The sequence below is a fragment of the Campylobacter sp. RM9334 genome, from assembly GCF_020138145.1.
Classification (GTDB): Bacteria; Campylobacterota; Campylobacteria; order Campylobacterales; family Campylobacteraceae; genus Campylobacter_E.
On sequence record NZ_JACGAX010000010.1, the window covers coordinates 1 to 57,671 of the forward strand.

Sequence of the window (57,671 nt, forward strand, 5' to 3'; positions counted from 1 at the left end):
CCAAATCTTTTAAATCATCTAATTTCTTTTTATTTTTAATAAGATTAATATCTACTCCTACATTTGATCTAAGTCCTAGAAAAATGCTTTCTAGTCTAATGTCATTTGGGCTTAAACTTTCTTTAATTCTAAAATATGGATTTGCTATATATTCATTTAGGTTTGAACTTGCTGTATAGCGAATATTATCGCTAGTGCCAACGCTTGAAAGTCCAATGCCTAAGTAATTTTCTTTACTCCAATAAGCTTTATTATGAGAGCATTCATATTCGCTAGAACTTGCAAAATTACTTATTTCATAAGCTTTTAACCCGATTTTTTGCAAATTTTCATAAAAATAGCAATTTAACTCATCATCTTTTTGAATATACTCGGTTTTATTTTGAAAAGGGGTATTATCTTCTAAAATTAAAGTATAAGCACTAAGATGATTTAATTCTAGGCTTTTTATGACTTTTAATTCATCATTTAGCATATTTAAATCATCTAAATAAGTGCCATAAATTATATCTATACTAAAAGATATTTTTTCATTTTTTAATAGTTTGATTTTTTCTATAGCTTGTTTGCTAGAATGAGCTCTGTTTAAAAATTTTAATTTCTCATCATTAAAGCTTTGCACCCCAACGCTTATGCGATTTAATCCATAATTACGCATAGTATTAAGCCAATTTAAGCTTAAAGAATTTGGATTTGCTTCAGCACTGATTTCTGTATCATTATTAATATAAGGCTTTAATAATTTAAAAATATTTTCATAGTATTTTGCGTCTATAAAGCTTGGAGTTCCACCCCCAAAATATATGCTTTTTATATCTTTAGAAAATGGTAAAAACCTTGCTAAATCTAATTCTAAGGCTTTAAAATATTCGTTTATTTTTTGCTGATTTGTAAAACTAGCAAAAGAACAATAAGAGCATTTGCTAGCACAAAATGGAATATGAATATAAATTCTCATTTTATGCTTTGAAATTTAATAAATTTTCGCCTAGTTTAGCGATTTGCTCATCTATCATTTTGATAGCATTATCAAGAGTTTTATTAGCTAAACTCATATAATCATCACCGAAATTAAATCTTTTTAATGCTTCATTAAAGCCACTTAATAATCCATCTTTACCTAATCTTAGTTTATTAGCATCATTATTTGCATTTTTTAGGATTTGCTCTGCCATTCTTTTTGCAGTATTTTTTGAACCAAATTCTGCATTATCTAATAATAAATTTTTAGCACTATTGCTATCTAAATTATCATTAACTAAATCTTTAAAATTATTTAAAAATTCTTTAATATTACCCCTATTATTTGCAATTTCGTTTAAATTACCTTGAATGCTAATTTCTGTGATACTAATCTCAAAACTCATTGCAAAAAAACTATCATTTTCGCCTTTTGCTGTGAGTTTGTCTAATTCTTCGTTGCTAAGATTTACGCCGTAGTTTTTTAAGCTATCTTTAATGTTTTTTTGTGCTTCATCTTTACTACTAAAAGAAGCTGCTGCTTGATAAGATAAAGTTATATTTCTAGCACTTATTTGCATTTTTTCTCCTTGAAAATCATAAGCTTCATATCGGCAAAAAATAATTATTTCTTTAGTAAAAATGTTGCTTTTAATTAAATTTTTCTTGATAGTATCGTGTGAAATTAATTTTAGGTTATTTGATGAAAAAAAGATTTAGAAAAAATGTAGCAGCTATTGTTTTGTCTCAAGAATACCCATTAAATTGTAAAATTTTAGTGGCTTTAAGACTTGATATTGATGTTTGGCAATTCCCGCAAGGTGGGATTGATGATGGAGAAAGTCCAAAAGAAGCATTGATAAGAGAGCTTGAAGAAGAATTAGGCACAAAAGAATTTGAAATCATTGCTGAATATCCTGAATGGTTAAGCTATGAATTTCCTAACGAAGCTGTTAAGAAAAAATATAATTTTGATGGGCAAACTCAAAGGTATTTTTTAGTTAAAGTAAGAGATAATAACTTGATTAATTTAAATACCAATGAACCTGAGTTTAAAGAGCATCTTTTTGTGGATTATAAGGATATAAACCCTTATATTAATCATTTTAAAAGACCACTTTATACCAAAGTTTTAAAGTATTTTCAAAAAGAAGGATTTATAGGATGTTAGTTGTTCAAAAATACGGAGGCACAAGCGTTGGCAACCTTGAACGCATAGAAAATGTTGCAAATAGGGTTATTAAGTCTAAAAAGACTTATAAAGATATAGTTGTGGTAGTTTCTGCAATGAGCGGTAGAACAAATCAATTAATTGATAATGCTAATTTTTATTCAGAAAGTCCAAATAAAAAAGAATTAGATATGTTGCTTTCTTGTGGTGAGAGAGAAACTGCTGCTTTACTTGCTATTGCACTTATGTCAAAAGGATATGATGCGATTTCTTTAAGTGGTAAAGAAGCTGGGCTTTTAACTACAGATGATTATACAAACGCAAAAATCATTGATATTGATGCAACTAGAATTAAAAAAGAACTTTCAAGTGGAAAAATAGTTGTAATAGCTGGTTTTCAAGGGTATGCAGCAAATGGAAATACTACTACACTTGGTCGTGGGGGAAGTGATTTGAGTGCTGTTGCTTTTGCAGGGGCTTTAAATGCTGATTTGTGTGAGATTTACACAGATGTTGATGGGGTTTATACTACTGATCCAAGAATTGAGCCAAAGGCTAAAAAACTTGATAAAATTTCTTATGAAGAAATGTTAGAACTTGCTAGTTTAGGTGCTAAAGTTTTACAAAATAGAAGCGTTGAATTAGCAAAAAAATTAAATGTAAAATTAGTTACTAGAAGTAGCTTTAATGAAAATAGTGGAACAATTATAACAAGCGAGGAAAAAATGGAACAAGCATTAGTTAGTGGAATAGCATTAGATAAAAATCAAGCAAGAATAGTTTTAAGAAGAATTGAAGATAAGCCAGGAATTGCTGCTAGTATTTTTACAACTTTAGCAAAAAAAGACATTAATGTTGATATGATTATTCAAAATGTAGGTCATGATGGAACTACTAATTTGGGTTTTACCGTGCCACAAAATGAATTAAAAAATGCAAGTGAAGCTATGAGAGAGCTTTTAGGTAGTGATGTAGTAATAGAAAGCGATAGCGATATAGTTAAGGTTTCAGTAGTTGGAGTTGGTATGAAAACTCATTCAGGTGTTGCTAGTGCTGCATTTGAAGCATTGGCAAATGAAGGCATTAATATACAAATGATTTCAACAAGTGAGATTAAAATTTCTATGATTGTTAGCTCAAAATATGCTGAATTAGCAGTTAGAACACTACATAAAGTTTATAAGCTGGAAGATTAATGCAGGATTTTTTAAGTTTTGTAAAAGACTTTATCCAAAAAAAAGGTATGCTTTATAGTTGGCTAGATAGCGAAAGGTTTAAGATAAGCCCTTTGCTATCTTCTAGGCTTAGCTATTTACTAGATGGGAAAAATTTTATAGTAATTTGCGATGATGAAAGAGCTTGGTTTGAGGAGTATTTTTTAAGTCTTGTAAATGCAAAAAGTGCTAGACCATTGTTGCCATTTTTTAGCTTAAAAGGTTTTAAACTTGATAATTATGATAAGAATGAAGATTTACTTGATGATGTTTTAAGTCTAGCATATCCTAATGGTTATATTTATATTTATTTTGGTAAGGATAGTTCAAAAATGGCAAAACTTGCTAAAAATAAAAAAGATAGCTTAATGTTTATATTAGATGAAGAATATGATAATTCTTTTTGTCTTAAGTCAAGTGATGAACATTTAGATATTAAACTAATAACTATTGCTCAATTAATTAACGCTTGTTTAGACGCTATTATTTTTGCAAAGGTTAAGATTTGAGAAGTGAGATAATAATCACTCAAAGCCCTGATGATTTTATAAATGATTTAAGGCAAAAAACTAAAATCTGCAAGGTTTTTAGTGGTGATGAGTTTTTATTAGATGATGCAAAAGCGATTATGCAAAATGCTTATTTGATTGAAGAATATGATAAATATTTTGTATTATCATATAAAGAATATAGCATACAAGCTCAAAATTATATGCTAAAACTACTAGAAGAGCCACCTGCTAATGTGTATTTTAAGATTTTAGTTAGTTCAAAAAATCTTTTATTAGCAACTATTAAATCAAGATTAATTTCAAGAAAATTAGAAAATTATAAAAATAATTATGAGATTAAATTAAATCTTAAAAATATGTCGTATTTAGATATTGTAAATTACGATGTTGATAAAGCGAGTTTGAGTGAATTTATAAGTGCATTAGCTAAAGAATGCTACAAACAAGGCATAAATATTAGTAGTGATTTATTAGAAGAATTTTATAAATGCTATGAATTATCAAAGCTTAATTCAAATTCTAAAATTATAATTTCAAGGTTATTATTAGGAATAATGCGTGAGAGAAGCTAGTTTTTATTTACTAGATGAAAACTCGGCTAAAGATATTAATTCAAGTGAGTTTGCACTAGATAGATTTTTAAAAAGAAGTAATCATCAAATAATTTATATAAAAAATATAAGCACAACCGCTGCAAATATTTTAAAACAAGACGCAATTAGCGTAGGTGCAATTGTTTTAAATCACAAAAATACAATTTTAGGCGGAGAGTATAAATACGATAGCATTTTGCTAGTTGATAGCATTAATGCAAAGGATTTAGCTAATAAGCTTAAATTGCAGCAGTTTTCTTGTATAAGACTTAGTAAATTTTTAAACGAATTAAAAATAAGCAAAAAATATCCAAAAATTATGGGTATTATGAATATTAATGATGATAGTTTTTATGAAAGTTCTAGGATTAGCGAGAAGGAATTTTTAGCTAAGGCTTATGAGTTTATTGAAAATGGTGCAAGTATTATTGATATCGGTGCTATGAGCTCAAGACCTAATTCTACTTATTTAGGAGCGAAATTAGAGCTTGATAGATTAAAGCCTATTTTTAATTTAATAAAAGAACATAAATTATGCGATAAGATAGATTTTAGCTTGGATAGTTTTGATGAGATTTGTTTAACAAATGCTCTTGATATTGGCTTTAAATATATAAATGATATTAGTGCTAATACTAAGCTATCAAAACTAGCTTTAAAATACGACGCTACTTATATTTTAATGCACTCACAAAATAATTATTTTGATAATTATATAAATAATACTGGCTTAAACAACTCAAATTCTAATTCTAAATTCTTTATTTTAGATAGCGTTTATGAGTTCTTTTTAAATAAATTAAGCGAAATAGAAAGTAAAGTAATAATTGATGTTGGAATAGGTTTTGGCAAAAGTGAGTATGAGAATTTAGTTTTAGTAAAATATCTAAATCATTTTAAGACCTTAAATAAACCTATTTTATTGGCAGCTTCAAATAAAAGATTTTTAGGTGAGCATAAAGAAGCTTTAAGTTTAATCACTCACGCTAATTCAAATGCTGATTATATTAGAGTTCATGATGTAATAGGGCAAAATGCAATGATAAATTATCTTAAAAAAATGGAAAGTATATGAAAGAGTATTTAGAAAATATTAAATTAGCAAATAAATGGGCAAAGGCTTATTATTTAGGAGAAAATCCACTTGCAAGTGATGCTGAATACGACGCACTTATGAAAAAAATAAAAGATTATGAGAGTTTAAATCCAAATGATATAAGCCCTGATTCTCCAACACAAAAAGTATTGCCAATCAATCTAAAAGATGTAAATGATGGCTTTAATAAATTAGCTCACCTTAGCAGAATGTATTCTATGGAAGATGTTTTTAATGAAGATGAATTACGCGCTTGGATAAAAAGAGCAAAGGCAGAAGATGAAGAATTTTTCATTGAGCCAAAATTTGATGGAGCTAGTTTAAACTTAATTTATGAAAATGGTAAATTAATTCACGCAATTACTCGTGGAGATGGTAGTGTAGGCGATGATATTACTCTAAATGCTATGCAAATTACTTCAATTCCTAAGAGTATTGCTTATAAAGAATTGATTGAAATTAGGGGCGAAATTGTTATTTTAAAAGATGATTTTTTGAAGTTAAATGAAATAAAATTAGCAAATAATGAAAGCTTATTTTCAAATCCAAGAAATGCTGCAAGTGGTTCATTAAGACTTAAAGAACCAAGCGAAGTTGCAAAGAGAAATTTACAATTTTATCCGCACGGAATAGGGCAAAACTCACTAAGTTTTACAAAACATAGCGAAGCAATGGAATTTATTAGAAGTTTAGGTTTTTTAAAAGATGATTTTTGCAAGGTTGTTAGGGCTAATAAATTGCAAATTGAGTATGAGAATTTACAAAATGATAGATTAAATAAAAAAATGATGTTAGATGGTTTTGTTTTAAGGATAAATGATTTAAGCAAATGCACTGAATTTACAAGCAAATTTCCAAAATTTATGGCTGCTTATAAATTTGAACCTTTAGAGCAAATTACAAAATTAATTGATGTTAGTTATCAAGTAGGAAGAACGGGAGTAATAACCCCTGTTGGAACACTTGAGCCTACTAATATTGATGGAGCTATAGTTAAATCAGTAACTTTACATAATTACGATGAGATAACTAGGCTTGATTTGATGATTAATGATAGCGTTAGCATAATTAGAAGTGGAGATGTTATACCAAAATTAACTCGTGTTTATAAAGAAAGAAGAGATGGCACACAAATTAAAATTCCAAAGCCAATAAATTGTCCATCTTGTAATGAAACTTTATTAGATGATGGAGCTTTAATTAAATGTATAAATCTTAATTGCAAGGCAAAAATGCTAAATCAATTAATATATTTTGCGAGTAAAAAATGCCTAAATATAGATGGTTTAGGGGATAAAATTATTGAATTGTTATTTAAACTTGAAAAAATCAGCACATTTGAGTGTATTTATGAGCTAAAATACGAAGATTTTCAAGGTCTTGAGGGTTTTGCTGATAAAAAGATAACTAATATTTTAACTTCTATTGAAAAATCAAAAGATTGCGAATTAGCAAGTTTTATAAATGCTTTAGGATGTGAGCATATTGGAGAAGTAGCTGCTAGCAAGGTTGCTAGTGAATTTGGATTTGATTGGTATTTAAAAGATGAGATTGATTATTTAAAATTAGATGGATTTGGAGAGCAAATGGCTAAATCTATTGCTAATTTTTGCGTGATTAATAAAGAGCTAATTATTAGATTTTATGAGATTTTAAGGCTAAAAAATACAAATATAAAATCTAGTGATAAATTTGCAAATACGACTTTTGTAATAACTGGCACACTTAGTAATCCAAGAGAATATTATGAAAATATAATCAAAGAAAACGGCGGAAAAACTAGCTCAAGTGTTAGCAAAAAAACTTCTTATTTATTGTGTGGAGATGATGCAGGAAGTAAGCTTACTAAAGCTAAAGAATTAGGCATTAAGATACTTAATGAAGATGAGTTTAAGGCACTTTTATGAGAGCTGATTTATTCGTAGCAAATAAATTAAATATAAGCCGAAATAAAGCTCAAGAATTATTAGAAAATGAAAAAGTATTAATCAATAATGAAGTAAAAAAGGCAAGTGATAAGATACTGCAAGATTATGAATGTAAATTATTAGATGAAGTTTATGTTAGCAGGGCTGCTTATAAATTAAAAGGATTTTTAGAAGAATTTGAATTAAAAATTAGCGGAATTGATTGCTTAGATGTTGGCTCTAGCACGGGTGGATTTACCCAAATATTACTTGAAAATAATGCTTTAAGTGTTACTTGTGTAGATGTTGGAGATAAACAATTGCATAATAGCTTAAGAGCAAATCCAAAGGTAAAAGCATTTGAAAATACAGATATTAGAGATTTTAAATCAGCTCCGTTTGAAATAGTAGTGTGCGATTTAAGTTTTATATCAGCTAGATTAATTATAAATGATTTAATAAGACTAAGTAGCAAGTATTTAATTATTTTATTTAAACCACAATTTGAAGTGGGAATTAATGTAAAGCGTTCTAAAAATGGTGTGGTAAAAGATGAAAAAGCTGTGCTTAAATCTTGCGAAGAATTTGAAAAAGAAGTAATAAGATTAGGTTTGATTTTACTTAAAAAATCAAAATCAAAACTTAGCGGAAAAGATGGAAATTATGAATATTTTTACGCTTTTTCAAAATGAAATAATAAAAGCAAATAAATGTGATTTAGAAAATATTACAAGTTTAGCAATAGGGTGTTTTGATGCTTTACATTTAGGGCATTTTGAACTGATAAAAAGGCTTGATGATAATGGAGCTTTATTAATAATATATAAAAAAACAAGAGAATTAGTTCCGATAATTTATAAGCAAGAATTGCTAAATTGCAAAATATTTTTTGTAAATCTTGATGAGATAAAAGATGAAAATGCGTATAATTTTACACAAAATATTATGTATAATTTTACACAACTTAAATATTTTGTAGCAGGATATGATTTTCATTTTGGTAAAAATAGACAAGCTCACGCAAAAGAATTGCAAGAATTTTCTGGGTTACGATGTATTATCGTAGATGAATTTAAAATAGATAATATAAGCGTTCATTCAAGTTTGATTAAAGAATGTTTATTGAATGCTGATTTAGAAAGTGTGAATAAATTTTTAGGTAGAAATTATTTCATTCAAGGAAGACAAATCAAAGGTCAAGGTTTAGGAGCTAAATTTTTTGTCCCTACTATTAATGTAGATTATGATAATTATTTTTTACCAAAAGAAGGGGTTTATTTTACTAAGGTTTATTTAGATAATGAGTGTTATTTTGCAGCTACTTTTTTAGGCAAACGCTCAACTGATTTAAATACGGCTTTAGAAGTGCATATTTTAAATAGTTCAAATTCCTATTTTAAATTCTACAAAATTAAAATAGAGTTTTTAGAATTTTTTAGAGAGAATAAAAAATTTGATAATTTTGATAGTTTAAAAGAACAAATCAACTTAGACATAAAAGCTCTAAGTTTAAAGGCTAAAGATGAAAGATGAAGTTTTTAACGAAGAATTAATAAAACAATTTGAATTTGATGAAAAAGTGGTGCGTGTGTTTGATGATATGGTTACTCGTAGTGTGCCGTATTATTTGCAAAATCAAGAATTAATTTTTAAAATTCTAAGTCAGATTTTGCCAAAAAATGCAAAGGTTTTAGATTTAGGTTGCTCAACTGCAAATACACTTTTAGCACTTTCAAAAAGAGATGATTTAGAGCTTTTTGGGCTTGATAATTCAGAGCAAATGCTAAATAGGGCTAGAATTAAGGCTAGTGATTTAGGTGTTAAAATTAATTTGATTAATAAAAATATAGAAGATATTTTAAGTCTTAATGATAGTTTTGATGCGATAATTTGTTCTTATACCTTGCATTTTATTAGACCACTTTTAAGAGAAGATTTATTACAAAAAATATATAAGTTATTAAATAAGAATGGGATTTTTATTTTATGCGAAAAAGTGCTTTATGAAAATAAAATTTTACAAAAAAATATAATTGATATTTACGAAAATTATAAGGAATTGCAAGGATATTCAAGATATGAAATAGCTCAAAAAAGAGCTGCTTTAGAAAATGTTTTAATACCTTTTACTTATGATGAAAATATAAAAATTTTAAGCAATGCTAATTTTAAGCAAATTGATTGCTTTTTTAGGTGGGCAAATTTTTGCTCTTTTATAGCTTTTAAGCTTTAAATGTTACGAAATGTAACAAATAATATAAAATTATTTTAAAAATATCTTGACATCAAAAATATTTTTTGCTTTAATCAACAAATATTTTTAAACAAAGGATTTTAAATGATGATGCAGATGCGCTAGCGTCTGGCTTTTAAAGACTTTCTTTTTTAGCTAGACGCAAATTAATTATATTAAAGCAAGCAAGCTAAAAAAGAAAGATAAAATATTTTTGCAACTTACAAAACTCTCAAAAATTTTTATTTTTCTTTAAATTAAATTTTAAGGAAAGTTATGATTGAAATTAAAAATCTTAAAAAGTATTACGGAAATACTTGCGTAATAAACGATGTAAGTCTTGATATTAAAAAGGGCGAGATTTATGCTATTGTCGGACAAAGTGGAGCTGGTAAAAGCACACTTTTAAGATGTATAAATGCACTTGAAAGCTATCAAGCAGGTTCATTAAAAGTATTTAATCAAGAAATTAAAGACCTTAAAGAAGAAGAGTTAAGAAAATTAAGAACCGAAGTTGGAATGATTTTTCAACATTTTGCTTTAATGGGTAGAAAGAGTGCTTATGAAAATATTGCAATGCCTTTACTTTTACATAAAAAAGATAATGTGGATAAAAGGGTTAAAGAATTGCTTGATTTGGTTGGATTAAGCGATAAGGCTAATTCATATCCTGCTAATCTTAGTGGTGGCCAAAAGCAAAGAATTGCAATAGCAAGAGCACTTGCACTAAATCCTAAGATTTTATTAAGCGATGAAGCAACTAGTGCACTTGATCCTGCTACTACTAATCAAATCTTAGATTTATTAAAACAAATAAACAAAGATTTAGGCATTAGCGTTGTATTAGTAACTCATGAAATGGACGCTGTTAAAAGAGTAGCTGATAAAGCTTGCTTGTTAAGTGGTGGAGAAATCATTGGCAATGGAGAAATTAGCGAAATATTTTTAAAACCAAGTAAGAAGATGAGAGAATTCTTAGATGAGAGTGATTGTGTGCCAGAAAGTGGGCTTAATATAAGATTAATTTTCCCTAAAGAAGTAGCACTTGATGGAGTAATTTCTAAAATGGCAAGAGAGCTTAATATTGATTTTTCAATAGTTTGGGGAAAAATTGAAAAGCTAAATGATATTGCACTTGGTTCACTTATTATAAATATTAATCCAAGTGATAAACAAAGAGTGTGTGAATATATTAATAAAAGTGGCGTTTTATGGGAGGAAGTATGAATTATTTTGATAATTTTCTAAGTCATTTTGACAAGATTTTATATCCTGCATTAAAAGAGACTTTATATATGAGTATTAGTGCTACTATTATTGGTTTTGCACTAGGACTTGTTTTAGGAATATTTCTTTTTGTTAGTAAAAAGGGTGGTTTGTATGAGAATTTAGGCTTTTATAGAGTGCTTGATTTTGTTGTAAATATATTCCGTTCTTTTCCGTTTTTAGTATTAATTATTGCTTTAATTCCTTTTACAAAGTTTTTAATAGGAAAAAGCATAGGAACAACAGCGGCTATTGTGCCACTTACAATTGGAATTGCTCCATTTATTGCAAAATTAGTGCAAAGTGCTTTAAATGAAGTAGATTACGGAATAATTGAAGCGGCTAAGAGTTATGGTGCTAGTAGAATACAAATTATTTTTAAGGTCGTATTGTATGAAGCATTACCTGCGTTAATTAATGCAGCAACGCTTACTTTAATAGTAGTCATTGGATATAGTGCAATGGCAGGAATTGTAGGAGGTGGAGGACTTGGCGATGTTGCTAATCGCTATGGTTATCAAAGATTTAAAACAGATATTATGGTAGAAACGGTTATCGTTTTGATTGTATTGGTTCAAATCGTTCAGATTTGGGGGGATTTAGTTGAAAAAGCTTTAAGAAAAGGTAAGGATAAATATCTTTATATTTCAATTTTAGCTTTAGTTATTTTATTTATTTATTCAGGAAATTTTATTTAAGGAGATATTATGAAAAGATTGTTTAGTTTAGCTGCTTGTTTGGCTTTAAGTGCAAATTTATTTGCTGATGTTATTAGTGTAGGTGCAACGCCTGTTCCACATGCTGAAATTTTAGAAGAAGTTGCAAAAATTGTTAAAGAAAAAGGGCACGAGTTAAAAATCGTTGAGTTTAATGACTATGTATTGCCAAATCTAGCGGTTGATGATGGCGAAATAGATGCAAACTTTTTCCAACATAAACCATATTTAGATGAGTTCAATAAGCAAAAAGGAACAAAATTAACTCCAGTTGCACCAGTTCATCTTGAGCCAATGGGAGCATATTCTAAAAAGATTAAAGATATTAAAGATTTAGGAGATAAGGCTTTAATTTATATTCCAAATGACCCAACAAATGAAAGTAGGGCTTTAGATATACTTGAAGCTGCAGGGCTTATTGAACTTGATAAAAATGTAGAGCTAAAAACTCCACTAGATATCGTAAAAAACCCTAAAAATCTTGATATAAAAGAGTTAGAAGCTGCACAATTACCAAGAGTTTTAGATGAGTGCGATTTAGCTGTGATTAATTCAAATTACGCATTAGCAGCGAAGTTAAATCCTACAAAAGATGCGGTAATTATTGAGGGTAAAGATAGTCCATATACTAATGTTTTAGTAGTTAAGACTGATAATATTAATAGTGATAAGACAAAGGTTTTAGTTGATTCTATAAATGATGCAAGAATTAAAAAATTTATAGAAGAAAAATATAAGGGCGAAATAATCCCAAGTTTTTAAGGAGAAAATATGAAAAAATTAGCTTTAAGTTTAGCATTTTGTTTATACGCTAGTGCGGAGATTTTAAGAGTAGGGATTACTCCATATCCAAATGCTACTATTTTAGAAAATGTAAAAGATGATTTAAAAGAGCTTGGATATGAGTTAAAAGTTGTAGAATTTAATGATTATATTCTACCAAATCTTGCATTAAATGATGGGGAATTAGACGCTAATATGTATCAACATAAGCCTTTTTTAGAAGACTTTAACGAGAGTAAAGGCACTGATTTAGTAGCGGTTGCTAATGTGTTTTTACCTCCAATGGCAGCATATTCAAAAAAGGTAAAAGATATTAAAGAATTAAAAAATAATGCTTTAGTATATATCCCAAATGACCCAACAAATGAAAGCAGGGCTTTAGACATACTTGAAGCAGCTGGACTTATTAAGACAAATAAGGAAGTAAAATTTAGAAGTGTTATTGATATTACGGAAAATCCTTTAAATCTTGATATAAAAGAGTTAGAAGCTGCACAGGTTCCAAGAGTTTTAGATGAGTGTGATTTGGCTGTAATTAATACAAATTACGCATTAGCAGCGAAGTTAAATCCTACAAAGGATTCTATAATATTAGAAGATTTAAATAGCCCTTATGTAAATGTTATTGCTGTTAAAAAAGGCAATGAAAATAATGAAGGGGTAAAAGCTTTAATAAAGGTTATAAAAACAGAAAAAATTAAGAAGATACTTGAAGAGCAATTTAAAGGTGCTATAATCCCAGCATTTTAATGATTAGGAATTTGCTTTTGGCAAATTCCTTTTTTTATTTCTTTAAAATTTAAGGAGAAGTGTTGAGATTTATTCTACTATTTTTATTATCATTTAGCTTGTTTGCTAAGGAAATTACTTTCAAAGATGTAACAGGAAACGAAATTACTTTAAATACCCCAGTTAACAGAATAGCTTTAGGTTTTTACTATACAGATTTTTTAGCAGTTGGTGGAGAAAAATCATTTGATAAGGTTGTTGGTTTTTCAAAAGCAGTTTGGAGTGAATGGAGTCCAATTTCTTGGCAAATGTATTTAGATGTAATGCCTAATTTAGACAAAATTGCAGATTTTGGTGAAGCAGAATCAGGCACATTGTCAATTGAAAAAATATTAGAATTAGAACCTGATGTATTAGTTTTAGCTAAATGGCAATATGATACATTAAAAGATACTTTAAATCCAATTAAACTAGCAAATATCCCAATAATAGTAGTAGATTATCACGAAGGAAAATTACAAAACCACGAGATAAGCACTAAAATTTTTGGAATTTTAACCAACCAAGAAAAAAGAGCTGAAGAAATTATGAATGATTATAAAAGTCGTTTAGAATTAATTCAAACAAGAACTAAAGATATTAAAAATAAAGTAAAAGTTTATATAGAATACGGAATTAATGGCCCTAGTGATAATGGAGTTACATATTCACATTATATGTGGGGAAGTTTGATTGATAAAGCAAATGCTAAGAGTATTGCTGATGGGCTTATTAAGACTTGGGGAGCTATTAATCCTGAAGAAATCATAGTTCAAGACCCTGAAGTAATTATTATAGCAGGTCGTGAAAGTGAGCTTAAGAAAAATAAAACTTCAATGGTAATGGGTAATAATATTAGTTTTGATGAAGCAAATACTAGATTAAGAGGATTTTCTAATAGAACTACTTGGCAAGATTTAAACGCAGTAAAAAATCATAGAATTTATGGTGGTTATCATAGTATGCTAAGGACTTTGGGGGATATTTTTATGTTAGAATTTGTAGCAAAAGCTGCTTATCCTGAGTTATTTAGTGATATTAATCCAAGTGATGATTATATTAATTATCATAAGAAATATTTGCCGATTATTCCTGATGGAACTTTTATGATAAAGCTTGATGATGAGAAATTTTAGTAGAGAAATTCTTTTATACAAATCCACTATTTATAAGAGATTGGGATTTTTACTAATCTCTTTTTTATTAGCATTAGTATTTTTTATACTAGATATTTCTACAGGACCAGCTCAACTTGATTTAATTATTGTATGTAAAGCTTTATTATCTAAAGCACTTGATATAGATATACAAAAGAATTTCGTTAATATTGTTTATAATTTAAGATTACCTATGGCATTAATGGCACTTGTTGTTGGAGCTTCATTAGGACTTGGCGGAGCTTTAATGCAAACTATTTTAAATAATTCTTTAGCTAGTCCATATACTTTAGGTCTTAGTGCTGCAGCTGGCTTTGGAGCTTCATTAGTAATTGCATTTAATATAAGTTTTATAAGTTCTTTTATTAGCATTCCATTAGGAGCATTTTGTGCTAGTTTGTTAAGCTCTGCAATATTATTTATTTTTGCTAAAAATAACAAATATAACACTCAAAGTTTAGTTTTAGTTGGTATTGCTTTATTGTTTTTATTTCAATCTTTTTTATCTTTAGTGCAATTTTTATCAAGTCCTGAAGTATCTCAACAAATATTATTTTGGCTATTTGGAAGTTTGCAAAAAGCTAATTATACGAATATTTTAATAGTATTTTTGGTTACTTTATTTTGTTATTTAATTTTATTAAAAGATAATTGGGCTTTAAGTGTATTTAGGCTTGGGGAGAAAAATGCTAAAGTTTTAGGGGTTAATTTAGTATATTTAAGAATTAAAGTTTTATTATGTGTTTCTTTTGTTAGTTCTGTTGCTATTTCTTTTGTGGGCGTTATAGGTTTTATAGGTCTTGTTGCACCACATATCGCAAGGCTTATTATAGGAGAAGATCAAAGATTTTTCTTACCAGCTTCAATGATAATAGGGGCTTTATTTTTAAGTTTAGCTTCTAGTGTTTCAAAATTGATAATTCCTGGTAGTTTATTTCCAATAGGAATAGTAACTTCTTTTATTGGTGTTCCTTTTTTCTTTTTTATTATATTAAGGAATAAAAATGCTTAAAATTAATAATCTAAGTATTAAAAAAGGAAATAAGACTATTTTAAATAATATCAACCTAGAATTTAAATCAGGTAAAATTTATGCTATTTTAGGTGCTAATGGTGTAGGTAAAAGCACATTGTTAGATGCTATTTTTCAACTTGATAAAAAACATAATATGACTTATCGTAATATTAATTCAGATAATATTAAAAAATGGCAAAGCAATATAGGTTATATGTTACAAAGTTTTCATACTCATACAAACCTTAGTGCTTTAGAAGTAGTTTTACTAGGTGCTTATAGTGAATTAGGTTTAAAAATAAGCGATGAAATTTTAAATAAAGCAGTTAATGTTTTAAAGGAATTTAAAATTTCGCATCTTGCTAATATTAATATTAAAGATTTATCTGGCGGTCAAAGACAAATGATAGCTTTTGCTCAAGTTTTGCTTAAAAACCCAAGTATTTTATTACTTGATGAGCCTGTAAGTGCATTAGATATTAAACACCAATGTATTTTATTAGAAGCTTTAAAAAAGATTACAATTGAAAATGATTTAATAAGCATAGTTGTTTTACATGATTTAAATTTAGCGAGTTTATATTGTGATGAAGCAATTTTTTTACATAACAACAAGGTTTATAAAAATGGAAAGATTAACGATGTTATTACACTTGATTTAATACGAGAAATTTATGAAATCAAGGCAAATTTAAGTATAGTTGAAAACAAGAAATTTATTCAAATATTAGGTTCATTAAACAAGGAAAATTATGACAACTCAAATCAAGCAGTTAATATCTAGACTGATTAATTTTTATGATTATATTTATTTAATCATACTTTTGGCGACAATTTTACATGTGTCCTTTTTGTTTATATTTTATTATATGAAAATATATGAGCTATTTTATGTAAATATAGTTTCAACCTTAATTTATGTATTAATAATTACAAATTTTAGTAGCGATAAAATAAAAATTTATTATGCCGTTGTATATTTTGAAGTTTTAATCCATCAGCTAATCGCAATTTATTACTTAGGTAGTGCTAGTGGATTTGACTTGTTATTATGTTGTTTGATACTTGTGCAATTTTTATTTTTTAAGAAAAGCACCTGTTTTGTATCAACAATTTTAATTATTTTTTTAATTTATCTTAGTTATTTTCAAGCAGATTCTATTGTGCTACATAGTGATAAATTTTTTGAAATTAACGAATATAAAAATGCAAATATTGTTCTTTATCCAATCAATTTAGCTGTTTTATTGGTTTTTTTAGTGGTTTATGGTGTATTGGTAACCGTTATTCCTAGTAAAAAAATTAACGATTTAGCTCAAATTGTATATAAAGATTTTTTAACAGGTTTATATAATAGAAAATATATGGAAGATGTTGTGTTATCAAAATATAACAAACAAAGAATTTTAATTGCGGTATGTGATATTGATAATTTTAAACATATAAATGATACTTATGGTCACCAAACCGGAGATATTGTGCTAAAAATGTTGGCTATAGTTTTAATCAATAAGTATAAAAAATATTCTGATTTTAATATTAATATTTGTAGATGGGGTGGGGAAGAATTTTTAATCATTGCAGATATTGATAATAAAAAAGATGCTGAAATATTTTTAAATGACATTAGAGAAGAAGTGTTTAAATTAAAGATAAGTGATTTGCAAGAAACAATAAGTATTACAATAGGTGGATATATAGCTAATTTTAATCAAAAAGATTATAAGCAACTATTTGAAATTGCTGATAAGAATTTGTATCTTGGCAAGAATACGGGTAAAAATAAATGCGTAGTGAGTGTTGAAGAATAATAAAATTATGTAAGTTTTGCCTAGTTTTATCTAGTGAGCTTTAATTATTAGAATTAAAAAACCAATAAAATATACTTTATTGGTTTTCAATAATTCTTGTTATATCATTAAATGTAGCAAATATCATTAAAGAAAATAATAAAAACACATTATTTACTTCTCTTTTAAAAATTAACTCATATAAAGAAAAACTACAAGCATAGGAAGTCTAGTTTAATTAAAAATATTGTAAGTAAATTAAAGAATTTAAAATAAGCAAAAATATATAGTGGTTTTAATTATTAGAATTAAAAAACCAATAAAATATACTTTATTGGTTTTCAATAATTCTTGTTATATCATTAAATGTAGCAAATATCATTAAAGAAAATAATAAAAACATTCCAATATAACTAAGTGTAATAAATACTTTTTGATTTACTTCTCTTTTAAAAACTAACTCATATAAATTAAAAACTATATGCCCGCCATCAAGCACAGGAATAGGTAAAAGGTTTAAAATCCCAAGATTAATTGATAGTAAAGCCGTGATTATTAGCAGTTTTGAAATTCCAAGTGTAGTAGCCATTGTAGTTGTGTCGGCTATGCTTATAATTCCACCTATATTTTTAGGGCTAACTTCAGCTAATATTAATTTTTTAAGACCTTCAAGGATTAAAAAAGCCCCATCTAAACTCTCTTTAAAAGCCCAAGCAAACACACTAAAATCTCTATGATATTCTATAAAAGTCTCATTTTTAGGCACAATTCCTAATAGTGGTTTTGTGATGATTTCTCCGAAAATATTTTGAGTTTTGCCTTCGTAAGTTTTAATATCAAGTTCTAAAATTTCATTATTTCTTAATACTTTTACATTAATACTACTATCATTTACGAGTGGTTTGATATCGTAAAAATTATTAATTTTAGTGCCATTGATTTCTAATATTTTATCATTTACTTTTAGTTTTGTATCAGCATATTCGCTAAGCGCACCAATAGTCGGACTAAGCCTTTCAACTCCTATAAAACCTAAACTTATATAGATTAAAAATGCTAAAAGTAGGTTAAAAAATGGACCTGCAAAAAGAATTAAAATCTTTTTAAATGGGTGTAATACCGAATAGCTATCATAATCATAATTTTTAAGAGTAGGGTCGCTATCATCTTGACCTTTCATCTTGACATATCCACCTAAAAATACGCTTGATATTTGATAATCAGTGCCTTTATAATGCTTCACATAAATTGGCTTTCCAAACCCTATGCTAAATGTTAAAACTCTAACTTTAAAGTATTTTGCAGCTAAAAAATGCCCTAATTCATGAAAAAATATCAAAAAAGAAAGTATTAAAATAGTGCCTAAAAAACTAGCCCCATAATGCCAAAAGCAAAAAGCTAAAACAATAAAAGTGAGAATTATATTCTTCATTTTTTTGCCTTAGCGTATTCTATTACATAAATAGCCCCAGAATAAATAGTAAAGAAAAAGCATAGATAAAATAAAATATCTTTTCCCCACCAATCCATTAGTAAAAATCCAATTGCTAACATTTGAAATGTTGTTTTAATTTTACCACTCATATTTGCAGCGATTTTAAGCCCATCAGCTACTATCATAACTCTTAAACCAGTTATAAAAAACTCACGAACTAATATAAAATAAACTAGAATTTCATTAACCCTTCCCATCATCATAAGCCCTAAAAACGCTGCTAAAGTAAGCATTTTATCAGCTAAAGGGTCTAAAATCTCTCCTAAAATTGTTTTTTGATTCCAAGACCTTGCAATATATCCATCAAAAAAATCAGTTATAGAAGCAATAGTAAAAATAAGAGCTGCTAAATAATTTATCCAAGAAATATGTATATTGTGAGTATTAACCAACACATTTGAATGCGTTAATAATATAAATAAAATTGGTGCTAGGACTATCCTAGCACTAGCCAAAAGATTAGGTAAATTCATCACTTGAATGTTGTTCCACCATCTACAATAAATGTATGTCCTGTAACCCAACTAGCTTTATCGGTGCATAAGAATAAACAAGCACCTGCTAAATCTTCAGGTTGCCCCATACGATTTAATGGGCTTAAATTCATTGTAGCTTGTTTTACTTCTTCATAATTAGTAAATGCTTTTAGAGCATCAGTATCAATTGGACCACCACTTACAACATTTACACGGATATTTTTCTCGCCTAATTCAGTTGCTGCATATCTAGCCATTGCTTCAACAGCAGCTTTTGCTGTGCCATGACCTGCATAGTTTTCAATATGAACTAAATTCCCTGTGCTAGAAATTGAAATAATACTTCCGCCGCCAACTTTTTCCATTCTCTTAGCTGCTTCTTGAGCACCACAAACAAAAGCATTAACGGTAGCTGTAAAGATATTATTAATTCCACGAGGTTTAAGTTTCATAAACTTAGTATATCCACCTACAACTGCACGACCTGTAATAATTGCATTTGAGATAAAGAAATCAACCCTATCAAAATCTTCATCAATTTTTAAAAATAAATCTTTATAAGTTTCAGGCTCAAGTATATCAAATGGATAGCATTTAGCTTTAACTTTGTAAGTTTTTTCAATATCAGCAACAATTTCTTGTGCGATTTGTTCGTTTGAATTATAAGTAAATGCAACATTACAACCTGCTTTTGCAAATTCGTATACAATAGCCTTACCTATACCACGAGTTCCACCGCTTATTACTAATACTTTATCTTTAAAATTAATCTCTTGCATTAAAATCCTTTTATATCATAATTTTTCATAACTTCTTCTATTCTTTTTAGATTTTCTTTACTAGGAGCACAAAGTGGCAAACGATATTCAAGACTAGGAAGTAATCCTGCTATAAACATTGCTGCTTTTATTGGAATTGGGTTGCTCTCACAAAATAAAATCTTATTTATATTATAAAGTTTATCGTTAATAGATTTTGCATTTTTATAGTTTTCTTTTAAAGCTTCGTGAGTTAAATTAGCAATTTCATTTGGTAAAAGATTTGAAGTAACGCTAATTACACCACTACCACCATTGCTTAAAATAGGATAATTTATACTATCTTCTCCACTTACAAGTCTTAGTTTTGGCTCGTTTGCTAATAAATCTACGCATTTATCTATATTTCCACTTGCTTCTTTTACTCCGTAAATATTAGGACAATTTCTAAAAAGTTCAATTATAGTTTGACTAGCTATTTCACAACCTGTTCTTCCTGGAACATTATAAAGCATAATAGGAATATCAATTGATTTAGCAATAGCTTCATAGTGTTTATATAATCCACTTTGCATAGGTTTATTATAATATGGAGTAATGCTTAAAATCCCATCAGCTCCACACTCTTGAGCAAATTTTGCTAAAGATATTGCTTCGTGAGTTGCATTTGAGCCTGCACCTGCTAAAACCTTAGTATTTGTTCCTTTACAAACACTTACTGCGATTTCTATACATCTTTTATGCTCTTCGTGAGTTAAAGTTGGGCTTTCTCCTGTGGTTCCAACAGGAACTACGGCATCAATTCCATTTGCTATTTGTCTTTTAACTAGCTTTTCATAACTAAGTTCATCAATTTTATCATTTTTAAATGGTGTTATTAAAGCTGTCATTGCACCTATTATTTCTTTTTTCATACTTTCTCCTTTAAAATTATTTGAGTTAAATTGTCATCTTTTAGATATTTTTTAAAAACTTGGTTTAAAATTTTATAATCTAATTCTTTTGAAGTTAGAGAATTTAAAAATACATTTACATCTCCAAAACATTCAAATTTACCAATTCCACTCGCTAAAGCACTTGGGTTGGATTTTACTTGATTTATGCTTAATTCTAATTGATTATAAATTGTTCTTGTATCAAATTTATTAAATTTTGTTTGATTAATTAATTTTTTTAGTTGCTTTATTGCTGATTTTGTATTTACTAAATCATTACAAACTCCAAAAATTATAAATAAATTTTCATTCTTAGAGCTTTGTGCGTAAAAGTCCAAATCAGCACATAGATTATATTCATTTATCATTTTATTTTTTATAATTGAGTTTTTATCAAGATTTAAAAATATTGAAATAGCCTTTAAATACTCAAAATCTTCGTGATTAAATGCAGGTATTTTATAAGCACAAGCAAAAATATTAGAATTTAGATTAGGAAAACTAAGTTCTATTTCTTTTAGACCTGTTCTATCTGGTTCATATACTTTATTTTGCGTGATTTTTTTTGCTGATTTTTTACTAAAAATCTCTTCGCACATACTAAAAATATCAATATTAGCTAAATCTCCGCTAATTACTATACAAGCATTATTTGGTGCATAGAATTTAGTATAAAATTCTTTTACAATTTTAGGTGTAAGATTTGCTATATCATCAGCAAATCCAATTGGCGTCCAATGATAACTAGTCTTTATAAAAGCGTAATTATAAATAGCATTATATAAATACCCAAAAGCATCATTTCCTACTCTTAATCTCTCTTCTTCAAGGACTACATCTCTTTCTTTATAAAATTCATCTTTATTAAACAATAACTCACTCATCATACTAGAATATAATTCTAAAACCCTTTTAATATGAATATTTGCGATATTTACATAATATTGAGTGTAATCAAAACTAGTGCAAGCATTATTTACTCCGCCTAATGCTTTTATTATCTCATCAAATTCTCCAGCCTTATGAGTTTTTGTGCTTTTAAAAGATAGGTGTTCTAGCAAATGTGCTATACCGCTTTTGCCTAATTCTTCATAACTTGAGCCTACTTTATAAAAGATATTTACACTAGCTACACCTGAATTATCATTTAGATTTATGGCATAAATTTTTAAGCCATTTTTTAATACTTTACTTTCTATATTCATTTTATCTCTTTTAACATTCTTCAAATTTTTCTTTTAATTTTTTATAAAATTCATTATTTTCTAAGCTTTTATCGTTTCCAAATCCCACCATTTTAGAATTATCTAAAATCAAAATATTATCAGCAATTGCAATGGAATTTAATCTATGTGCTATTAGAATAATTATCTTATCTTGCTTAATATTTACTAAGCTTTTTGATATTAAATTCTGACTTTCATTATCTAAAGCACTTGTTGCTTCATCAAAAATTATTATTTCAGGATTTTTATAAAACGCTCTTGCAAGTGCTAGGCGTTGTCTTTGACCGCCGCTAAAATTATTACCTTTTTCACTTAGTTTAGTATAAATTCCATCAGGCATAGCACTTATAAAATCATAAGCATTTGCAAGTTTTAAGGCATTAATTACTCTTTCTTCATCAAATTCATTTGCATAAGCAATATTATTTGCAATAGTATCGCTAAATAAATAAATATTTTGTGTAACTATTGCTATTTTTTCTCTTAAGCTATCTAGTGAATAATTTTTATAATTGTTATTATTTATTTTAATTTCTCCAGAATTTAGCTCATAAAATCTTAAAATAGTATTTACTAAAGAGCTTTTTCCACTACCACTTCTTCCTATAATTGCGGTGATTTCGCCTTTTTTAAACTCTATACTAACATTATCTAAAGCTAATTTATTATCGTATTTTAAACTAGCATTTTGTAATTTTAGGCTTTTAATTTCTTGATTTAAATTCTCATCTCCACCTTTAATCTCTGGCTCAAGGTCAAGTAAATAAAAAGTCCTTGTGCTAGCTGCTAGGTTTGTTTGAAGACTTGCATAAAGACTTGTAATTCTTTTAACAGGAGTATATATTAAAAATAAAGCCGTTAAAAATGAGAAAAAATTGCCTATTTGCATAGAGCCATTTATAACTTCCATTCCACCTATTATTATAGTTGCCGATACGCCTAAAGCACCAAAAGTCTCCATAATAGGGCTTGTAAAGGCATTTATTTTAGTTCCACGATAGATTAATTTCGCTACATTTTCATTGCTATTTTTGTATTTTTCTAGTTCTAATTTTTCAGCATTTGATGATTTAACTAGTTCAATATTGCCTAAAATCTCATTTAGTCTTGAAGTAAGCTCGGCATAATTTTGTTGTGTTGCTATTCCTATACTTTTTAATTTTTTTATGAAATATCTAATAGGAAGCATAGCAGCAGGTAAGATAATAAATGCAAAAAAAGCTAATTTTGGGCTTTGAGAAATCACTACATAAAGTAAGCCTAAGGTTGTAATTATTTCTCTTGTAATATCAGGAATGAAATTAGTAAGCACATTTTGAAGACTTCCAATATCATTTAATGAGCGTGATATTAGCTCTCCACTAGGGTGTTTTTGAAAGAATTTCATATCCATTACTATGATTTTTTTTAGGATTTTTTGCCTTAGTCTTTTTGTAATTTCTATACCTATAAAACCCATATTAATTGTTTGCATATAAAGACCTAAATTCTTTATAAAATATAAAGCAAACACACCTAAAGGTAAGATATATAATAATGTTACATCTTTTTCTACAAAGATTTTATTTAAAATCGGTTCAATAATCTTAGCACTACCAGCAGTTCCAGCTGAAGCTAAAATCATACCTATTATTGCTAGAAAAAATCTTATTTTATAATCTTTAAAATAGTGCTTAAACCTTTTTAATACATAAGATAATTTTAATTGGGATACATTTTGATTTTCTATTTCTTTTAAATTCATAAAATCTCCCAATCAACACCATTAGCGCTATCTTGAATGCTTATGCCTAAATTACTTAATTCATTTCTAATACTATCGGCTTTTGCGTAATCTTTATTTTTTTTAGCTTCATTTCTTTCATCAATTAATTTTAGAATTTGAATACGGAATTTCTCATCACAATTTTGTAAATATTCATTAGGATTAATCACTCCAACTCCTAATAATTCAACAATAGCTAAAAACTCATTTTTAAGCTCATCATTAGCTTTTATAGTATTTGCATAATTTACCCATTCATCTACAATTGCAAGTGCTTTTGAAGTATTTAAATCATCGCTTAAAGCTTCAACTAATTTTGATTTTAGCTCACTATTAGGTGCTATTGTTTTTAAATCTAGTTCATTTAAATTAAGCTTTTTTTTCACTCTAAATATTTTATCAAGGCGTTTTTTAGAAGCTTTTAAATCAGTAATTGTGTAATTAAAATCTTGTCTATAATGAGTGCTTAGTAAATAAAATCTAAGTGTTTCTCCGCTAAATTCTTTTAAAGCGTCTTTTACAAAAAAGCTATTATTTAGACTTTTACTCATTTTTTCGTTATTAATATTTACAAAGCCATTATGTAGCCAAAAAGTAGCCAGTTCGTTTTTAGTTGCTAAGCGACATTGACAAGCTTCGTTTTCGTGATGTGGAAACAACAAATCAGCCCCACCACAATGAATGTGTAATTTAGGAAAAATATCTAAAATCATACAAACACATTCAGTATGCCAACCAGGACGACCTGTGCCAAAACTTGCTTTATAATAATTCTCATCAAATTTCCATAATACAAAATCACTTGCATTCTTTTTATCTACTTCATTTTCAAGTCTTGAGATAGTATCATCTTGAGGTTTGTTTGAAATACTTAAATAAAGTTTATCTAAACTTGTATTTAAATATATTCCATCATCTAATCTATAAGCATATTTTAATTCAAGCAATTTTTCAATAAAACTAATCATTTGATTAATATATTCAGTTGCTCTTGGGCTAATATCAGGCTCTAAAACATTTAAAGCTTTCATATCAGCTTCATAACTTTTAATATAAGTTTCGCTAATTTCAGCTAGACTTTTGCCACTTTCATTCATTTTTTTGATTAATTTATCATCAATATCTGTGTAATTTTTTGCTAATTTTACTTCAAAACCACTTGCTTTAATTACTCTTTTTAATAAATCAAAACTTATGCTTGACCTTGCATGGCCTAAATGTGCGTCATCATAAACGGTTGGACCGCAAACATATATATTTATACATTCATTTTTATATGTAAATTCTTCTTTTTTTCTAGTTTGTGAGTTAAAAAATTGCATTTAAAAATCCTTTTAAATATATTAAAACATAAGCAAATATTACACTAATAAAGATAATTCCTAAGCAAACGCTAGGTCTTAAAATACTAAAAAATCTAGCATAAGAAAACACAAAAAGATAAGCAAGTAGTATAAACCAAGCAGAAATATTAGCACTTATACAAAAGGCTAAAATACCAAAATCTTTTATAAAACATAAACTTGCAATTATACTTATAAAACAAGACATTATTGAAATCTTAGCAGCAATTGAGTGTAAATAATTTGCATTTATCCAAGCTAAAAATAATTTTGAAATTCCAAGTGGAACTATACATAATATATAAAGTCTTAAGACTTTAGCGCATTCAAGTGTGTTTTCATTTGTAAATGCTCCACGCTCAAATAAGAGTTTAATTATCTCTTCGCTTAAAATATAGCCTGTTAATGCAGCAAGTATTAATAAAAGTAGCATTAATTCAAATATTTTTTGAATACTTAAAATAGCATTTTTAGTTTTTCCTTGTTTAATATAAGCAATTAAGCTTGGGAAAAATACTTGAGTAAAAGCAATAGCAATTAAGGCTAGTGGGAGTTGATAAAGTCTAGTTGAATAATTAAGATATGAAATACTTGCGTGAGCTAATGAGCTAGCTAGAGCAATTTCAACTAATGAGTTTAATTGTGAACTTGATGAGCCAATTAAAGATGAACTAAAATTTTTAAAAAAGCCTTTAAGAGAAGTTTTTTTATTTTTATGATTTAAATTCTTTACATAAATTATCATAGAATGAAAGATTTTATTATCCTTTAAAGCAATCATTAAAATAATTACTTGAATAAAAGCACTTATTAAAATAAAATAAGTAATCATTTTAAGCAATTGTAATTTTTCTAAATCTTTAAATATTAAAAGAGCAGCTACACAGGCAAAATTAAAAATAGAAGCGCTTATGCTAGTTATAAAAAATCTACCTTTATAATTAAGTAAAGACGCAAAAAACGAAGCACAAAAAATAATCACTAAATACCAAATATTAAGCCCGATTAAAGGTGCTGATATTTTTTTAATCTCATCATCAAAACCATAGGCTATTAGATTAGTAAAGATATTAGAAAACATAAAAACAATTAAGGCTATTAAACTAAGTATAGCTATAAAAATTATAAGTATCTTTACACAAAATTCGCCTTTACGATTAGTCTTGGCTAGATTTGGTAAAAAGCTTTGATTAAATGTGCCTTCGGTAAATAAGGTTCTAAAAACACTCGGAAGCTTTATCATTATAAAAAATATATCAGAATAAATACTAGCCCCTAAAAATCTAGCTAGTAAAAAATCTCTACAAAAGCCACTTATTCTTGATATTAAAATACCAAAAATATTGAAAAAATATTTTTTTATTAGTTCTTGTTTCATTCATTTTACTTTTTTAATTTATTTTTAGGTATATTAACGAAAAAAAATAAAGGCTTTACAATTTGGAAAAATACATAATCAAAACAGATAAACCTTATGATGAATTAACAAATTATGCAAATAGATATAGAAAAGATATAAATAATTTAGATTTTAAGGTTCTTCATTATGAGACAATAATCACTAAAGATGGAATGTCTCAAACTCTTTTAGAACACGAATTAGAAGTATTTAACGATGATAAATTCTTTAATGATGATATAGAAATTAAACAAATATATGAAATAGAAATAATAGATAATATTGTTCCATTAATTGATTTTAAGATAGGAACAAATAAAAATCTTACTAAGGTAGTAGCAAATTTTAGTGCTATAAATTATGATGATAAAATAGAATTTGCTGAATATATAGAAAATATTAGAGATTTAATTAATAAAAAATTTATAAAAGCAGGTTTATTACTAGGCATTAGAGAATTTACTTTTCAAGAGCAGCTTGTAAAAATGCTAAAGGCATTTGAAAGTAAGCAAATTATGGAAGCTAGTATAGTTTTAGCTAAGGGGATTGAGCCAATTAATGCTATTAATTCAGAAACTAAGCTTTATTATAAAGATAAAAAAGTAGATGAAAATGCTAAAATTGATTATTCTCAGCGTGGTTTTATAAATGCTATTAGTAAAGATGAATTAATAATTGAATTTATTAAACCAATAAAGGCTGTTAATGGTAAGGATTTAAAAGGAAATATCATTAACGCTACTAATTCTAATATTATAAGTGAGCCTGATTTTAAGGTTAGTGAAAATATTAGAATGCTTGAAGATGATTTGAGTATAAAGTATTATGCAAATATAAATGGCTATGTAACTTTTGTTTATAGAGATAAATTGTATGATATAAAAGATAGTGTTAGCGTTCAAGCTGTGGAATTTAAAACAACAGGTTCAATTGATGCAGGTATTAATAAAGATATTACTTTAAATGTTGATGAACAAGATTATTTAAAAGACGCAGTAGGGGCAAATCTTAGTATAGAAGTAAGCACACTTAATGTAAAAGGAAATATCGCTCAAAATTCAGTAGTAAAAGCAAAGATTGCAAATATAGGCGGACAAACTCATTCAAAAAGTAAGATTTATGCGAAAAAAATCAATATAGAAGTGCATAGGGGTTATTGCGAAGGCGAAGATATAGAAGTAAATAGGCTTGAAAATGGCGTTATTATAGGAAAAAATGTAAGAGTAAAACACGCATTAGGCGGTAAAATCATAGCAAATAAAGTAATGATAGATACGCTCACAACTAATACAACTATAGAAGTTAGTGATATTGCAGTTGTTAAAGAGTGTTTAGGAGAAAATAACAAATTCTTAGTAAGTGCTAGTAAATCTCCAATAATTGTTAAAAGTCTTGAAAAAACTTTAGGTCAATTAGCCGAAGTAAATAAAAATCTATTATCTTTACCAAAAATTATAGATAGTAAAAAATCAATCATAGACGCTAATAAAGATAGTATTATGCAAATTAAACAAAGATTAGCAGAGATGAAGCAAAGTAATATTATTCCACCTACTGCATTTTTGCAAAAAATTAGAGATTATCAAAATGTTGTGCTTGAATATAATGATTTAATTACTAAATTAAAAGATTTTAAAGATAAGCATAAAGATTTAGAAGATGATTTAAAAAGATTGCAAAATAAAGTCTATGAAGCAAAGGTTATAAATACTAAAAGATGGGCGAATTTAAATGAAATTAAATTCAAATTACTTTATCCTGATATTGAGCTAACTTATAATACTAAAGAATATGAAGATTTATATTGTTTAAAATTAGAAAGAGTTATGATAGGTGATGAAGAAAGTGCAAAAATAGTAAAGCTAAAAAGAACAGAAGTTAAAAATTACGAAGATGAATTTATGGAAGAAAAGGAAGATTATTGATAGTTTATTTAGAAGGTGAAGTTATTAAAAAAACTCCTGCGTTTATAATCTTAAAAACTTATGGAGTAGGGTATGGAATAAATCTTAGCTTATTAAGTGCTGCTAGGATTAATAAAGGAGATAAAGTAGCTTTATTAATTACTCAAATTATTAAAGAAGATTCAAATAAATTATATGGCTTTTTAGATGAAAGTGAGCAAATATTATTTGAAGCCTTAATAAAAGTAAATGGCATAGGTGCTACAAGTGCTATGGCACTTCTATCATCAATGGATGTAGCGAGTTTACAAAGTGCCATTATTAATGAAAACGCAAAAGCTTTATGTAAAGCTCCAGGAATTGGTGCTAAGAGTGCAAGTAGATTAATATTAGAATTAAAAGATAAAATAATCAAATTAGGAATAAGTGCGGAGAATAATTATTATTACGAAGCTAGTGAAGCTTTACTTGCTTTAGGTTTTAAACAAGAAGCTGTGATTAAAGCTTTAAAAGATATTAATGCAAATAGTGTTAGCGAAGTAATAAAACTAGCTCTTAAAAAATTAAGTTAAGGAAAATAAATGAAATACGCAATGGTTTTTGGTGGGAATTCTTACGAGCATGAAATAAGCATAGTAAGTGCTGTAACTGTGGCAAAATTATTAGATGATGTAATTTTTATTTATGTTAGTTTTGATAATGAGTTTTATCTAATAGATAAAAACAATATGAATGCAAATTATTTTGCAAAAGGTGGTTTTAAAAACCTTAAGCCTTTAGTATTAAAACAAGGTGGCTTTTATCTTAAAAAACTTTTAGGCGAAGAAAAAGTAGAATTTGATATAGCTATTAATATAGTTCATGGAAAAGATGGCGAAGATGGGAAATTAGCTTCTATGTTTGATTTTTATAATATCAAATACATAGGCCCTAGAACTGCTGCTTGTGTGCTTAGTTTTGATAAACATTTAACTAAACTTTATGCAAATGAAGTAGGGGTTAAAACAATTGCTTATAAATTATTAGAAAGTAAAAATGATGAGGTTGAATTACCTGTTATTTTAAAACCAGCTAGGCTTGGAAGTAGTATAGGTATAAATATAGTAAAAAATAAAGAAGATTTTGCTTATGCGTATGATAGCTCGTATGAATTTGATGACAAGATTTTAGCAGAGCCTTTTATTGAAAATATTCAAGAAGTAAATCTAGCAGGATTTTTTGATGGCGAAAAAATTGTATTTTCAAAGATTGAAGAGCCTAAGAAAAATGGTCATTTAGATTTTGACCAAAAATATCTAAGCTTTAAACAAGAAAAAATAGAAGAAGTAAAACTTAATGATGAGTTAGTAAATAAATTAAAAGACGCTTTTACTAGACTTTATTTGCCGTTGTTTAAAGGTGCTTTAATTAGATGCGATTTTTTTATTAAAGATAATGAGATTTATCTAAATGAGATTAATCCAAATCCAGGTTCTTATGCTAATTATTTATTTGATGATTTTAAATCTTCTTTAGAAAAATTAGCAAAATCTATTGAAAGTGATTTTAAAATTAAAGAAAATTTCACATTTTTAAATAAAATTGTAAGAGCTAAATAATGAGATTTGTTTTGATATTCTTGCTAAGTATTAATCTATTTGCAGGAGAGTATTTTGTATCAAAAGTAATGGATGGAGATACTATTCAAGTAAGAAAAGGCAAGAAAAAAACAAAAGTTAGATTATATGGCATTGACGCACCTGAAACAAGTCAGAATTTTGGTGCATATTGTACTAGGGTTTTGTCTTCTAAAATAATTGGCAAAAAGGTTGATTTGAAAATCAAAGGCAAAGATAAATATAAAAGAACCATAGCAATTGTATATTTAGATGAGGTAGATATAAATCGCTATGTAGTTCAGCAAGGTTGTGCTTGGGCGTATTCTTATTATACAAATATGTATAAAAGCGATGAGTTAAAAGCAAGACAAGAATTAAAAGGCTTATGGATAGATAAAAACGCTCAAAATCCTTATGAATGGAGAAAAAAGCATAAAAATAGAAGAAGTGAAAGTGAAGAGCTTAAAAAATTATTTCAATGGTTGATAGCATGAAAAAATTGATTGTTTTAATAGCTATTATTTTTAGCTCGTGTGCTAGTAAAGATGGAATTAGGCTTCATTATTATGAAGATTGTAATGAATATTATGACGCAGCTGGGGTTTATCATAAAGAATGTCCAAACAATATTATAGATTTTTAATACTGATTTTTTTTAGTATTAATTTATTTGCGGGTGTGCCTAATTTTGCTTATGAAAAAGAATATATTTTAAAAAAAGATGAATTAGAATGGTTTTTCATAAGTCCTAAGGGTGAAGAAAAATGGCAAAAATATGCCTTTAGATGGACGCATTTTGATAATACGAATTTGATTTTGCTAACTAATTTTAAAGATTATAAAAATTATAGAAAACAATATGTATTATCTCTTAGAAGGGGGCTTGATTTTGTTAAAGAACAAATTTTGCCTAATTACAAAAATCCTAGCATTGATAAAGTTACACTTTTTTTAGAATTTAAGGATTTTAAAGATAATAAAGCTAAAATAAAAGTTTTAGTTATTGATAACGATGGAAGAGTAGATATTGAGTTTAATAAGAATTTAAAAGGGAAGTAGTATGGAAAAGATAGATTTTTATATAAATGACTTTATAAAAGAGTTAAAGCATCCTAGTATTTATGAGTATTTAGCCAAGGTAAATCACGGCAAAAGATTACGCTCAAAACTGATTTTAAAAATAGCTGGAGTTAGTGATGAAGCTTATAAATTATGTGCAGTAATTGAGTGTATTCATCTAGCATCGCTTATGCACGATGATGTAATAGATGAAGCACTAACTAGAAGAAATGCTCCAAGTATTAATGCAATTTATGGCGATAAAACTGCTATTATGCTAGGCGATATTTTATATTCAATTGCGTTTTATAATTTATGCTCTTTTAAAAGTGAAATAGCAGCCTGTGTTGGTCGTGCAGTTGCCTTACTTAGTAGTGGCGAATTGCTTGATGTAGAGCTTGGAGAAAGCTTTAATGAAGATGAGAGCAAATATTATGAAATGATTTATAAAAAAACGGCTTCATTAATAGAAGCGAGTGCATATGCAGCAGCACTTTTAGCTAATTATCCTAACGCTAATGACTATAAAGAATTTGGTAAAAATCTAGGAATTGCCTTTCAAATAGTTGATGATATTTTAGATATTACTCAAGATGAAGCTACTTTAGGAAAGCCAAATTTAAATGATTATAAAGAAGGCAAAGTTACTCTTCCATACATTATGCTAGATAAAAAATTGCAAGGCGATGATAAAGCAAGACTAAGGTCTTATTTTTGTAAGACTTTAAGCAAAGATGAATTATCGTGGATAAAAGAGCAATTTTTAAAATACGATTTAATAAATGCAAGTATAAATGAAGCTAAAAATTACGGAGAACTTGCATTAAAATACGCAAGTAGCGATGAATTAAAAGAAATCGTTAAAAAAATGATTTTTAGGGAGTTTTGATGCATTATTTTAGCGTTAGTTTTACTCATAAAAATACAAGTATTGAAGTAAGAGAAAGACTAGCTTTAAGTGATGAATTTAAGAAAAAAGAAATTTATAAATTAATCTTAGCTAATGATTACATAGAAGAATGCGTGATTTTAAGCACCTGTAATAGAATAGAAATAATGTGTTATATTGAAAACCAAGTGGGTGTTTATGAATACATAATAAAGTGCTTATGTTTAATTTGTAAGATTGATGAGCAACTTATCAAAAATTCTCCTGATATTTACGAAGGCAGTGGGTTTATTCATCATCTTTTTGGTGTTTCAAGCTCACTTGATAGTCTTGTAATAGGGGAGACTCAAATCACAGGTCAATTAAAACAAGCCTTGCAAAGTGCTAATTATTCTCCTAATTTAGAAGTAGCGATTAATTATTCTTTTAAATGTGCTGCAATGGTTAGAAATAAAACTGCTATTTCAAAAAACTCTGTATCAGTAAGCTCTGTTGCAGTAGCAAAAGCAAGAGAGATTTGTGATATTAAAACTAAAAAAATCCTTTTAATAGGAAGTGGTTTGATGATAGAATTAGCTGCAAAACACTTACTAAATCATACAAAAGGAAATATTGCGATAATTTCAAGAACCAAAGCAAATGCTTTAAAACTAGCAAATGAACTAGATTTAATATGTTTAGATTATGAAGATTTAATCTCTATTTTAAATTCTTATGAGCTTATATTTTGTGCTACTAGTTCAAATGAACCTATAATTACTAAAGATATTATAAGTCCGGTTGAGTTTAAAAGGTATTTTTTTGATATTGCTGTGCCAAGAGATATTGAGCTTGAAAATAGCGAATTGATAGAAGTTTTTAGCGTTGATAGTCTAAATGAAATAGTTAAGAAAAATATGCAATTTAAAGATGAAGAAGCAAAAATTGCTTTTAGTGTAGTTGCAAAAATGGTTAATGAGTTTTATAAGGATTTAAATGTAATTCAAGTAACTCCTATAATAAAAGCTATGAGAATTAGAGCAGATGAAATCATAAATCAAGAATTAGAAATAGCAATTAAGAAAGGTTATTTAAAAAATAGTGATAATGAAGAAGCATTGAAATTCGCAAAACAAGTTATGAAGTCTTATTTGCACGAACCTACAATAAGACTTAAAAATATTGATGATGAAGGTTTAGAAACGCAAAGTTTAAATTATTTATTTAATGTGAAGGAAAACGAATGAGATTTTCAAAATTATACGCACCAACGACAAAAGAAGCACCAAGAGATGCTATCTTAAAAAGTCATATTTTACTTAGTAGAGCAGCTTATATAGAGCAACTTGGCTCAGGACTTTATAGTTATTTGCCATTAGGGCTTGAAGTATTAGAAAATATTAAAAATATTGTAATTAAGCATATGAAAAATGCAGGAGCAAACTATTTAAATCTTAGTTTTGTATGCCCGTTAAATTATTGGGATGAGAGTGGAAGAAGTGCTAAATTTGGTAAAGAATTGCTAAGGTTTAAGGATAGAAAAGAAAATGATTTTATCCTAAGTCCGACAGCAGAAGAAGCAATAGTTGCACTTGTGCGTGGAAAAATTACAAGCTATAAACAATTGCCTATTAATTTATTTCAAATTCAAACTAAATTCCGTGATGAAGCAAGACCTAGATTTGGACTTTTTAGAGCTCGTGAGTTTATTATGAAAGATGCTTATAGTTTTCATGATTCGCTTGAGTCTTTAGAAGCTGAGTTTTTAAATATGCAAGAAGCGTATTGTAAAATTTTTGATGAATTAGGGTTAAATTATGCGATTGTAGAAGCAGATAGCGGAGCAATTGGTGGAAGTGGTTCAAGAGAATTTATGGTAATTAGTCCTAGTGGAGAAGATGATTTGGCTATTTGTGAATGTGGATATTGTGCTAATATAGAAACAGCAAAAAGAGCTAAAAGAAAATTTATCAAAGAAATAGAAGCTGATTTTGCAAAATTTCACACTCCAAATGTAAAAACCATAGAAGATTTAGCTAAATTCTTTAAATGCAAAGAGCATAATTTCATAAAAGCAGTAGCAAAAAAAGCAATATATGTAGATAAAGAAGAAATCATAGTATATTTTATAAGAGGTTGCGATGAGCTAAACGAAACTAAGGCTTTAAATGCAGCTAATGCACTTGATTTAGTAGATGTAAGTGAAGAAGAATTAATAAAGGCTAATTTAGTTCCAGGATTTATTGGGCTTAAGGATTGTCCTGTTAGATTTTTCATAGATAGCGAGTTAGAAAATGAAAGCGATTTAATTTGTGGAGCAAACGAAAAAGACTATCATTATGTAGGATTTAAGGTAACTAGCTTTTTACAAGAGCGTTTTTATGATTTAAGCTTGGTTAAAGAAAACGATGAATGCCATAAGTGTAATAAAGCTTTAAAAATTACAAAAGGCATTGAAGTAGGGCATATATTTAAATTAGGCGATAAGTATTCAAGTGCTATGAATGCAACTTATCTTGATAATAATGGCAAGGCAAAACCTTTTATAATGGGTTGTTATGGTATAGGAATTAGTAGGCTTTTAGCAGTAATTGCTGAATGCAATAATGATGATTATGGGCTTATTTTTGATAAAAATATTTCAGCATTTACATTACAAATCATAATATCAGATATTAAAAATGAAGAGCAAGTTAAGTTTGCAAATGATATATATGAGTATTGTTTGGCTAATGGTATTAAGGCTTTATTAGATGATAGAAATGAGCGTTTTGGTGTAAAAATGAGTGATTATGAGTTAATAGGCACACCTTATGCTATTGTAGTGGGTAAAAAACTTGATGATAATTTGGTAGAATTTAGAGCTCGTAAAACACTTGAAAAACTAGAATTAAACTCAAACGAAGTTAAAGATAAATTATCAAATCTTTTAAAATAATTTTATTCATTTAAAACTATAAATAATATTTATAAATTATTTATAGTTTTTATAATCTAAATCTACCTTTAGAACTTATTGCTTTATATCTATTTTCAATATAACCACAACTATCTATGAAAAACTCTTCACTAACTTCGTTAAAATCATTATTTTCATCAAAGTAATAATACTTCACAAACAATCTTTCAGATTCAAAAACAAATGAAGCTTCATCATAAAAATATTTATCATGTTTTATTACTAGCTCATTATTAAATTTATTTATTTTTGAAGTTTTTAATAATTCTTTGCTAAATTCTTTTATTTCTTTTATTTCATCTATATTTTTATAATTTTGAACTTTTTCTAATTTTTCTACATTTGCATGACGATTAAAATAATCTTTTATAGCGAGTTTTTGTCGTTCTAGGTATTCAATTTTACACTTATAGCCGAATTTATTATAATCTATTTTATAAGTTTTATCAGTATTAAAATCATAATAGCTCAAATTATTCTCACTTAGGTCTGCTTCAATTCTATATAATTTTGTTTTAAGCTCATTAAATTCTTCTAATGGGTCGGTGTTATTACTTATAAAATTATAAGTTAATGTAAAATAACATAAAGCAAATATTAAACATAATAAACTTATAAGAAATATTAATTTAACTATTCTAAAAAACATTTAAAATCCTAACAATTATTAATTACTTTCATACTAACTCTTTTACTACATACGCTCAATATAACCACAATCATCTATTAAAAACTCATAATTTTCTTCAAGTAAATTATTATTAAAACTAAAGTAATAATATTTTACAAATAATTTTCCATCTTTAAAAATAAAAGAATTTTTATCATAAAAATGCTCAAAACCATCAATTGTTAGCTCGTAATTAAATTCATAGACTTGTGAAGTTTTTAATAAATCTTTGCTAAATTTTTTTATTTCTTTTATTTCATCTATACTTTTATAATTATTGATTTTTTCTAATTGCGTATGTGGATATCTTTCAAAAAAATTTTGAATAGCGTATTTTTGTTTTTGTAACTCATCAATAATGCAACCATATCCAAGTTCATTGTAATTTACCTTATATGTTCTTTTATCACCAAAATCATAATATGGTTTATATCCTTGCTTTAATAAAATTTCTTCAACTTTTTTTAATTCCTTTGTTACCTTAACAAAATCACTATAATCGTAAGGTTTTGTAACATAATATTCTATTATTGTAAAAGCGCCGATGGATAAAATAGATAATATAAATAGTATGCAAAGCAATGCAAATATACAATACAATAATTTTCTTATAAACTCTATCAGCTTAGAATACATTTATCGCTCCAAATATAAAACAATTTTTATGGTTTAGTATAGCAAATAAGTTTATTTAAATTCTTTTAAACAATAAGGTTAATTGATGGTGTAAAATATTTTGGAATTTAAATTAGGATTTTAATAAATTTAAAAATGTTTTATTGTAAAAATAGTTGGAATTAAAAGTTATTATTTTTTGCTTTTATATTTTATATAACAATAAAATAAAATAGTAGATATAAAAGCCATAGCAAGACTTAATATGCTATTTTTTATAGGAAGTGATGCGATATTGTCTATATTAAATTTCTTTAGTATTTTTAGTTAAAACATATTTATCAATAATTAATATGTGAAATACATGCATAAAATAACCATACAAAAATATTAAGATAAAAAAACATATAAGTTCGTTAGCTATAACACAATAAAACACATATATCAAAATAACACTAAAAATAAGAGCAAAAACATTGCAAATAAAAATCAAAATTCCTAAAATATCTCTTGTTTGGTGTTTGTAAATAGCTTCACAATAATCGCATTTCATTATATATCCTAAATCTTCATCAAAAACATGTGTTTTAGGTAAAGGAATTTTATTTTTACAAACTTCACATTTTTTATAAAAAAACATTTAAATGCCTTAACTTGCTAATTAATTTTTTATAATATAAAGTTTTAGTAAAAAATCCATAAAATTTAAAAATAATTATTAATTTAATTTCAAATTCCTAATCCAAATTCTTAAAGAATTTGGATTTAGTTTATAAATATACTTGAATATTGTTGTTTTTATCATCTGTATATGTAATAAATCCAGATGAATTAGGCGAGTAAGCATTCGTATCTTGTATTAGTCTTTCTGTATTTTTTAAATAAGATGATAAATCAGGTTTAATCACTTTATTTACCAAATCCTCATAGCTTGGTAATTCTTTTGCGGCTGTATTTATAAACTCATCATAGCATAAAGTTTTATCACTAAAAACAAATTTTTCAATCTTATTAAATCCTATCCCAAAATTACCTAATATAGTAACACTATCTTTATTATTGTTATATTTGATGATTAGATTATCTACATCTTTTTTAAGCACAACTTCACTAAAGCTAATATCATTAAATTTAATAGTATCATATCCTAAGGCATCTTTTATATAATCATTCCCATCATTTCTATTAAAGATATATGTATCATTTCCAGCACCGCCGTCTAAATAATCATCTCCTTTACCACCAATTAAAGTATCATTACCAAATAAGCCATATATTTTATCGCTATATTCACTTCCAATTAAAGTATCATTGCCCCAAGTAGGAGTTAATACCATTTGTCTTAAATCATTAGCACTTAAAGTCTTATCTTGTAATACTAAAGCAGATATATCATAATCTTTTTTGAAAAAATCTACAACTTTTATAGATGAACTTTCATCAACCACTTTTCTAAACCAACCAGCACTTTTTAGCTTGTTTATTATTAAATCATCATTATTTCTAGTAATTTTTACAAATGATGAGCTAACATCTAGGATTATTTCATCATAAGCATTATCATTTCTAAGATTAATTATTGTATCTTTTCCCCAAACTCCTTTATAAATATACTTATCATTCCCCATACCGCCTTGCAAGATATCATCTCCTGCTCCGCCTATAATGATATCATCACCATCTCCTGCATAAATATCATCATTACCATTGCCACCATTTATGATGTCTGCTCCTGCTCCACTTCTTATGATGTCATCTCCATCTCCACCATCAATAATATCATCTCCATTATGTGTGATTATGGTATCGTTGCCATCTAGCATAGTTATTACATAATCTTTATTTGTAAAAAACATTGTAAAGTTATCATCACCATTTGTAGGTGTATAAACTCTATTAATTATCTCATCCTTATTTATGCTTGTATTATTAGCGAATTTGATTTCATCAATAGTATTTCTTAAATCTTCATATGCAAAAAAGTCTTTAACTCTAATGCTATTATTATCATCTTTAATCAGCATTAAATCATCATAATTTCTTACATATTTTAAATTATTGGCATTTATGTTTGCATCGTTAAATTTAATACAATCTATATCATTTAGATTTGATTTATAGTTTATGATAGTATCGTGCCCGAAATCTTTATCAAAAACATAAGTATCATTGCCTGCTCCACCTACTAAAGTATCATCACCAATTCCACCGATTAAGGTATCATCACCATCAAGTCCATATAAAGTATCTTTACCATTTAATAAATTTGTCCCTACTAATGTATCATTACCACTTGTTCCTGTTTGAGTTGATAGTGCATTTATAGTATCTTCATCTAAAAGTTTTAAATAATCACTTAAAGTATAATTATTCATTGTTTTTATAAAATCACCTAGCAATATTACACAATCATTTAAAGAATTTATATCTTTAAAGCTTGTTATAAACTCAGCTAAATCAACGAAAGCTTTTTTAGGATTTGTTTCATTAATAGCCTTAAATTTTTCTATACTTTTAGAAAAATCTAATTTAAGCTCATACGAGCCATTGTTTTCGTAGCTAGTAATGCTTATTTCATCATAGTATTCTTTTAATCTTGTTTGAAATAACAATCCCTTATAAACATAAGTTCTTAAACTATCATAAGTATTATTAAAGCTATTTCTAAGCTCGTTAAACTCATTTAAACTAGCTATATAAAAATCTTGATTATTAACGCCTAAAAATGAATTAATAATTGATATTTTTTGCTTAAGCTCATTAAACTCATTTTTTAAACTTTCACTAATAGTAAAATTAGCATATTCTCTAGCTTGTGATGGCGTAAGCCATAAATCCCTTATGCTATCAGTATTGCTAGGATTATTGCTATCAAATTCTTTGGTTTTAGATAGGTTAAAGTCTTTGTTTAAAGCTTTATTAGTATTAGCCCAAGCATAAATTAGACTATCAAGCTTGTTTAATTGCTCTTCTTTGCTGTTTGTAGATGAATAATCTTTAAGCAATGCTTTTAATTTAGTATCTAAACAAGCAGCATCCCTTAAATCTCTTAATACTCCATAGCCTTTAAGATTTGCTAGATTTAATTCTTCTTCTGAATATTTTATCTTGTCTTTAAATACTCTTTCTATACTACTAACGCTAAAATTAATATCAGCCAATAAGCTTTCTTTATCATCCTTGATAAAGGTAGCTGTTTGAGTGATGGTGTTATCATTATCAAGATTTTGATTTGTATCTTTATAGTTTAGATTTATGCTAGTTATGTTTAAATCTTTTAAAGACTTTAGTTCGTTTATTTGCGTTATGCCATCTTCGTTTAAGTCTTGCCAAATTTTAAGATTGTTAAACTCTTTATCATTTATATCAATTACTCCATCTTCATTACTATCTAAAAGCTTTAAGGCTTCAAAGCCGTTTAGAGCAAGTGTGGTTTGAGTAGGATTTAAGGTTTGATTATTGTTAGTATCTAAAGCTTTAAAATCACTACTTGGAATTTCAGTAAAGTTTCCAAATAATTCATTACCATTATCTATTAGATTATTATTGTTTTTATCTAATACTAATAATCCATCATCTTTACTAATCCAAGATGATTTATAAGCTATGTTGTCACTATTGTGGTCAAAAAATGCCTTAGAATTATTAAGAGTGATTGTATCTATTCTGCCGTTGTTGTTTAGGTCTAGGACTAGCGGGTCGTATTTTATAACTTTAGCCATTGGATTATAGAAAATGTTTAAAGTTTTATTTTTATATAAACTATTTTTAAAATCATCACTATAATCCCCTTTAAATGTATCTTTAAAGGTTCTTGATACAAAATCTTTATAATCAAATATTTTTGCCAAATCTCCGTTTGCTTCAACCAATACTTTATCTTCTAAAAATTTAACTCTTCCTTGTTCTATTAAATTTGGATTTAGTTTGATTAAAGATTTAACACTCATTTTGTTTGCTTTTGCAATATCTATGATTGTATCGCCTTGTTTTACTACATATTTTTTATTATCTCCTAATAAAATCTCTTCTCCTACTAATATCTTAATATTAGTTAGCACAAACGATTTACTAGGTATATAATCTATAATATCTTTTAAAGTATCATTATCTAATTGTTTTATATCATATTTAACATTATTGATACTAGCCTTATTTACTCCACTAAATAGTGCTAAATCAAATAAATCTTCATCAGATAAAGTAGAATTATTATTGGTGTTTATTGTGACAAAATTATTGTTTTTTTCAATTTGAACTGAATTATTATAATCACTTAATGCGATATCATAATTATTAAATTTAGAATTATTTGCAAAATCAATCCCATCATTAATATTATCTGCTTTAATAATTATATTATTATCTTTAACTTCTGCTTCTAATACAGGTTTACCTTTTTTCACATCTTCTTTTGGTCTAAGTAAATCTATAACATCACTACAAAATTTATCAAAAGTTACATTAGAATAATAATCCTTTATCAAATCAAAATCTAAAACTGACTTGGCATTTTCAAACATTTCTTTTGCAAACTCTTTATCATTCAATATTCTTCCATAGAATTCAGCAGCTTCAGGAAAAGTTTCTCCAAAATAATCAGAAGCTTTAAAATTGATAATAGCTTCAATCCTTTCATTTTCTACAACCCCTAGTTTGTTTAAGAATACTAATATATTTTTAGATTTATTGAGTATAACTTCATCAATTATACTGCCAAAAATATTGCCTGCCAACCTTAAAGCTGTATTATCTTTATCTTTATTTTGTAAATATTTTATATATATAGAAAATGTTTGAGTTTTAATATCAAAAAATATTGTATTCTTAACCCCAAGATATTTTGCCATTGATTTTTCTACAAATTGAATTTTTGCAAAAACATCATTTATAAAATCTAAAGTTTCTTTATTTTTCTCGGTCATAATGTCTCCTTTTTCTTGTTTAAAATCTTTTCAATTTTCTTTTGTTGTTTTGCTATGTATTTTTCGCCTAGTGGTTGTGCTTCTTCTTCTCTAAATTCCATTTCAAATCCACCTTTGCTAATTGCAGAATACTTTTGTCTAAACTCTGTGTATAAAAAATAAACTGATAAATCATCAACAAAAGGCAATGAAACTAGCTTGGTTTTAGTTTGATATATTGTGTAAGTTTTTAAGTTTTTACCATTTAAGAAAAATAGTGCTAAATAGCTTGATAAAATATCCAATATTACAAAAAACATAATTATAGGAAAGAAAATTATTCTAGCTATAGGGTAGTCTAATCTATAATTTAAACTTTGATTTTCTGTTTCTTTAGTGTTATAAGCGTCTTTATTGAATATATACGAATAAGCTAAAGCAGGTCGCTTGGTTTGTAATCTAAAAACTATATCGCTTTTATTTATCGTTGCAGTTACTTTCTTATAGCTCTTTGCTATACCAAAAACACCTGCTTCATCTATCTCATAAGTATCAAAATATATCTTTTCATTATCTACGCTAATATAAAAATCATTATTTTTAACAAATCTAAGTCTTTTTATTTGTCTAAGTTTTAAAAAGAATGCAACAAAAAAAATACCATCAATAATACCACTCCAACCTTTTTGAATTCTTCGTATGTCAGTCATTGTTTTTTCGGGTTTACTATTTAATTCATTGATAATATCTATTACAAAATAACATGAAATAAGTGTAAGAAAAATTGAAAAAATCTCATTAAACAATCTAATAAGCTCTAAGTTATATAAATAATCGTTTTTTATTTTATAATCTTTTAAATTATCTATATTCAAATTTATCCTTTGTTTTTAATAAGATTAATTATAGCAAATAAACAATAAAAATTCATAAAATTTAAAAATAATTATTAAAATTATGTTACTTTTCGTAATAAATAATACTAAAAAATATTTTTTAATTTAATTTCAAATCCCTAATTCAAATTCTTTTAAAACTATAAATAATATTTATTAAATTATTTATAGTTTTAGGTTTATAGATTTTGCTGTTTGTATAAATGTGCGTAGTATCCATTAAGCTCCATTAGTTTTGTATGATTTCCACACTCAACCAAATTACCCTTATCAAGGACTAATATCTCATCACAATCTTTAACCGTGCTTAATCTATGTGCTATTATTATAAATGTTTTGTTTTGTTTGATTAGTGATAGATTTGATGTGATGATTTTCTCGCTTTCATAATCAAGTGCCGAAGTAGCCTCATCAAATATCAAAACCCTTGGATTATGTAGCAAGGCTCTTGCTATTGCTATTCTTTGTCTTTGACCGCCGCTTAATGCAGAGCCTCTTTCTCCTACTAAAGTATCATAACCTGCACTAAGTTCGCTTATGAAATCGTGTGCTCCTGCTATTTTGCATACATTTATTATTTCTTGCATTGATGCACTTGGCTTTGATAGGCTTATGTTTTCTTTGATACTACCGCTAAATAAATAATTTTCTTGTAAAACTACGCCTAAATTACTCCTTAAAACATAAGGATTTAAATGTCTTAAATCTATTCCATCTATATAAATAGAGCCTTCGTTGGGGATATAAAGTCTTTCTATGAGTTTTGTTATGGTGCTTTTACCACTGCCACTGCGTCCTACTATTCCTATGCTTTTATTTGCTTGTAGGTTAAAGCTTAGATTATTTAAGACATAGTTAGAATTTGGGCTATATTTAAAGCTTACATTATTAAATTTTATATTACCTGATACTTGATTTAGCGATATAGGTTTATTTGTAGTTTGCTCTTGCGGTGTATTTAAAATATCTCCTAATCTATCTACGCTTAAAATAGCTTGTTGTAATTCATTCCACAAGCTTACAAGTCGCATAATAGGGGCGCTAAATTGATTGGCAAACATCTGAAAGGCTATTAATTGTCCTACACTTAAACTCCCGTCAATTACTAATCCTACTCCAAAATACAAAATTGCTAATGTCATAAGCTTTTGTAAAGAATTAGCAAAAGTGCTTGCGATATTGCTTAGATTACTTAAATTAAAAGATGATTTTAAATATTTTGCTAAATAATCTTCCCAGTATTTTTTCATACTACCTTCAATGGCTAGGGATTTTATGGTTTGCATTCCTGTTATGCTTTCTACTAGATATGAATTAGATGCTGCTCCCATTTGGAATTTATCTTCAAGCCTTGCTCTTAAAATAGGCGTTATAAAAAAATAAATCAAAGCAATACAAATCACAAAAGCTAATGAAACAAATGTTAGCTTCACGCTATATAAAAGCATCATCAAAATAAAAACTATACTAAATAACAAATCTAAAATCACGCTTACTGATTTGTTGGCTATAAAATCTCTTATATTATCAAGCTCTCTTATTCTAGCTGCTATGTTGCCTACTTTTCTATTCTCAAAATACACCATAGGTAACAATAATAAATGTGTAAATAACTCACTGCCTAATTTTGCGTCAATTTTTGTGGTAGTATGAGTAAAGATATAATTTCTACTAAGGCTTAATAAACTTTCAAAAACAATAACGCTAAAAAATGCAAAAGCGATTACATTAAGTGTGCTTATACTATGGTGCAACAAGACTTTATCAAGGACTACTTGAGTAAATAAAGGTGTAACTAAGCCAAATAATTGCATAACAAAACTTGCTAATAAAATTTGTAATACAATACCCTTATAACTTAGCATTCTTTTATAAAACCAAGAGAAGCCAAACTTTACACTATCGTTTAATAATTTGTGTGCTAGGATTAAGATTTTATCACTTGATAAATTATGTAATTCTTCATAGCTAATTTGCCTTGCTTCTTTTCCACCATCAAAAATAAGAGCTTGTTGATTATTAAAATCAAGTTTTAAAACTACAAAATATGTTAAATCTTTTTTCAAAAATATAAAAGGTGCTTTATATAAATGAAGGTTTTTTAAATTAAGCTTTTTGATTTTTACTTTAAAATCATTATCTTTAGCGATTTTTGCTAGTTCGTAAATACTTGGCTCGCTATCTTTTAAAGCGTATTTGTTACAAATCGCATTAATATCTATTGATATATTTGCAAATTGCGCACAAAGTGATAAGCAACCTAAGGCTGTATGCATATTAATATCCTTTTTTACAATTATTAAATTGATTATTTATTAAATTAATTTTAATAGCGTTTGCATTTGCATTTATTATATATTCATTTAAATCTTGGAGTTTTTTATAGTTTTCTATACTTGCATTTATGACTTCAAATTTTGATTTTTCACCAGTTTTGTGTAGTTTTTGTATATAAAGCTCATTTGTATTTGCTTCTTTGCTTATTATCTTTAAGGTTTTTATTATTTCATCTTTGTTTTGTATAAAAAATATAAGCTCGTTTATTTGTTTTTCATATTCTAGCTTTGCTTGTATTAGCTCTTGATTTAATTTGTTTATTTCTAATTGTTTTAACTCTTTAGATGAACTTGTTTTAAATCCATCAAATATAATATAGTTAATCCCAATTCCTACTAAGTACCCGTGTTTTTTAGAACTATCGGCAAGGTCTTGATAATTATTTTTGGTTTTATCATAAAAATCATATCTTGAATAAAGGCTTATTGTAGGGCGTTGATTTAGGGATTTTAGTTCATACATTGAGCTTTTTATTTTAGAATTTAATTCTAAAAATTTATTTGTTTTTTCAAATTCTAAAAAGTCTAAAGCAATTTCATCAATTTTACTAAAATCATCTATTTTATCAATATTAAGATTTGATAAATACGATATATATGATAAATAATTTCTTAATTCAAATTCTAGTTTTAAAATCTGTGTTTTTGCATCGCTAAAGTCCAAAAAATAAGAATTTACATTGATTAAATCTAATTCTCCAACTTTATTTAATCTTTTTGATAATTTATATAAACTTTCATAAGCAAGGCTTAAATTTTTATATGTTTTTAATTTATTTTCACTTAATAGTGCGAGTTTGTAGTATTCTAATAAATCTAGTGATAATTGCAATTCCTTATAACACTTATTGTAATTACTTGTAGCGATATTTTCTTTGGCTGATTTGATTTTATAATAATCATTTCCAAATTTGAATAAATCATATTTTAATATAAGTGATATTGTGCTTTGATGATTGTTATAATCGCTAAAAAGCTCTCTTTTATAATCATTACTTTTTGTATTTGAATACTTAAAATCTGCATTAAATGATAATTCTGGATATAAATATGATTTATAAAAATCATAATTATAATTAGCGCTTTTAATATCTATTTTTGCGATATTTATGATAGGAGAATTTTTAAGTGCATAGTCTAGTATGGTGTAAAAATCTTTAGCTATTGATGTGCTAAGCATTATAAGAAAAACAAAAATAATTCTCATCTAATACTAAGCCCTTCATCAAGATATCTAATAATAGGATATATGAAAAACTCTATTACTCTTCTTTTGCCAACCTTTACTTCAGCTATTACTTGCATTCCTGGTTCTATTTCTTTTACTTCCCCATCTACTATCAAATGATTTTTTAAAGGTTTTACCTTAATTTCAAAAATATCTCCTAATTTTTCATCTTTTATAGCATCGTTTCCAATATGTTCTAAAATTCCATCTAGTTTGCCGTATTTTTGAAAATTAAATGTGGTTATTTTGATAGCTACATTTTGCCCTTTTTTAAGATATCCTATATCTTGATTTAATACATTTGCCTTTATTATAAGTGGCTTATCAATTGGGATTATTGATATTAATTGCTCATTGCTTGATACAGAACTTCCTTCAGTATTTACAAATAATTTTCCTACATATCCATCAACTGGTGATGAAATAACTTGCCTTAGGCTTTGAAATTCTATCGCGTTTATATCTGCCTTTAATAATGCTATTTCATTTTTAGTTTTTAAGAGTTCATCATAATTTTTAGCAATAAAATTTGCTTTAAAACTCTCAAGTTCTTTTGTGAGTTCGTTTAATTTATTTTCTAATTCTAAAGATTTGTTTTTATTTACAAGTATTTGTAATTGTAAATCTTGCTTTGTTTTTAATAAATTTTCATAATCTTTATAAGCGATTATATCTTTTACCTTGCTAAGTCTATTTAATTTTGAGCTTGTGTATTTATGCTCTATTTCTAATCTTTTTAATTCTTCTTTATTGGCTTGTAATGAATTAATAGTTTGTTTGATTTTAAATTCATAAGTGTTTATGCTATTTTTAAAGCTATTTAATTGGTTTTGATATAGGCTTAATTCTGCATTACTAACATCTTTTAATTCGCTCTCGTTACTTAGTGCATTTAATCTTTTTAAACTATCTTCTAAAGCTTTTAAATTCTCTTTTTTACTTTCTAAATTGACTTTAGATACACTTGGGTCAACTAGTATTAAAGGCTCATTTGCTTTTATTTTATCACCTTCTTTTACAAGAATTTTGTAAATTACTCCGTTTTCTAAAGGTTTGATTATTTTAATTTCTCCATCAGGCACTACTTTACCACTAGCACTTACCACTATATCAACCTTAGCTAGTATTAGCCAAGCAATACTAAAAACTATTACAAATAAAACTATATATAAAATACTTTTACCTAATGGATTTTGCGGTCTATCTTCTAACTCTACTAAAAGTGGTTTAAATTCGTGTGTATCATCATCAAATTTTTTAAAAATTTTAAACATATTTTACCTAATTAATATATTTTTTAAATACTTAAATAATAATTACCCTAAATTAATTTAGGGTAATTTGCTTAATTCCAAGCACTCATATAGATTTGATTTAATCTATCATCGTTTATATGATTAATATTATGAATATCTATGCCGTTATTTTTAGCAAATGCACTAGTTTGCTCTATTAGTTTATCTATTGTTTTTGTATTGATGAATTTATTATCATCAAGTTCTATTGTGTTTATTTGATTGTGATAGCCAAATTTCCAAGCAAAGTGATGTGCTACTCTTATGCTATTTGTATCATCATCTTTAAACTTTATTAGCAGGTCTTTACCATCTTTTATTAAAAATATTTCATCAGCTTTTAAATTTTGTAATTTTAAAGCATCTTGCCCACCATCATCATAGATTAAATCATTTCCATCACCTTTTCTATAAACATATATATCATTACCAAATCCACCATATAACTTATCATCTCCTTTACCACCGATTAAAGTATCGTTTCCTAATTTGGTTGATATAATATCGTTTTTATTACTGCCTATTATTACATCATCTTTATAAGATGTGCTTATATTGCTTGCATTATCTTGATAGGCTACTGCAAATGTTGATGTAGCAAAATTAGAAAAGCTAAAATCTTTTTCTTTTAAGAATACTATTGCTTCTTTGTTTGCTTGCATACTTACGCTTCTTTTGATAGCTAGTTCATCTAATGTAACATCACTAAAGCTTATGCTACTAATTTTACTTTCATTATTGGTATTATAAAAATCTTTTATTGTTACGCTATTATCTTTATTAAGTGTAATTTTTAAATCATTTAAATCTTTTTTAAATCTTACATCTTTATAGCTTACATCTTTAAAAATAATTGTATTTTTATCAATATTATTTAAATTACTTTCTATTATGGTATCGTTACCAAAATTAAGCCCAGTAAATGTATAAGTATCGCTTCCAGCTTTACCTACTAGCGTATCATCTCCACCAAATCCATTAAGGCTATTATCCTTATCATTGCCTTCTATTGTATCATTGCTTGAGGTTCCTATATTGCTTAATTCAAATAAAGCATCGCTAAGCTCTTCACTTGAATTTGAATTAAAATACATTCCATTAGTATTTTTAGCTAAATCTTTAAAATGCTCAAACTCATCACGAATAGCTATAAAATTAATTTTTACTGAAGTATCTTCGTATTTATTGGTATTATTTGAATTTCTTAGACCTGCTACATAAAAAATTTTAGCTCTACCTTCTACTTCATCTCTTCTATGATTATCATCTCCGCTCTCATCTGTCATTACATATACTTCTTTGCTTAGATGATTATATGGACTAAAATTGCTCATTCCTTCTAAGATAGCTGCCATAGTGTATTCTATGCCACCATTTTGTAAATGGACTTTATTTATTCCACCTAAAAAACCTTGATAATCAGTGTAAGTTCCAATTGTTTTTATATCATTATCATTATAAGTAACTATTGATATTTTAGAATAAAAATTTTCTTTAAAGATATTACTAGCTATAATCTTTGCATTTGCTTTGCAAGTTGCTATATCATCTCCCATAGAACCTGTTGTATCTATTACTATAGCTACTTCTTTGCCTGGATTATCCTTTAAATTAATATTTAAAAATCCATCTTCGCTTTTTTTAAAATTGCGTATTGTTATACTACTATCGCCTTTAGTTACTATTAAATCATTATTGTCTTTAAGCTTATATGTAATACTTGTATCTTTAGCATCTATATATGCTTTCCTATCTTCATCATAAGAACCACCTTCTAATGTAGAGCCATTAAATACTACTTGACCTTTGCCATCCTTATCGTCTATTGTAACTTTACCATTACGAACATAATAAATATCATTACCGCTTATATCGCTAATCTTATGCTCTCCACCATCAATGATAATCAAATCATTTTTATTTAAATTTGTATTTTCACCTAATTTATTATGGGTATTATCAAGCAATATAATATCCCCACTAATTTGATTTTCATTAGTAAAATGTTTAAGGGTTGTAGAGATTTGGCTTTTAAAACTATTTGTACCTTGATAAGCTTCTCCTATTTTCTTACCATCATTTTCACTAGGTTCTTCTATGCTGGTTTCTTCTCCGATTATTTTATCTTTATAGTCAGCATACATTCTAACTACTTTCATATGATATTCTTCATCTACATTGCCATCAGGATAAAGCCCAAAAAAATCTGAAGTTCTTATTCTTCTTTGTGCAATTCCATAACCACTAGTTTTTCGTGATTTCCCGCCATTAGAATTATATCTTATCTCAAACCAAGCTCTAGCTCTATCACCTTCTTCAATAGCTTTAGATAAACCAGGTCCTATTAATTTTTTACCCCCATTGTACGCTAAATCAATAAGAGTTATTAATTCTTTGCTATCTTTTAGATATTTATACATTTCTTCACTAATTCCTTGATTAGGATTATTACTTGTTTTAATAATCATTTTTTTATAATCTGGCAATATAGTATAAAAAAGTTCTTTTGCTTCTTTTTCGTTAGTTAGTTTTATGCTATTTTTATTGTTATAATACTTTTCAATAATACGTTTGCCTTCATCTTTAGACTTTATTTTAGATAAAGCAGATATTAAATTATTAAAATCATTAGCTTGTTCATTGCTAACATTAAGTTTGATTGTTTTAAAATGTTCTCTCCAAGTATTTTTATGAGAAATTAATTCATAACCAACACCAATTGTAGGTCTAAGTTTACTATCAAGATAAACTTTTACATCAAAACCTTCATTATTCTTAATATTATTATATAATTCACTACTAAAGTTTTTTACCCTATGTAAACCACTTAAACTCATTTTTTCTCCTTTTTTAGATTTGTTTCACAACCAAAAATTTTAAATTTATTACATCTATTAAGAGTTTTTTCTGAATATGGTTGATAAATTACATTAGATACCATATCTAAAATATCAATAAAAGTTATATTATAATAACTGTCATATCTAATATGATTTAAATTATTAAATTTATGATAATTTAAAATATAATCACTACCCTTATACTCTATAATAAAAGTTTCTTTTGCTTCTTCGTAATATTTATTTGACATTTTCATTTTATTAGAATTTTTTAAAAGTTCTAATAGATTTTTATTCTTCATAGGATGATTGCAAAAATCTTTTTCTATAAATAATATATTTCCAATTTCACCTGATAAAGCTAAGTAATTTTTATCATCTAAAACTACATCACTTATAGTTATACTTTTATGTTTTTCTATGTATTTTTTACCTTTAATTTTACTTATAATATAAAGCTCATTATTTTTATCAACTTCTATAAAACGATAACTGACATTATCATTGCTATCATCTGAACTATAATCTTTTATATACTTATAAACTTTTCTATCAAGCCCTAAATCCCAGCAGTATTTAAGAGTATCTTTTACTTCTTGGCTTGCGTAAGGCTTAGCATCTACAATTTTTGGCTTTATTTTTATATCCTTATATCTAAAAAAATCTTGCCAAAAATTATTGAGTTTTAGTAATTTTCTACATTTTTCTGGCTCATCAATAAATCGTCCATGCTCATATCGCATATAGTTATCTTTATTGCATTCTATTGAGTTTTCTTGAATTATTTTTATATGTTCTATTAGTTCTTTAGGATAGGTTTTTGAGTTTTCAAGACTAGTGCTAAGCTCTTTTATTCTAGCTTTATAAGAACTTATAATACAATTATTATCATCTTTGCAATTACTAATGATTTTTATAAACTCATTTTGGTCTTGTTTTATCTCTTTTGTAATATATGCAAAGCTTTTATAAATACTATCTAGCTCTATTTTTAACTTATTTATTTGATATGAATAAATATTTGTAATTAGTAAAATAGCTAATATTTTAAACATAACTCTCCTTTATTTTTCATATCATAGCATTTACTTAAATAAAAATATCAAAAAACTTTATTAAAATTAATTATTGTGTTACTTTTTGTAATATTTTTAAATCCTTATTTCAAATTCTCATAATTTTTTAAAGAATTTAAAATAAGAATTATAAGTTTTATAATTTGTAATCTCATCTTTACTAGGAGCTCTTTTTTGTCCCCACAAATACAATGATAATATTTCACTTGTAAAATCATCATTTAAATCTAATCTAAAATTTGCCATTCTTTCTCCTTTTTATAATTTTAAATACCATTGTAGATCTCAATTGCTTCTTTTTCTGGATCAAAGTTTGAATAACCACAATTATCAAATTTGCGTATATAACTACGTTTTTCCTTTATATCAGCTTCGTATGATAAAAGCTGATGATTAAAAACTCTAAGTCTATATTTATACTCTTTTTCTTTATCTTCACGCTCATCAAATTCATCAATAAGATAAAAGCTATAGGTTCTATATATATTATCTTTAAATTCAAAGGCTATATCCGTATAAACTGAAATTGAAACAGAAGCACCCCATCCAAGTAAAATAATAGGTTTAGTAAATCCAGCTATATTATTTTTAACTACTAGATATTTAGTGTAATCAACCGGTTCTAATTCATCGTAATTAACATATCTTTTAGAATAAATATTTTTTCTTAAGTAATCTTTGTAATTATCTAGATTTATATCTTTATGTATCTCATATTCATGATTTGTAATGCTATTATAAATCATTTTATAAAGAATATCTTTACGTACTAATAACTTTGTAAAATCATCAACCACTACTCTTTTATAAAGCTCATCTTTAGGTAATATCATATCTTCTTTTAAGCAATAGCCTTGCTGATATTTTTTATAATCACTTAGAGTTACTATTTTTTCGTGAGTTTTACTTGAGTAATCAGGTATGGTTCTAAAAAAATAATTATATAAAGCAAATATTATTATCATAGGTATTATGCTATAAGTAAAAGCAAGTTTGTTATTAAATTTCTTTCTTAATTTAAAGAAAAGTATTATAAAAAATATAATTATAAAAACTTTAAGATATATTAGTGGATAAAGTATAAGTCCTTTATAAAATAAAATTATTATTTGACTTAAATTTTCATAAATAAAATAATTAGCTGCAAAAAAGCAAACAATAATTGAATAAATTACATTTACATCTGAGCCAATGCTAAAAATAACACCAGCAAAAATTGAGTAAAAAGCAATCACTATTTCAATTATTATAAAAATCTTAAAAAGTATTTTTAAGATTTCTAATGTTTTTTTCATAATATAACCTTAATTGTTTTTTATATCATAGCATTTACTTAAATAAAAATATCAAAAAACTTTATTAATTTTTATTAATTGTTACTTTTTGTAATATTTTTAAATCCTTATTTCAAATTCTCATAATTTTTACAAGAATTTAAAATAGTAATTAGAAGTTTTATAATTTGTAATTTTATTTTTATTAAGAGTTTTTGTCCCCATGGGTATAATGATAATATTTGTAAAATTACCATTTAAATCTAATCTAAAATTTGCCATTCTTTCTCCTTATTAAACTTTTCTTCTATTAACTGTAATTGCGATTTTTGTAAAATCACCCCTTATATTATCATCATCTATTAGATTTGTAATGACTGCTTTATATGTTTTATTCTCAGGTACAAAATAAATTCTAGAATGTCTTTGTACCATTCTGACTTCTTCACCTTTAATATTCATAATTGAACTACCTATTACGTATGTATCATCATTTGGTGTAGCGACTTTATCAAATACTAATATCTCATTACCATCTTTAGTAAGCTCATATATTTTAATATCAAGTGCAAGTGGATAATAAGGATTATCTAGTATATTATCTACTATTTTTTTGTCATATAAATTAACTATACGATAATCCTTACTGTCTATTTTACCATAGCAAAAATACGTAGGATAAAAAACATAAAACCCTAAATGTTTTCCTATATCTTTTCTTTGTGGTTTAAAGATTATTTCAATTTTAGATCCTTTTTTGCTTAAATTAAATAAAGTATATATAGGAGTTTTTGGTATTTTATCTTTATGAACAAATTCAAAAGCATTTAAACTAAAAACTAGCATAAGTAATAAAGAAATTTTTTTAAGCATTTATTCTCCTTTATTTTTCATATCATAGCATTATTTAAGAATATTTTTTGGTTTGTAAATGTATTTTAGAGTTGAAATATAATTTTTAAATTCTTAGAATTTAAATATTTTTATTGCTTTATTTTGCTATATGTAAAAATTACTTATTTTTCATCTCATTATTATTAATAAAATTGTCTATAAATATATCATTGCATTCTTCGCCACCACGCACACTTATATTTTTACTACATGTTTCTGAAGCACGAGTACCACTTGTATAAAATGGAGAAGTAGCTGTAGCTATTATAGTATATAAAGAAAAAGGTGTGCCGGTTTTATAAGCAAGAATACTCTGAGCTATTTTTTTATTATTAATCCTATCTTTTATATAAGCAAAGTATTCAAATTTAGTCCAAAGTTTATCTTTTATATCAGGATAATCACATATATATTCATAATCAGAATTTGTGCATTTTACATATTCATATCTTGATAATTCATTTTTATCTATCTCTACTCTTGCTATACATTTACCTTTGTAGAATTCTTCAATTTTGACACTCTTTTTTCTATAAGCTTCCATCATATCTATAATTAGATATCTTATTCTATCTTCTGGCATATTATGTTTTTGTATTAAATATTTTATTAAATCTTTTATTTCAGTAGGAATTTTTTCATGAAACATATTTTTTCTTAAATAATCTTCCCAAAAAACATTACTATTACCTGCTAAATATTTTTTATAATATTTATTATATAGTTCTAAAAATTCTTCATACTCTATAAAACCTTTAGTTCCATCGCTTCTATCATATTCCAATGTAAACAATAGCTTATACTCTAAATCTTTTGAAACCATACAATTTTTATCATCTTCATTACTTGAATAAAATCTAAAATATTTTCCATTATTTATAGGATGGTCGCTTATTTCCTTATATTCAATATATTTTATTTTATTATCCAAAAGTGATCGCATATAAAAATCTGGTAATATAGAGCCAATCCATCCTCCTATATAATATTCGCTTATTTTATACCTCTCTTTATCCATAAGATTAACCTTATATTCACCAATATATAGCGAATTTCCTTTAAAAGTCTCAAGGTATGTATTTGTAGCATATTTATTTGCATTGTAATAAAAAACAATATTTGTTATAAATATATCACCAAAAAATGCAAAAAACCAAATAGCAAACCACATTAGTTTTCTTTTAAAACCTTTTGGTTTAATTAAAACAATAAAAAATGTAATAAGCACAATAATATGCAATAAAATAAATTCCATTTTCAACACCTAATTATTTTTCATATCATAGCATTTACTTAAATAAAAATATCAAAAAACTTTATTAATTTTTATTAATTGTTACTTTTTGTAATATTTTTAAATCCTTATTTCAAATTCTCATAATTTTTACAAGAATTTAAAATATGAATTAGAAGTTTTATAATTTGTAATTTTATTTTTATTAAGAGTTTTTGTCCCCATGGGTATAATGATAATATTTGTAAAATTACCATTTAAATCCAATCTAAAATTTGCCATATTTTCTCCTTTTTATATAAATGAAATTAAAAATTACCGCAATTGTCAAACACTATTCCGTAAGTAAAATCATCTTTATAGTTTTTAAACTTTTTTATCAATTTATCTAAATTTTTTTCTTGTTCTTGTAGTGTATATAAATGTATTTTTTTATAAAATATTGTGTTTTCTTTAAAATAAAAACTATCATCTAAATATACATAATATTGTTTTATTGAATTATTTGCCAAAATAACAGGTTTAATAAACCCTGCTTTGTTGTTTTTAGCGTCTATCGTTAGATATTTAGAATAATCAACTTCTTGAAGTTCATCTAAAGAAAAATATTCTTTTTCTAAGGCTCGTTGCTTTAAAAACTCTTTATAATTATCTAAATTAAAATCTTTATGAATGTAATAATTTATTTTATCTTCATTATCTTCATTAAGAGAAAAAGATAAGTGTTTATATGTTTCATCCCATCTTTTTGTTTTTAAGAAATTTATCACTACTCTTTTATAAAGCTCATCTTTAGGTAATATCCTATCTTCTTTTAAGCAATAGCCTTGCTGGTATTTTTTATAATCACTTAGAGTTACTATTCTTTCATGAGTTTTACTTGAATAATCAGGTATGGTTCTAAAAAAATAATTATATAAAGCAAATATTATTATCATAGGTATTATGCTATATTTAAAAGCTATTTTATTGTTAAATCTTTTTCTTAATTTAAAGAAAAATATTATAAAAAATATAATTATAAAAACTTTAAGATATATTAGTGGATAAAGTATAAGTCCTTTATAAAATAAAATTATTATTTGACCTGTAAAACCAAAAAACAAACTATTAATCGCTAAAAAGCAAAAAAGAATTGAATAAATTACATTTACATCTGAGCCAATGCTAAAAATTACACCTGCTAAAACTGAGCCAATAGCAATCATTATTTCAATTATTATAAAAATCTTAAAAAGTATTTTTAAGAATTCTAATGTTTTTTTCATACTAAAACCTTAAATATTTTTCATAGGAAGATTACAAAACTATTTTTCCATACTTATCTTTTAAATACTTATCTCCAACATCATACATTGCAGTCCAGATATTTTTAAAATTATCCATACAATTCAAATATTCTTCTTTTGTCATCATCAACTCCTTAACTATCAATTTTTTCATAAATATAACCATATTTATCAAAATAAATTTTAAGCTCTTTTATATTGATATTATGATTATCTTTAAAATACTTTTCAAGCTCGTGATATTTTTCAATGCTTAATATATTTATAATCTTTTCATCTTGCAATAAAATTACCGAATCCATTACCTTATAGTATTTTAGTTTAAGCGTAAATATGTAATAAAATAATTTAAGAATAAAATTTATAAAGTATTGTAAGATAGTAGCAGGTAGTAAAAAAATCCATAAAATTTGAATTACTTCATGGGGTTTTTGTGATTTGTGATGAACTACCGAAAAGCTTTTATATATCTTAAAAGGCTTATTTAAATCAATACTTTCTAACACTTCGCCATTATTTAGATAATTAATGGTATTTTTAGTAATTATGATTTCTCTTTTACACTTTATAAAAGGTCTTATGTAAGGTAGTGCTAAAAATGGCATAATTATAAAAACATTTCTATGAAGTGAAGAGCTAGGATTATCTGTTAGAAAATACGCAATATAACTTATTATCATACAAACAAAAGCAGGTAAAAAATCAAAAAATGTATTAATATCCTTGATAATTACCGGCTCTTTATCGTAATCTCTTTGCATATCATCTAACCTTTTTTTAATAAATTTATATGGTGCTATATAGCACAATCAATGCCTTAAATTAAAACCACAACTAAAAATAGTAACATTCCAAATTTTAAGCATTCAAATTCCTTTATTTTTCATATCATAGCATTTACTTAAATAAAAATATCAAAAAACTTTATTAATTTACAATTTAATCACTATTTAGATAGTTAATTTACGATAAAAAAGATAGAAAGTATAAAAATTACATAATATAAATATTAAGCAAAGTGCTAAAAGTGATTAAAATCTATTTTAAATTCTTAGAATTTAAAATAGAATAGGGTAGGTTATTTAACAGCGTTTTCCAAGCTTAATGCTGCATTTAATAAGTTTTGCTCATCAAATCTTTTTGCTACTAATTGAACGCTCACATTTAAATTATCTTCAGTTTTAGCAACAGGCACGCTAATACCTGCAAGTTTTGCAAGATTAACTGAAATAGTGAAAATATCTTCTAAATAGCTTTCAACAGAACTAGTCTTCGCATCAAATGATTTTGGAAGACTTGGTGCAACAGGCATTAGTATTAAATCATTATCGCTTAAAATTTCATTGTATTTTCTAGTGATAACTTCTCTTACTAATTGAGCTTTTTTATAATATGCGTCAATATAACCACTTGAAAGCACGAATGTTCCTAATAAAATTCTTTTTTGAACTTCAAGCCCAAAACCTTCGCTTCTAGTATTTACATATAACTCGTTTAAATCTTTAAATTCCTTAGCTCTATTGCCATATCTAATCCCGTCGTAACGGCTTAAATTAGCACTTGCTTCAGCACAAGCTATTATATAATAAGCAGCTACATCGTATTTACTATCAGCAAGGCTAACTTCACTTATGGTATGACCACAAGCTTTTAATTTATCTATAGCTTTATAAGTTTGTGTTTTTATTTCATCAGAGCATGAATCTATATAATTTTTAATAATTGCAATTTTGTATTTTTTATTAGCGTCTAATTTATCAAATGTAGGCACAAATTGAATATCAGCACTAGTGCTATCAAACTCACAATGACCTGCAATCGCATCGTATAAAATACTAGCGTCTTTTACATTTTGAGTTAATACTCCTATTTGGTCTAAACTACTTGAATAACTAGCAAGTCCATATCTGCTAACTCTTCCATAACTTGGCTTAAAACCTACACAACCACAAAATGCAGCAGGCTGGCGAACACTTCCACCTGTATCGCTTCCTAATGCAGCAAGAGCTATTTTTGCACCTACCGCAGCAGCACTACCACCACTACTTCCACCTGGGACTAAAGCATTATTTAAAGGATTTAGGGTTTTTCCATAAAAGCTTGTTTTTGTAGTATTACCCATAGCAAACTCATCCATATTACATCTTCCAAATG

General features: G+C 26.4%; 55 protein-coding genes (1 of these 55 running past the window's edge). 26 read left to right on the forward strand and 29 right to left on the reverse strand.

Going from position 1 to position 57,671, the window contains the following annotated elements; all coding sequences use genetic code 11:
* Positions 1 to 958, reverse strand: a 958-nt coding sequence (hemW, locus tag AVBRAN9334_RS05445; protein WP_336607220.1) for a radical SAM family heme chaperone HemW, incomplete at its 3' end; no start/stop codon positions are given.
* Position 959: 1 nt separating this feature from the next.
* A complete protein-coding gene (locus AVBRAN9334_RS05450; RefSeq protein ID WP_214119918.1) occupies positions 960 to 1,541 on the reverse strand; it encodes a hypothetical protein in 582 nt (193 codons plus the stop codon).
* A gap of 122 nt (positions 1,542 to 1,663) precedes the next feature.
* Here AVBRAN9334_RS05450 and AVBRAN9334_RS05455 point away from each other — a divergent pair, with 122 nt between their 5' ends.
* The 17 genes from AVBRAN9334_RS05455 (at position 1,664) to AVBRAN9334_RS05535 (ending at position 17,202) form a co-directional block, all read left to right on the forward strand.
* Complete coding sequence (locus AVBRAN9334_RS05455) at positions 1,664 to 2,131, forward strand: RNA pyrophosphohydrolase (RefSeq protein WP_214117753.1); 468 nt, start codon at positions 1,664 to 1,666, stop codon at positions 2,129 to 2,131.
* Entirely contained in the window at positions 2,125 to 3,327 is a 1,203-nt protein-coding gene (locus AVBRAN9334_RS05460; protein ID WP_214117752.1) for an aspartate kinase, read from the forward strand. The genes AVBRAN9334_RS05455 and AVBRAN9334_RS05460 overlap by 7 nt, the downstream gene beginning before the upstream one ends.
* On the forward strand, positions 3,327 to 3,854 hold the full coding sequence (locus tag AVBRAN9334_RS05465) for a HobA family DNA replication regulator (RefSeq protein ID WP_214117751.1): 528 nt from the start codon (positions 3,327 to 3,329) through the stop codon (positions 3,852 to 3,854). Before AVBRAN9334_RS05460 ends, AVBRAN9334_RS05465 begins: the two co-directional genes overlap by 1 nt.
* Positions 3,851 to 4,429, forward strand: a complete 579-nt coding sequence (locus AVBRAN9334_RS05470) for a DNA polymerase III subunit delta' (protein WP_214117750.1) — start codon at positions 3,851 to 3,853, stop codon at positions 4,427 to 4,429. Before AVBRAN9334_RS05465 ends, AVBRAN9334_RS05470 begins: the two co-directional genes overlap by 4 nt.
* Entirely contained in the window at positions 4,416 to 5,525 is a 1,110-nt protein-coding gene (folP, locus tag AVBRAN9334_RS05475) for a dihydropteroate synthase (protein WP_214119920.1), read from the forward strand. The genes AVBRAN9334_RS05470 and folP overlap by 14 nt, the downstream gene beginning before the upstream one ends.
* The gene (gene ligA / locus AVBRAN9334_RS05480; RefSeq protein ID WP_336607221.1) at positions 5,522 to 7,453 is read left to right on the forward strand and encodes an NAD-dependent DNA ligase LigA; all 1,932 of its coding nucleotides are present in this window, start codon (positions 5,522 to 5,524) and stop codon (positions 7,451 to 7,453) included. Before folP ends, ligA begins: the two co-directional genes overlap by 4 nt.
* On the forward strand, positions 7,450 to 8,145 hold the full coding sequence (gene tlyA, locus AVBRAN9334_RS05485) for a 23S rRNA (cytidine-2'-O)-methyltransferase TlyA (RefSeq protein ID WP_336607222.1): 696 nt from the start codon (positions 7,450 to 7,452) through the stop codon (positions 8,143 to 8,145). The genes ligA and tlyA overlap by 4 nt, the downstream gene beginning before the upstream one ends.
* A complete protein-coding gene (locus AVBRAN9334_RS05490; protein ID WP_336607223.1) occupies positions 8,108 to 8,986 on the forward strand; it encodes a bifunctional riboflavin kinase/FAD synthetase in 879 nt (292 codons plus the stop codon). The genes tlyA and AVBRAN9334_RS05490 overlap by 38 nt, the downstream gene beginning before the upstream one ends.
* Positions 8,976 to 9,686, forward strand: coding sequence for a carboxy-S-adenosyl-L-methionine synthase CmoA (cmoA, locus tag AVBRAN9334_RS05495; protein ID WP_214117745.1), 711 nt, complete (start codon positions 8,976 to 8,978; stop codon positions 9,684 to 9,686). Before AVBRAN9334_RS05490 ends, cmoA begins: the two co-directional genes overlap by 11 nt.
* Positions 9,687 to 9,962: 276 nt before the next feature.
* On the forward strand, positions 9,963 to 10,913 hold the full coding sequence (locus AVBRAN9334_RS05500) for a methionine ABC transporter ATP-binding protein (protein WP_214117744.1): 951 nt from the start codon (positions 9,963 to 9,965) through the stop codon (positions 10,911 to 10,913).
* A complete protein-coding gene (locus tag AVBRAN9334_RS05505; RefSeq protein WP_214117743.1) occupies positions 10,910 to 11,650 on the forward strand; it encodes a methionine ABC transporter permease in 741 nt (246 codons plus the stop codon). Before AVBRAN9334_RS05500 ends, AVBRAN9334_RS05505 begins: the two co-directional genes overlap by 4 nt.
* A gap of 9 nt (positions 11,651 to 11,659) precedes the next feature.
* Positions 11,660 to 12,430 carry a MetQ/NlpA family ABC transporter substrate-binding protein gene (locus tag AVBRAN9334_RS05510; protein WP_214117742.1) on the forward strand — a complete coding sequence of 257 codons (771 nt, stop codon included), beginning with the start codon at positions 11,660 to 11,662 and terminating at the stop codon, positions 12,428 to 12,430.
* Between the two features lie 9 nt (positions 12,431 to 12,439).
* Positions 12,440 to 13,201 carry a MetQ/NlpA family ABC transporter substrate-binding protein gene (locus AVBRAN9334_RS05515; protein ID WP_214117741.1) on the forward strand — a complete coding sequence of 254 codons (762 nt, stop codon included), beginning with the start codon at positions 12,440 to 12,442 and terminating at the stop codon, positions 13,199 to 13,201.
* A gap of 62 nt (positions 13,202 to 13,263) precedes the next feature.
* The gene (locus tag AVBRAN9334_RS05520; protein WP_336607224.1) at positions 13,264 to 14,355 is read left to right on the forward strand and encodes an ABC transporter substrate-binding protein; all 1,092 of its coding nucleotides are present in this window, start codon (positions 13,264 to 13,266) and stop codon (positions 14,353 to 14,355) included.
* Positions 14,342 to 15,388: a FecCD family ABC transporter permease gene (locus AVBRAN9334_RS05525; RefSeq protein WP_336607225.1), complete on the forward strand. Its 1,047-nt coding sequence runs from the start codon at positions 14,342 to 14,344 to the stop codon at positions 15,386 to 15,388. Before AVBRAN9334_RS05520 ends, AVBRAN9334_RS05525 begins: the two co-directional genes overlap by 14 nt.
* Positions 15,381 to 16,175 carry an ABC transporter ATP-binding protein gene (locus AVBRAN9334_RS05530; protein WP_336607226.1) on the forward strand — a complete coding sequence of 265 codons (795 nt, stop codon included), beginning with the start codon at positions 15,381 to 15,383 and terminating at the stop codon, positions 16,173 to 16,175. The genes AVBRAN9334_RS05525 and AVBRAN9334_RS05530 overlap by 8 nt, the downstream gene beginning before the upstream one ends.
* A complete protein-coding gene (locus tag AVBRAN9334_RS05535) occupies positions 16,144 to 17,202 on the forward strand; it encodes a GGDEF domain-containing protein (RefSeq protein ID WP_214117737.1) in 1,059 nt (352 codons plus the stop codon). The genes AVBRAN9334_RS05530 and AVBRAN9334_RS05535 overlap by 32 nt, the downstream gene beginning before the upstream one ends.
* Positions 17,203 to 17,512: 310 nt before the next feature.
* Here AVBRAN9334_RS05535 and AVBRAN9334_RS05540 read toward each other — a convergent pair whose 3' ends face one another.
* The 8 genes from AVBRAN9334_RS05540 to murJ are packed head-to-tail and all read right to left on the reverse strand — an operon-like array spanning position 17,513 to position 26,557.
* Positions 17,513 to 18,613: a M50 family metallopeptidase gene (locus AVBRAN9334_RS05540; RefSeq protein ID WP_239803638.1), complete on the reverse strand. Its 1,101-nt coding sequence runs from the start codon at positions 18,611 to 18,613 to the stop codon at positions 17,513 to 17,515.
* Entirely contained in the window at positions 18,610 to 19,149 is a 540-nt protein-coding gene (gene pgsA, locus AVBRAN9334_RS05545) for a CDP-diacylglycerol--glycerol-3-phosphate 3-phosphatidyltransferase (RefSeq protein ID WP_214117756.1), read from the reverse strand. Before pgsA ends, AVBRAN9334_RS05540 begins: the two co-directional genes overlap by 4 nt.
* Positions 19,149 to 19,931: an enoyl-ACP reductase gene (locus tag AVBRAN9334_RS05550; RefSeq protein ID WP_214117735.1), complete on the reverse strand. Its 783-nt coding sequence runs from the start codon at positions 19,929 to 19,931 to the stop codon at positions 19,149 to 19,151. Before AVBRAN9334_RS05550 ends, pgsA begins: the two co-directional genes overlap by 1 nt.
* Entirely contained in the window at positions 19,931 to 20,824 is an 894-nt protein-coding gene (gene dapA, locus AVBRAN9334_RS05555; protein ID WP_214117734.1) for a 4-hydroxy-tetrahydrodipicolinate synthase, read from the reverse strand. The genes AVBRAN9334_RS05550 and dapA overlap by 1 nt, the downstream gene beginning before the upstream one ends.
* Positions 20,821 to 22,050 (reverse strand): M16 family metallopeptidase, encoded by a 1,230-nt coding sequence (locus tag AVBRAN9334_RS05560; RefSeq protein ID WP_336607227.1) that lies wholly within the window; start codon positions 22,048 to 22,050, stop codon positions 20,821 to 20,823. Before AVBRAN9334_RS05560 ends, dapA begins: the two co-directional genes overlap by 4 nt.
* A 10-nt stretch (positions 22,051 to 22,060) precedes the next feature.
* Entirely contained in the window at positions 22,061 to 23,815 is a 1,755-nt protein-coding gene (locus AVBRAN9334_RS05565; protein ID WP_214119930.1) for an ABC transporter ATP-binding protein, read from the reverse strand.
* The gene (gene cysS / locus AVBRAN9334_RS05570) at positions 23,812 to 25,158 is read right to left on the reverse strand and encodes a cysteine--tRNA ligase (protein WP_336607228.1); all 1,347 of its coding nucleotides are present in this window, start codon (positions 25,156 to 25,158) and stop codon (positions 23,812 to 23,814) included. Before cysS ends, AVBRAN9334_RS05565 begins: the two co-directional genes overlap by 4 nt.
* Positions 25,145 to 26,557: a murein biosynthesis integral membrane protein MurJ gene (gene murJ, locus AVBRAN9334_RS05575; protein WP_336607229.1), complete on the reverse strand. Its 1,413-nt coding sequence runs from the start codon at positions 26,555 to 26,557 to the stop codon at positions 25,145 to 25,147. The genes cysS and murJ overlap by 14 nt, the downstream gene beginning before the upstream one ends.
* Positions 26,558 to 26,619: 62 nt before the next feature.
* Between murJ and AVBRAN9334_RS05580 the strand changes: the two genes are divergently transcribed.
* Genes AVBRAN9334_RS05580 through AVBRAN9334_RS05620 form a run of 9 tightly spaced genes read left to right on the forward strand, consistent with a single transcriptional unit; the run spans position 26,620 to position 34,945 of the window.
* A complete protein-coding gene (locus AVBRAN9334_RS05580; protein ID WP_336607230.1) occupies positions 26,620 to 28,503 on the forward strand; it encodes a flagellar assembly protein A in 1,884 nt (627 codons plus the stop codon).
* On the forward strand, positions 28,500 to 29,054 hold the full coding sequence (ruvA, locus tag AVBRAN9334_RS05585; RefSeq protein WP_214117728.1) for a Holliday junction branch migration protein RuvA: 555 nt from the start codon (positions 28,500 to 28,502) through the stop codon (positions 29,052 to 29,054). Before AVBRAN9334_RS05580 ends, ruvA begins: the two co-directional genes overlap by 4 nt.
* Positions 29,055 to 29,063: 9 nt before the next feature.
* Positions 29,064 to 30,080 (forward strand): D-alanine--D-alanine ligase, encoded by a 1,017-nt coding sequence (locus AVBRAN9334_RS05590; protein WP_214117727.1) that lies wholly within the window; start codon positions 29,064 to 29,066, stop codon positions 30,078 to 30,080.
* Positions 30,080 to 30,574 (forward strand): thermonuclease family protein, encoded by a 495-nt coding sequence (locus AVBRAN9334_RS05595; RefSeq protein WP_214117726.1) that lies wholly within the window; start codon positions 30,080 to 30,082, stop codon positions 30,572 to 30,574. Before AVBRAN9334_RS05590 ends, AVBRAN9334_RS05595 begins: the two co-directional genes overlap by 1 nt.
* Positions 30,571 to 30,723: a hypothetical protein gene (locus tag AVBRAN9334_RS05600; protein ID WP_214119933.1), complete on the forward strand. Its 153-nt coding sequence runs from the start codon at positions 30,571 to 30,573 to the stop codon at positions 30,721 to 30,723. The genes AVBRAN9334_RS05595 and AVBRAN9334_RS05600 overlap by 4 nt, the downstream gene beginning before the upstream one ends.
* Complete coding sequence (locus AVBRAN9334_RS05605; RefSeq protein ID WP_214117724.1) at positions 30,696 to 31,139, forward strand: hypothetical protein; 444 nt, start codon at positions 30,696 to 30,698, stop codon at positions 31,137 to 31,139. The genes AVBRAN9334_RS05600 and AVBRAN9334_RS05605 overlap by 28 nt, the downstream gene beginning before the upstream one ends.
* A 1-nt stretch (position 31,140) precedes the next feature.
* On the forward strand, positions 31,141 to 32,028 hold the full coding sequence (locus AVBRAN9334_RS05610; RefSeq protein ID WP_336607231.1) for a polyprenyl synthetase family protein: 888 nt from the start codon (positions 31,141 to 31,143) through the stop codon (positions 32,026 to 32,028).
* Positions 32,028 to 33,254 (forward strand): glutamyl-tRNA reductase, encoded by a 1,227-nt coding sequence (gene hemA, locus AVBRAN9334_RS05615; protein WP_336607232.1) that lies wholly within the window; start codon positions 32,028 to 32,030, stop codon positions 33,252 to 33,254. Before AVBRAN9334_RS05610 ends, hemA begins: the two co-directional genes overlap by 1 nt.
* Complete coding sequence (locus AVBRAN9334_RS05620; RefSeq protein ID WP_336607233.1) at positions 33,251 to 34,945, forward strand: proline--tRNA ligase; 1,695 nt, start codon at positions 33,251 to 33,253, stop codon at positions 34,943 to 34,945. The genes hemA and AVBRAN9334_RS05620 overlap by 4 nt, the downstream gene beginning before the upstream one ends.
* Positions 34,946 to 34,994: 49 nt before the next feature.
* On the opposite strand, the gene AVBRAN9334_RS05625 is transcribed toward AVBRAN9334_RS05620, so the two are convergent.
* The 19 genes from AVBRAN9334_RS05625 to gatA form a co-directional block, all read right to left on the reverse strand.
* Complete coding sequence (locus AVBRAN9334_RS05625) at positions 34,995 to 35,615, reverse strand: hypothetical protein (RefSeq protein WP_336607234.1); 621 nt, start codon at positions 35,613 to 35,615, stop codon at positions 34,995 to 34,997.
* 45 nt (positions 35,616 to 35,660) lie between these two features.
* Positions 35,661 to 36,272: a hypothetical protein gene (locus AVBRAN9334_RS05630; protein ID WP_336607235.1), complete on the reverse strand. Its 612-nt coding sequence runs from the start codon at positions 36,270 to 36,272 to the stop codon at positions 35,661 to 35,663.
* A 283-nt stretch (positions 36,273 to 36,555) separates the two neighbouring features.
* Positions 36,556 to 36,891 carry a hypothetical protein gene (locus tag AVBRAN9334_RS05635; RefSeq protein WP_239803648.1) on the reverse strand — a complete coding sequence of 112 codons (336 nt, stop codon included), beginning with the start codon at positions 36,889 to 36,891 and terminating at the stop codon, positions 36,556 to 36,558.
* Between the two features lie 130 nt (positions 36,892 to 37,021).
* On the reverse strand, positions 37,022 to 41,176 hold the full coding sequence (locus AVBRAN9334_RS05640) for a calcium-binding protein (protein WP_336607236.1): 4,155 nt from the start codon (positions 41,174 to 41,176) through the stop codon (positions 37,022 to 37,024).
* Positions 41,173 to 42,030, reverse strand: a complete 858-nt coding sequence (locus AVBRAN9334_RS05645) for a hypothetical protein (RefSeq protein WP_336607237.1) — start codon at positions 42,028 to 42,030, stop codon at positions 41,173 to 41,175. Before AVBRAN9334_RS05645 ends, AVBRAN9334_RS05640 begins: the two co-directional genes overlap by 4 nt.
* Before the next feature lie 200 nt (positions 42,031 to 42,230).
* The gene (locus AVBRAN9334_RS05650; RefSeq protein ID WP_214150388.1) at positions 42,231 to 44,327 is read right to left on the reverse strand and encodes a peptidase domain-containing ABC transporter; all 2,097 of its coding nucleotides are present in this window, start codon (positions 44,325 to 44,327) and stop codon (positions 42,231 to 42,233) included.
* A gap of 1 nt (position 44,328) precedes the next feature.
* A complete protein-coding gene (locus AVBRAN9334_RS05655; protein WP_239803651.1) occupies positions 44,329 to 45,594 on the reverse strand; it encodes a TolC family protein in 1,266 nt (421 codons plus the stop codon).
* The gene (locus AVBRAN9334_RS05660) at positions 45,591 to 46,889 is read right to left on the reverse strand and encodes an HlyD family type I secretion periplasmic adaptor subunit (RefSeq protein WP_214150390.1); all 1,299 of its coding nucleotides are present in this window, start codon (positions 46,887 to 46,889) and stop codon (positions 45,591 to 45,593) included. The genes AVBRAN9334_RS05655 and AVBRAN9334_RS05660 overlap by 4 nt, the downstream gene beginning before the upstream one ends.
* Positions 46,890 to 46,960: 71 nt before the next feature.
* Positions 46,961 to 49,747 (reverse strand): hypothetical protein, encoded by a 2,787-nt coding sequence (locus AVBRAN9334_RS05665; RefSeq protein WP_336607238.1) that lies wholly within the window; start codon positions 49,745 to 49,747, stop codon positions 46,961 to 46,963.
* Positions 49,744 to 50,805 carry a hypothetical protein gene (locus tag AVBRAN9334_RS05670; RefSeq protein ID WP_214117710.1) on the reverse strand — a complete coding sequence of 354 codons (1,062 nt, stop codon included), beginning with the start codon at positions 50,803 to 50,805 and terminating at the stop codon, positions 49,744 to 49,746. The genes AVBRAN9334_RS05665 and AVBRAN9334_RS05670 overlap by 4 nt, the downstream gene beginning before the upstream one ends.
* 117 nt (positions 50,806 to 50,922) lie before the next feature.
* Complete coding sequence (locus AVBRAN9334_RS05675) at positions 50,923 to 51,072, reverse strand: hypothetical protein (RefSeq protein ID WP_214117709.1); 150 nt, start codon at positions 51,070 to 51,072, stop codon at positions 50,923 to 50,925.
* A gap of 20 nt (positions 51,073 to 51,092) precedes the next feature.
* Entirely contained in the window at positions 51,093 to 52,121 is a 1,029-nt protein-coding gene (locus tag AVBRAN9334_RS05680) for a hypothetical protein (RefSeq protein ID WP_336607239.1), read from the reverse strand.
* Between the two features lie 129 nt (positions 52,122 to 52,250).
* Positions 52,251 to 52,382 (reverse strand): hypothetical protein, encoded by a 132-nt coding sequence (locus AVBRAN9334_RS05685; RefSeq protein WP_284467021.1) that lies wholly within the window; start codon positions 52,380 to 52,382, stop codon positions 52,251 to 52,253.
* A gap of 12 nt (positions 52,383 to 52,394) precedes the next feature.
* On the reverse strand, positions 52,395 to 52,973 hold the full coding sequence (locus AVBRAN9334_RS05690; protein ID WP_336607240.1) for a hypothetical protein: 579 nt from the start codon (positions 52,971 to 52,973) through the stop codon (positions 52,395 to 52,397).
* 139 nt (positions 52,974 to 53,112) lie between these two features.
* Positions 53,113 to 54,249 (reverse strand): hypothetical protein, encoded by a 1,137-nt coding sequence (locus AVBRAN9334_RS05695; protein ID WP_336607241.1) that lies wholly within the window; start codon positions 54,247 to 54,249, stop codon positions 53,113 to 53,115.
* A 129-nt stretch (positions 54,250 to 54,378) separates the two neighbouring features.
* Positions 54,379 to 54,510: a hypothetical protein gene (locus tag AVBRAN9334_RS05700; protein ID WP_336607242.1), complete on the reverse strand. Its 132-nt coding sequence runs from the start codon at positions 54,508 to 54,510 to the stop codon at positions 54,379 to 54,381.
* 26 nt (positions 54,511 to 54,536) lie between these two features.
* Positions 54,537 to 55,496, reverse strand: coding sequence for a hypothetical protein (locus AVBRAN9334_RS05705; RefSeq protein ID WP_336607243.1), 960 nt, complete (start codon positions 55,494 to 55,496; stop codon positions 54,537 to 54,539).
* A gap of 155 nt (positions 55,497 to 55,651) precedes the next feature.
* Complete coding sequence (locus AVBRAN9334_RS05710) at positions 55,652 to 56,278, reverse strand: hypothetical protein (protein WP_214150346.1); 627 nt, start codon at positions 56,276 to 56,278, stop codon at positions 55,652 to 55,654.
* Between the two features lie 317 nt (positions 56,279 to 56,595).
* Positions 56,596 to 57,671: the 3' portion of an Asp-tRNA(Asn)/Glu-tRNA(Gln) amidotransferase subunit GatA gene (gene gatA / locus AVBRAN9334_RS05715; RefSeq protein WP_214117706.1), read on the reverse strand. Its footprint extends 286 nt past the window's final position; only the last 1,076 of its 1,362 coding nucleotides appear in the window; its start codon lies beyond the right edge, outside the window; the stop codon is at positions 56,596 to 56,598.

Excerpts from the sequence above, each read along its gene's own strand:
- AVBRAN9334_RS05700 (WP_336607242.1), bottom strand. The coding sequence starts at position 54,510 with ATGGCAAATTTTAGATTGGATTTAAATGGTAATTTTACAAATATTATC.
- AVBRAN9334_RS05655 (WP_239803651.1), bottom strand. The coding sequence starts at position 45,594 with ATGAGAATTATTTTTGTTTTTCTTATAATGCTTAGCACATCAATAGCT.
- AVBRAN9334_RS05690 (WP_336607240.1), bottom strand. The coding sequence starts at position 52,973 with ATGCTTAAAAAAATTTCTTTATTACTTATGCTAGTTTTTAGTTTAAAT.
- AVBRAN9334_RS05640 (WP_336607236.1), bottom strand. The coding sequence starts at position 41,176 with ATGACCGAGAAAAATAAAGAAACTTTAGATTTTATAAATGATGTTTTT.
- AVBRAN9334_RS05610 (WP_336607231.1), top strand. The coding sequence starts at position 31,141 with ATGGAAAAGATAGATTTTTATATAAATGACTTTATAAAAGAGTTAAAG.
- AVBRAN9334_RS05665 (WP_336607238.1), bottom strand. The coding sequence starts at position 49,747 with ATGAGTTTAAGTGGTTTACATAGGGTAAAAAACTTTAGTAGTGAATTA.
- AVBRAN9334_RS05465 (WP_214117751.1), top strand. The coding sequence starts at position 3,327 with ATGCAGGATTTTTTAAGTTTTGTAAAAGACTTTATCCAAAAAAAAGGT.
- AVBRAN9334_RS05530 (WP_336607226.1), top strand. The coding sequence starts at position 15,381 with ATGCTTAAAATTAATAATCTAAGTATTAAAAAAGGAAATAAGACTATT.
- AVBRAN9334_RS05625 (WP_336607234.1), bottom strand. The coding sequence starts at position 35,615 with ATGTTTTTTAGAATAGTTAAATTAATATTTCTTATAAGTTTATTATGT.
- AVBRAN9334_RS05630 (WP_336607235.1), bottom strand. The coding sequence starts at position 36,272 with ATGTATTCTAAGCTGATAGAGTTTATAAGAAAATTATTGTATTGTATA.
- cmoA (WP_214117745.1), top strand. The coding sequence starts at position 8,976 with ATGAAAGATGAAGTTTTTAACGAAGAATTAATAAAACAATTTGAATTT.
- AVBRAN9334_RS05620 (WP_336607233.1), top strand. The coding sequence starts at position 33,251 with ATGAGATTTTCAAAATTATACGCACCAACGACAAAAGAAGCACCAAGA.
- AVBRAN9334_RS05540 (WP_239803638.1), bottom strand. The coding sequence starts at position 18,613 with ATGAAGAATATAATTCTCACTTTTATTGTTTTAGCTTTTTGCTTTTGG.
- AVBRAN9334_RS05460 (WP_214117752.1), top strand. The coding sequence starts at position 2,125 with ATGTTAGTTGTTCAAAAATACGGAGGCACAAGCGTTGGCAACCTTGAA.
- AVBRAN9334_RS05685 (WP_284467021.1), bottom strand. The coding sequence starts at position 52,382 with ATGGCAAATTTTAGATTAGATTTAAATGGTAATTTTACAAATATTATC.
- AVBRAN9334_RS05600 (WP_214119933.1), top strand. The coding sequence starts at position 30,571 with ATGAAAAAATTGATTGTTTTAATAGCTATTATTTTTAGCTCGTGTGCT.
- AVBRAN9334_RS05560 (WP_336607227.1), bottom strand. The coding sequence starts at position 22,050 with ATGAATATAGAAAGTAAAGTATTAAAAAATGGCTTAAAAATTTATGCC.
- tlyA (WP_336607222.1), top strand. The coding sequence starts at position 7,450 with ATGAGAGCTGATTTATTCGTAGCAAATAAATTAAATATAAGCCGAAAT.
- AVBRAN9334_RS05535 (WP_214117737.1), top strand. The coding sequence starts at position 16,144 with ATGACAACTCAAATCAAGCAGTTAATATCTAGACTGATTAATTTTTAT.
- AVBRAN9334_RS05705 (WP_336607243.1), bottom strand. The coding sequence starts at position 55,496 with ATGAAAAAAACATTAGAATTCTTAAAAATACTTTTTAAGATTTTTATA.
- AVBRAN9334_RS05710 (WP_214150346.1), bottom strand. The coding sequence starts at position 56,278 with ATGCAAAGAGATTACGATAAAGAGCCGGTAATTATCAAGGATATTAAT.
- AVBRAN9334_RS05490 (WP_336607223.1), top strand. The coding sequence starts at position 8,108 with ATGGAAATTATGAATATTTTTACGCTTTTTCAAAATGAAATAATAAAA.
- AVBRAN9334_RS05695 (WP_336607241.1), bottom strand. The coding sequence starts at position 54,249 with ATGGAATTTATTTTATTGCATATTATTGTGCTTATTACATTTTTTATT.
- AVBRAN9334_RS05605 (WP_214117724.1), top strand. The coding sequence starts at position 30,696 with ATGTCCAAACAATATTATAGATTTTTAATACTGATTTTTTTTAGTATT.
- AVBRAN9334_RS05505 (WP_214117743.1), top strand. The coding sequence starts at position 10,910 with ATGAATTATTTTGATAATTTTCTAAGTCATTTTGACAAGATTTTATAT.
- pgsA (WP_214117756.1), bottom strand. The coding sequence starts at position 19,149 with ATGAATTTACCTAATCTTTTGGCTAGTGCTAGGATAGTCCTAGCACCA.
- AVBRAN9334_RS05595 (WP_214117726.1), top strand. The coding sequence starts at position 30,080 with ATGAGATTTGTTTTGATATTCTTGCTAAGTATTAATCTATTTGCAGGA.
- AVBRAN9334_RS05450 (WP_214119918.1), bottom strand. The coding sequence starts at position 1,541 with ATGCAAATAAGTGCTAGAAATATAACTTTATCTTATCAAGCAGCAGCT.
- dapA (WP_214117734.1), bottom strand. The coding sequence starts at position 20,824 with ATGAAAAAAGAAATAATAGGTGCAATGACAGCTTTAATAACACCATTT.
- AVBRAN9334_RS05590 (WP_214117727.1), top strand. The coding sequence starts at position 29,064 with ATGAAATACGCAATGGTTTTTGGTGGGAATTCTTACGAGCATGAAATA.
- AVBRAN9334_RS05670 (WP_214117710.1), bottom strand. The coding sequence starts at position 50,805 with ATGTTTAAAATATTAGCTATTTTACTAATTACAAATATTTATTCATAT.
- AVBRAN9334_RS05515 (WP_214117741.1), top strand. The coding sequence starts at position 12,440 with ATGAAAAAATTAGCTTTAAGTTTAGCATTTTGTTTATACGCTAGTGCG.
- cysS (WP_336607228.1), bottom strand. The coding sequence starts at position 25,158 with ATGCAATTTTTTAACTCACAAACTAGAAAAAAAGAAGAATTTACATAT.
- AVBRAN9334_RS05500 (WP_214117744.1), top strand. The coding sequence starts at position 9,963 with ATGATTGAAATTAAAAATCTTAAAAAGTATTACGGAAATACTTGCGTA.
- murJ (WP_336607229.1), bottom strand. The coding sequence starts at position 26,557 with ATGAAACAAGAACTAATAAAAAAATATTTTTTCAATATTTTTGGTATT.
- AVBRAN9334_RS05550 (WP_214117735.1), bottom strand. The coding sequence starts at position 19,931 with ATGCAAGAGATTAATTTTAAAGATAAAGTATTAGTAATAAGCGGTGGA.
- AVBRAN9334_RS05675 (WP_214117709.1), bottom strand. The coding sequence starts at position 51,072 with ATGGCAAATTTTAGATTAGATTTAAATGATGATTTTACAAGTGAAATA.
- AVBRAN9334_RS05565 (WP_214119930.1), bottom strand. The coding sequence starts at position 23,815 with ATGAATTTAAAAGAAATAGAAAATCAAAATGTATCCCAATTAAAATTA.
- AVBRAN9334_RS05455 (WP_214117753.1), top strand. The coding sequence starts at position 1,664 with ATGAAAAAAAGATTTAGAAAAAATGTAGCAGCTATTGTTTTGTCTCAA.
- AVBRAN9334_RS05525 (WP_336607225.1), top strand. The coding sequence starts at position 14,342 with ATGAGAAATTTTAGTAGAGAAATTCTTTTATACAAATCCACTATTTAT.
- AVBRAN9334_RS05650 (WP_214150388.1), bottom strand. The coding sequence starts at position 44,327 with ATGCATACAGCCTTAGGTTGCTTATCACTTTGTGCGCAATTTGCAAAT.
- AVBRAN9334_RS05660 (WP_214150390.1), bottom strand. The coding sequence starts at position 46,889 with ATGTTTAAAATTTTTAAAAAATTTGATGATGATACACACGAATTTAAA.
- AVBRAN9334_RS05510 (WP_214117742.1), top strand. The coding sequence starts at position 11,660 with ATGAAAAGATTGTTTAGTTTAGCTGCTTGTTTGGCTTTAAGTGCAAAT.
- hemA (WP_336607232.1), top strand. The coding sequence starts at position 32,028 with ATGCATTATTTTAGCGTTAGTTTTACTCATAAAAATACAAGTATTGAA.
- AVBRAN9334_RS05680 (WP_336607239.1), bottom strand. The coding sequence starts at position 52,121 with ATGAAAAAAACATTAGAAATCTTAAAAATACTTTTTAAGATTTTTATA.
- ligA (WP_336607221.1), top strand. The coding sequence starts at position 5,522 with ATGAAAGAGTATTTAGAAAATATTAAATTAGCAAATAAATGGGCAAAG.
- AVBRAN9334_RS05635 (WP_239803648.1), bottom strand. The coding sequence starts at position 36,891 with ATGTTTTTTTATAAAAAATGTGAAGTTTGTAAAAATAAAATTCCTTTA.